Origin of the sequence: Amycolatopsis sp. M39 (assembly GCF_001651785.1) — a bacterium.
Taxonomy (GTDB): Bacteria; Actinomycetota; Actinomycetes; order Mycobacteriales; family Pseudonocardiaceae; genus Amycolatopsis; species Amycolatopsis rubida.
Map to the genome: position 1 here is coordinate 74,189 of NZ_LWSF01000014.1, position 55,921 is coordinate 130,109.

Annotated in this window: 54 protein-coding genes and 5 pseudogenes (1 of these 59 only partly in view); 42 read left to right on the forward strand and 17 right to left on the reverse strand. The window is 70.2% G+C overall.

The features are described from left to right. Nucleotides 1-350 (forward strand): zinc-binding dehydrogenase (locus tag A4R44_RS50770; RefSeq protein WP_232791783.1); only part of this gene is annotated, 350 nt, incomplete at its 5' end. On the opposite strand, the gene A4R44_RS26550 is transcribed toward A4R44_RS50770, so the two are convergent. Beyond that, on the reverse strand, nt 340-1,047 hold the full coding sequence (locus A4R44_RS26550; RefSeq protein WP_093573471.1) for a TetR/AcrR family transcriptional regulator: 708 nt from the start codon (nt 1,045-1,047) through the stop codon (nt 340-342). The genes A4R44_RS50770 and A4R44_RS26550 overlap by 11 nt on opposite strands. Before the next feature lie 96 nt (nt 1,048-1,143). On the opposite strand from A4R44_RS26550, the gene A4R44_RS26555 reads away from it, so the two are divergent. Genes A4R44_RS26555 through A4R44_RS26570 form a run of 4 tightly spaced genes read left to right on the forward strand, consistent with a single transcriptional unit; the run spans nt 1,144 to nt 4,017 of the window. Then, entirely contained in the window at nt 1,144-1,551 is a 408-nt protein-coding gene (locus tag A4R44_RS26555; protein WP_067586303.1) for an SgcJ/EcaC family oxidoreductase, read from the forward strand. Next, entirely contained in the window at nt 1,548-1,898 is a 351-nt protein-coding gene (locus A4R44_RS26560) for a hypothetical protein (protein ID WP_067586306.1), read from the forward strand. Before A4R44_RS26555 ends, A4R44_RS26560 begins: the two co-directional genes overlap by 4 nt. 57 nt (nt 1,899-1,955) lie before the next feature. Further along, nucleotides 1,956-2,774, forward strand: coding sequence for a siderophore-interacting protein (locus A4R44_RS26565; protein ID WP_067586309.1), 819 nt, complete (start codon nt 1,956-1,958; stop codon nt 2,772-2,774). A 10-nt stretch (nt 2,775-2,784) separates the two neighbouring features. Next, on the forward strand, nt 2,785-4,017 hold the full coding sequence (locus tag A4R44_RS26570) for a serine hydrolase (RefSeq protein ID WP_067586312.1): 1,233 nt from the start codon (nt 2,785-2,787) through the stop codon (nt 4,015-4,017). Nucleotides 4,018-4,089: 72 nt separating this feature from the next. Here the strand turns inward: A4R44_RS26570 and A4R44_RS26575 are convergent, their stop codons facing one another. The 5 genes from A4R44_RS26575 to A4R44_RS26595 form a co-directional block, all read right to left on the reverse strand. Further along, nucleotides 4,090-4,791, reverse strand: coding sequence for a hypothetical protein (locus tag A4R44_RS26575; RefSeq protein ID WP_232791784.1), 702 nt, complete (start codon nt 4,789-4,791; stop codon nt 4,090-4,092). A gap of 179 nt (nt 4,792-4,970) precedes the next feature. Continuing rightward, the gene (locus tag A4R44_RS26580) at nt 4,971-5,969 is read right to left on the reverse strand and encodes a TIGR03842 family LLM class F420-dependent oxidoreductase (protein ID WP_067586318.1); all 999 of its coding nucleotides are present in this window, start codon (nt 5,967-5,969) and stop codon (nt 4,971-4,973) included. A gap of 63 nt (nt 5,970-6,032) precedes the next feature. Further along, nucleotides 6,033-7,415, reverse strand: a complete 1,383-nt coding sequence (gene hydA, locus A4R44_RS26585) for a dihydropyrimidinase (protein ID WP_067586321.1) — start codon at nt 7,413-7,415, stop codon at nt 6,033-6,035. Then, entirely contained in the window at nt 7,415-8,257 is an 843-nt protein-coding gene (locus tag A4R44_RS26590; RefSeq protein ID WP_095213610.1) for a nitrilase-related carbon-nitrogen hydrolase, read from the reverse strand. The genes hydA and A4R44_RS26590 overlap by 1 nt, the downstream gene beginning before the upstream one ends. Then, a complete protein-coding gene (locus tag A4R44_RS26595) occupies nt 8,250-9,755 on the reverse strand; it encodes an NCS1 family nucleobase:cation symporter-1 (protein ID WP_067586324.1) in 1,506 nt (501 codons plus the stop codon). Before A4R44_RS26595 ends, A4R44_RS26590 begins: the two co-directional genes overlap by 8 nt. A 241-nt stretch (nt 9,756-9,996) precedes the next feature. Between A4R44_RS26595 and A4R44_RS26600 the strand changes: the two genes are divergently transcribed. The 3 genes from A4R44_RS26600 to A4R44_RS26610 all read left to right on the forward strand — a co-directional run bounded on the left by A4R44_RS26600 (nt 9,997) and on the right by A4R44_RS26610 (nt 13,435). After that, nucleotides 9,997-10,668: a response regulator transcription factor gene (locus tag A4R44_RS26600; RefSeq protein WP_037813644.1), complete on the forward strand. Its 672-nt coding sequence runs from the start codon at nt 9,997-9,999 to the stop codon at nt 10,666-10,668. After that, a complete protein-coding gene (locus A4R44_RS26605) occupies nt 10,665-11,735 on the forward strand; it encodes a HAMP domain-containing sensor histidine kinase (protein WP_067586327.1) in 1,071 nt (356 codons plus the stop codon). The genes A4R44_RS26600 and A4R44_RS26605 overlap by 4 nt, the downstream gene beginning before the upstream one ends. 212 nt (nt 11,736-11,947) lie before the next feature. Beyond that, nucleotides 11,948-13,435 (forward strand): DUF4153 domain-containing protein, encoded by a 1,488-nt coding sequence (locus A4R44_RS26610; protein ID WP_067586330.1) that lies wholly within the window; start codon nt 11,948-11,950, stop codon nt 13,433-13,435. Nucleotides 13,436-13,441: 6 nt separating this feature from the next. On the opposite strand, the gene A4R44_RS26615 is transcribed toward A4R44_RS26610, so the two are convergent. From A4R44_RS26615 to A4R44_RS26625, 3 genes are all read right to left on the reverse strand, one after another. Further along, entirely contained in the window at nt 13,442-14,251 is an 810-nt protein-coding gene (locus A4R44_RS26615) for a hypothetical protein (protein ID WP_067586333.1), read from the reverse strand. Nucleotides 14,252-14,353: 102 nt separating this feature from the next. Then, entirely contained in the window at nt 14,354-14,725 is a 372-nt protein-coding gene (locus A4R44_RS26620) for an SSI family serine proteinase inhibitor (protein ID WP_067586336.1), read from the reverse strand. Between the two features lie 28 nt (nt 14,726-14,753). After that, nucleotides 14,754-16,400 (reverse strand): PucR family transcriptional regulator, encoded by a 1,647-nt coding sequence (locus tag A4R44_RS26625; RefSeq protein WP_067586339.1) that lies wholly within the window; start codon nt 16,398-16,400, stop codon nt 14,754-14,756. Between the two features lie 130 nt (nt 16,401-16,530). On the opposite strand from A4R44_RS26625, the pseudogene A4R44_RS26630 reads away from it, so the two are divergent. Next, a pseudogene (locus A4R44_RS26630) lies at nt 16,531-18,034 on the forward strand (CoA-acylating methylmalonate-semialdehyde dehydrogenase). Nucleotides 18,035-18,041: 7 nt separating this feature from the next. Here the strand turns inward: A4R44_RS26630 and A4R44_RS26635 are convergent. From A4R44_RS26635 to A4R44_RS26655, 5 genes are read right to left on the reverse strand one after another with little or no spacing between them, the layout of a single operon-like run. Further along, complete coding sequence (locus A4R44_RS26635; RefSeq protein ID WP_067586342.1) at nt 18,042-18,551, reverse strand: hypothetical protein; 510 nt, start codon at nt 18,549-18,551, stop codon at nt 18,042-18,044. After that, nucleotides 18,548-19,126 (reverse strand): hypothetical protein, encoded by a 579-nt coding sequence (locus A4R44_RS26640; RefSeq protein WP_067586345.1) that lies wholly within the window; start codon nt 19,124-19,126, stop codon nt 18,548-18,550. Before A4R44_RS26640 ends, A4R44_RS26635 begins: the two co-directional genes overlap by 4 nt. Beyond that, nucleotides 19,123-20,364, reverse strand: coding sequence for a hypothetical protein (locus A4R44_RS26645; RefSeq protein WP_067586348.1), 1,242 nt, complete (start codon nt 20,362-20,364; stop codon nt 19,123-19,125). Before A4R44_RS26645 ends, A4R44_RS26640 begins: the two co-directional genes overlap by 4 nt. Beyond that, a complete protein-coding gene (locus A4R44_RS26650) occupies nt 20,361-20,681 on the reverse strand; it encodes a type VII secretion target (protein WP_067586351.1) in 321 nt (106 codons plus the stop codon). Before A4R44_RS26650 ends, A4R44_RS26645 begins: the two co-directional genes overlap by 4 nt. Continuing rightward, on the reverse strand, nt 20,681-21,193 hold the full coding sequence (locus A4R44_RS26655) for a YbaB/EbfC family nucleoid-associated protein (protein ID WP_067586586.1): 513 nt from the start codon (nt 21,191-21,193) through the stop codon (nt 20,681-20,683). The genes A4R44_RS26650 and A4R44_RS26655 overlap by 1 nt, the downstream gene beginning before the upstream one ends. A 221-nt stretch (nt 21,194-21,414) precedes the next feature. On the opposite strand from A4R44_RS26655, the gene hrcA reads away from it, so the two are divergent. The 18 genes and pseudogenes from hrcA to A4R44_RS26745 all read left to right on the forward strand — a co-directional run bounded on the left by hrcA (nt 21,415) and on the right by A4R44_RS26745 (nt 36,648). Then, nucleotides 21,415-22,440, forward strand: a complete 1,026-nt coding sequence (hrcA, locus tag A4R44_RS26660) for a heat-inducible transcriptional repressor HrcA (protein ID WP_067586354.1) — start codon at nt 21,415-21,417, stop codon at nt 22,438-22,440. A 41-nt stretch (nt 22,441-22,481) separates the two neighbouring features. After that, nucleotides 22,482-23,645: a molecular chaperone DnaJ gene (gene dnaJ, locus A4R44_RS26665; RefSeq protein ID WP_067586356.1), complete on the forward strand. Its 1,164-nt coding sequence runs from the start codon at nt 22,482-22,484 to the stop codon at nt 23,643-23,645. Nucleotides 23,646-23,647: 2 nt separating this feature from the next. Beyond that, on the forward strand, nt 23,648-24,400 hold the full coding sequence (locus A4R44_RS26670; protein ID WP_067586359.1) for a 16S rRNA (uracil(1498)-N(3))-methyltransferase: 753 nt from the start codon (nt 23,648-23,650) through the stop codon (nt 24,398-24,400). A 396-nt stretch (nt 24,401-24,796) separates the two neighbouring features. After that, nucleotides 24,797-25,174 (forward strand): histidine triad nucleotide-binding protein, encoded by a 378-nt coding sequence (locus A4R44_RS26675; protein ID WP_067586362.1) that lies wholly within the window; start codon nt 24,797-24,799, stop codon nt 25,172-25,174. 94 nt (nt 25,175-25,268) lie between these two features. Further along, the gene (locus A4R44_RS26680) at nt 25,269-26,315 is read left to right on the forward strand and encodes a PhoH family protein (RefSeq protein ID WP_067586365.1); all 1,047 of its coding nucleotides are present in this window, start codon (nt 25,269-25,271) and stop codon (nt 26,313-26,315) included. After that, nucleotides 26,312-26,863 carry an rRNA maturation RNase YbeY gene (ybeY, locus tag A4R44_RS26685; RefSeq protein WP_067586368.1) on the forward strand — a complete coding sequence of 184 codons (552 nt, stop codon included), beginning with the start codon at nt 26,312-26,314 and terminating at the stop codon, nt 26,861-26,863. Before A4R44_RS26680 ends, ybeY begins: the two co-directional genes overlap by 4 nt. A 9-nt stretch (nt 26,864-26,872) precedes the next feature. Further along, entirely contained in the window at nt 26,873-28,198 is a 1,326-nt protein-coding gene (locus A4R44_RS26690; RefSeq protein ID WP_067586371.1) for a hemolysin family protein, read from the forward strand. Further along, entirely contained in the window at nt 28,191-28,529 is a 339-nt protein-coding gene (locus A4R44_RS26695; protein WP_067586374.1) for a cytidine deaminase, read from the forward strand. Before A4R44_RS26690 ends, A4R44_RS26695 begins: the two co-directional genes overlap by 8 nt. After that, nucleotides 28,526-29,435, forward strand: a pseudogene (era, locus tag A4R44_RS26700) (GTPase Era). Before A4R44_RS26695 ends, era begins: the two are co-directional and overlap by 4 nt. A gap of 76 nt (nt 29,436-29,511) precedes the next feature. Continuing rightward, on the forward strand, nt 29,512-29,841 hold the full coding sequence (locus A4R44_RS26705) for a CD225/dispanin family protein (protein WP_067586377.1): 330 nt from the start codon (nt 29,512-29,514) through the stop codon (nt 29,839-29,841). Beyond that, nucleotides 29,832-30,287: a DUF2752 domain-containing protein gene (locus A4R44_RS26710; RefSeq protein WP_161269528.1), complete on the forward strand. Its 456-nt coding sequence runs from the start codon at nt 29,832-29,834 to the stop codon at nt 30,285-30,287. The genes A4R44_RS26705 and A4R44_RS26710 overlap by 10 nt, the downstream gene beginning before the upstream one ends. 175 nt (nt 30,288-30,462) lie before the next feature. Further along, complete coding sequence (locus tag A4R44_RS26715; protein WP_067586379.1) at nt 30,463-31,422, forward strand: RDD family protein; 960 nt, start codon at nt 30,463-30,465, stop codon at nt 31,420-31,422. Between the two features lie 45 nt (nt 31,423-31,467). Continuing rightward, nucleotides 31,468-31,929 carry a CD225/dispanin family protein gene (locus A4R44_RS26720; RefSeq protein WP_067586390.1) on the forward strand — a complete coding sequence of 154 codons (462 nt, stop codon included), beginning with the start codon at nt 31,468-31,470 and terminating at the stop codon, nt 31,927-31,929. A 49-nt stretch (nt 31,930-31,978) separates the two neighbouring features. Further along, nucleotides 31,979-32,755: a DNA repair protein RecO gene (recO, locus tag A4R44_RS26725; protein WP_067586393.1), complete on the forward strand. Its 777-nt coding sequence runs from the start codon at nt 31,979-31,981 to the stop codon at nt 32,753-32,755. Nucleotides 32,756-32,781: 26 nt separating this feature from the next. Next, a pseudogene (locus tag A4R44_RS26730) lies at nt 32,782-33,610 on the forward strand (isoprenyl transferase). Then, nucleotides 33,607-34,026: a YbjN domain-containing protein gene (locus A4R44_RS26735; protein WP_067586396.1), complete on the forward strand. Its 420-nt coding sequence runs from the start codon at nt 33,607-33,609 to the stop codon at nt 34,024-34,026. The pseudogene A4R44_RS26730 and the gene A4R44_RS26735 overlap by 4 nt, the downstream one beginning before the upstream one ends. A gap of 850 nt (nt 34,027-34,876) precedes the next feature. Continuing rightward, complete coding sequence (locus A4R44_RS26740) at nt 34,877-35,896, forward strand: permease (protein ID WP_067586400.1); 1,020 nt, start codon at nt 34,877-34,879, stop codon at nt 35,894-35,896. After that, nucleotides 35,893-36,648 (forward strand): TIGR03943 family protein, encoded by a 756-nt coding sequence (locus A4R44_RS26745; protein ID WP_067586403.1) that lies wholly within the window; start codon nt 35,893-35,895, stop codon nt 36,646-36,648. Before A4R44_RS26740 ends, A4R44_RS26745 begins: the two co-directional genes overlap by 4 nt. Before the next feature lie 822 nt (nt 36,649-37,470). On the opposite strand, the gene A4R44_RS26750 is transcribed toward A4R44_RS26745, so the two are convergent. Next, nucleotides 37,471-37,884, reverse strand: a complete 414-nt coding sequence (locus A4R44_RS26750; protein WP_086024912.1) for a Fur family transcriptional regulator — start codon at nt 37,882-37,884, stop codon at nt 37,471-37,473. Between the two features lie 2 nt (nt 37,885-37,886). Beyond that, entirely contained in the window at nt 37,887-38,249 is a 363-nt protein-coding gene (locus A4R44_RS26755; protein WP_067586591.1) for a helix-turn-helix transcriptional regulator, read from the reverse strand. Between the two features lie 872 nt (nt 38,250-39,121). Between A4R44_RS26755 and A4R44_RS49275 the strand changes: the two genes are divergently transcribed. From A4R44_RS49275 to A4R44_RS26820, 13 genes and pseudogenes are all read left to right on the forward strand, one after another. Further along, nucleotides 39,122-40,231, forward strand: a complete 1,110-nt coding sequence (locus tag A4R44_RS49275) for a hypothetical protein (RefSeq protein WP_067586406.1) — start codon at nt 39,122-39,124, stop codon at nt 40,229-40,231. Between the two features lie 3 nt (nt 40,232-40,234). Then, nucleotides 40,235-40,873, forward strand: coding sequence for a class F sortase (locus A4R44_RS26765; protein WP_067586409.1), 639 nt, complete (start codon nt 40,235-40,237; stop codon nt 40,871-40,873). A gap of 186 nt (nt 40,874-41,059) precedes the next feature. Then, entirely contained in the window at nt 41,060-41,719 is a 660-nt protein-coding gene (locus tag A4R44_RS26770; protein WP_067586412.1) for a class F sortase, read from the forward strand. An 85-nt stretch (nt 41,720-41,804) separates the two neighbouring features. Then, nucleotides 41,805-43,190 (forward strand): annotated as a pseudogene (locus tag A4R44_RS26775) (glycine--tRNA ligase); the annotation flags it as partial. A 109-nt stretch (nt 43,191-43,299) separates the two neighbouring features. Next, nucleotides 43,300-44,239, forward strand: a pseudogene (locus A4R44_RS26780) (ABC transporter ATP-binding protein). Continuing rightward, on the forward strand, nt 44,236-44,976 hold the full coding sequence (locus A4R44_RS26785; protein WP_067586415.1) for an ABC transporter permease: 741 nt from the start codon (nt 44,236-44,238) through the stop codon (nt 44,974-44,976). The pseudogene A4R44_RS26780 and the gene A4R44_RS26785 overlap by 4 nt, the downstream one beginning before the upstream one ends. Before the next feature lie 23 nt (nt 44,977-44,999). Then, nucleotides 45,000-46,229: a sensor histidine kinase gene (locus A4R44_RS26790; RefSeq protein ID WP_067586417.1), complete on the forward strand. Its 1,230-nt coding sequence runs from the start codon at nt 45,000-45,002 to the stop codon at nt 46,227-46,229. Then, nucleotides 46,226-46,831 (forward strand): response regulator transcription factor, encoded by a 606-nt coding sequence (locus A4R44_RS26795; RefSeq protein WP_067586420.1) that lies wholly within the window; start codon nt 46,226-46,228, stop codon nt 46,829-46,831. The genes A4R44_RS26790 and A4R44_RS26795 overlap by 4 nt, the downstream gene beginning before the upstream one ends. 212 nt (nt 46,832-47,043) lie before the next feature. Then, nucleotides 47,044-47,691 (forward strand): YdcF family protein, encoded by a 648-nt coding sequence (locus A4R44_RS26800; RefSeq protein WP_369805941.1) that lies wholly within the window; start codon nt 47,044-47,046, stop codon nt 47,689-47,691. A 30-nt stretch (nt 47,692-47,721) separates the two neighbouring features. Further along, complete coding sequence (locus A4R44_RS26805) at nt 47,722-49,020, forward strand: deoxyguanosinetriphosphate triphosphohydrolase (protein ID WP_067586426.1); 1,299 nt, start codon at nt 47,722-47,724, stop codon at nt 49,018-49,020. A 34-nt stretch (nt 49,021-49,054) separates the two neighbouring features. Beyond that, on the forward strand, nt 49,055-50,128 hold the full coding sequence (locus tag A4R44_RS26810; protein WP_067586429.1) for a serpin family protein: 1,074 nt from the start codon (nt 49,055-49,057) through the stop codon (nt 50,126-50,128). Nucleotides 50,129-50,220: 92 nt separating this feature from the next. Beyond that, nucleotides 50,221-51,954 carry a glycosyl transferase gene (locus A4R44_RS26815; protein WP_237439840.1) on the forward strand — a complete coding sequence of 578 codons (1,734 nt, stop codon included), beginning with the start codon at nt 50,221-50,223 and terminating at the stop codon, nt 51,952-51,954. A 63-nt stretch (nt 51,955-52,017) separates the two neighbouring features. Beyond that, nucleotides 52,018-52,584: a carboxymuconolactone decarboxylase family protein gene (locus A4R44_RS26820; protein ID WP_067586432.1), complete on the forward strand. Its 567-nt coding sequence runs from the start codon at nt 52,018-52,020 to the stop codon at nt 52,582-52,584. Between the two features lie 42 nt (nt 52,585-52,626). On the opposite strand, the gene A4R44_RS26825 is transcribed toward A4R44_RS26820, so the two are convergent. Further along, a complete protein-coding gene (locus A4R44_RS26825) occupies nt 52,627-53,568 on the reverse strand; it encodes a sigma-70 family RNA polymerase sigma factor (protein ID WP_067586435.1) in 942 nt (313 codons plus the stop codon). A gap of 51 nt (nt 53,569-53,619) precedes the next feature. Here A4R44_RS26825 and dnaG point away from each other — a divergent pair, with 51 nt between their 5' ends. Both dnaG and A4R44_RS26835 read left to right on the forward strand, forming a co-directional pair. Then, nucleotides 53,620-55,533 carry a DNA primase gene (dnaG, locus tag A4R44_RS26830; protein ID WP_067586597.1) on the forward strand — a complete coding sequence of 638 codons (1,914 nt, stop codon included), beginning with the start codon at nt 53,620-53,622 and terminating at the stop codon, nt 55,531-55,533. A 1-nt stretch (nt 55,534) separates the two neighbouring features. After that, nucleotides 55,535-55,921, forward strand: partial view of a hypothetical protein gene (locus A4R44_RS26835; RefSeq protein WP_067586438.1) — the 5' portion only. 138 nt of this gene lie beyond the right edge of the window; 387 of the gene's 525 nt are visible here — the first part of the coding sequence; its start codon is at nt 55,535-55,537; its stop codon lies beyond the right edge, outside the window.

Below are 55,921 nucleotides of genomic sequence, written 5' to 3' on the forward strand. Positions count from 1 at the left end.
CATACGGAGAAGGGCTCGAAGAGCGGCTCCGGGAACTGGCCGGTGGCGAGGTGCACGCGTTCATCGACACTTATGGCGACGGGTATGTCGAACTCGGGCTGCGGCTCGGCGTCTATCCCGGCCGCATCGACACGGTGGTCGACTTCGACGCCGCCGAGAAGTACCGGGTGAAGACCGAGGGCAACATGGCCGGGGCGAGCGCCGAGGTCATGCGCGACCTCGTTGCCTTGGCGGACAAGGGATTGCTCGACGTCGAGGTCGCCGCGACGTACCCGCTTGCCGAGGTCCAGGCCGCCTACCGCGAGCTGGAACAGGGACACACGCGCGGCAAGATCGTGCTCACTTTCTGACCATCGCCGCCAGCCCGGCCACGAACGCCTCCAGTGCGAATTCGAGCCGGGCCTGGCTGGTGTCCGCGGTGAAGAATTCCCCGGCCTGCAACAGGTTCGGGAACGCGCTCGCGGGCAGCGACCGCATGTAGCCCGCCATCTGCCGCTCGCGTTCGCTCATTTTCTCCGGGTCGTAATCGCCGAACGTCCAGCCGCTGGCTTCGTAGGCGAAAGCCTTGGTGTACGTGCTCAGCGCGTCGCTGGCGAACATCGCCTGCCGCAGATCCAGTCCGCCCGCGCGCAGCAGCTGAAGCATGACCTCGCCCTGCCGCAACGAATTCGGCGTCACCGGAATCGGCGTCTGCCACGCGACTTTCGCGATGCCCGGATACGCCACCATTGCCTGGATCTGGTGCCGTACTTGCTCTTTGACCTGTTCGGTCCACCGCCGCGGGTCCGGCTCGGGGCACGGCACCTCGCTCAGTGCCGCGTCGAGCAGGAGTTCGTCGAGTTCCTCTTTGCTGGCCACGTACGCGTACAGCGACGCGGGCCCGGTCTCCAGCTGCTGCGCGACCCGGCGCATCGAGACGGCGTCGATGCCCTCGGCGGCGAGGATTTCGAGCGCGGTTTTCACGATCAGTTCCTGCGACAGCATCTGCTTCGCGGCGCGCCGGCGCGGGCTCGGCGTCCGGCGCCAGGGCGGGGGCGGTGCGGTCATCCCCGAAGCCTAGACGACCCCCGCGCTTGACGCGAACGCCGTTCGTGAGTACAACTGGACCTCGTACGCGAACGACGTTCGTTAAGGAGAGAAACCATGTCGCAGCGCGAAGAAGTCCTGTCCGTCCTTGACCGGCTCGCCGACGCTTGGAACAGCGGAGACGGCGACGCATACGGCGCCTGCTTCACCGAAGACGCCGATTACGTCACCTTCTTCGGGCTCCGCTCCGAGGGCCGTCAGGCGATCGCGGACTCGCACCGGGAGCTGTTCCAGGGGCCGCTGAAAGGCTCGAAACTCACCGGCTTCGGCGAACCGCGCGTGCGGTTCCTGCGGGACGACGTCGCGGTCATCGTGACCGGCGGCGGCTCGTCGCTGACCGGAGGCGAAGACCCGGCGGCGGAGGGCCGGGAAAGCACGCTGACCTATGTCCTGGTGCGGGGCGACGCGGGCTGGCGGATCACCGCGTTCCAGAACACGCGGGTGTCGAAGCCGTGGGAAGCATGAGAACGATCGTCGAGGTCTCCGGAGTCGTCTCCGCCGCGCCCGCGGAGGTGTTCGCGCGGCTGGAAAAGCGGTTGACCGCGGCGGCCTGTTCGATGAAGCTGGAAGTGGACCGCGATCGCCGGTTCCTCGCCGCGCAAGGCGGCTGGTGGTACCGCGGGGAGTACGAGGTCGCCGCCGGCCCGGCCGGTTCCCTCGTCACCCACCGGATCCGCAATGCGGCGACCGGGCAGTGGTGGGCGGTGCTGGCGGCGAACCGGCTCTTCCTCGGGTTCCGGGAGCGGGTCAGGGCCGGTTTCCTGACGGCGCTCCCCGGACTCGCGGACGACGGCACTGGGCGGAACGGGTGAAGGCGCGTACCGTGGAAGCCGCTACTTAGGTAAACCTTACTGAAACAGGGGTGTTCGATGGCCGAAGGTCCGGCGCGCAAGGGGAGGACCGCGGTGCGGCTGGAGGTGCTGCGCAAGGAGCACCTCACTCCGCACATGATCCGGATCGTGGCCGGCGGCGAGGGACTTCGCGATTTCCGCCCGAACGAGTTCACCGACGCGTACGTGAAGGTGATCTTCAAGGTGGACGGAGTGGAGTATCCGGAGCCGTTCGACCTGAACCGGATCCGCGAGGAACTGCCGCGCGAGCACGCGCCGCGGATGCGCACGTACACGGTCCGCTCGTACGACGAGGCCGCGGGCGAACTGGTGCTCGACTTCGTGGTGCACGGCGACGAGGGGCTCGCCGGGCCGTGGGCGCAGCGCGCACAGCCTGGTGACGAGCTGCTGCTGGCCGGTCCGGGCGGGGCGTACGCGCCGCGCCCCGACGCCGGCTGGCACCTGCTGGTGGGCGACGAATCGGCGGTGCCCGCCATCGCCGCCGCGCTGGAGGCGCTGCCGCCCGGAGCGCTGGCGCACGTGTTCTTGCTCGTGGCGGACAAGGCGGAGCACCAGCCGCTCGCGACCAAGGCCGACGCGCAGGTCACGTGGCTGCACCGTTCGGCGTCCGACGATCTGGTGGCGGCGGTGAAGGCGCTGCCGTGGCCGGACGAGAACGTGCACGCGTTCGTCCATGGCGAGGCCGGTTTCGTGCGGGAGCTGCGGCGGTACCTCTTCGACGAGCGCGGTGTCGCGCGGGACGCGGTGTCGCTGTCCGGATACTGGCGCGAAGGCAAGAACGACGAGGCCTGGCGCGAGGAAAAGGCAGCGGAGCGGAACACGGCGAGCCCGGCGTAAGGTCGCCGCCATGGCGACCGAGGTGAAGGTGGAGGCCGATCCGGCCGACGCGGGTTTCGACGGGGCACGGCTGCGGCGGATCGACCGGCATTTCGCCCGGTACGTCGACGACGGTTTGCTGCCGGGCTACCTCGCGGTGGTGAGCAGGCACGGCCGGATCGTGCACGTCGCGTCGCACGGCGCGCGGGACGTCGAGGCAGGCGCCCCGGTCGAGACCGGCACGATCTGGCGGATCTTCTCGATGACGAAGCCGGTCACCTCGGTGGCGGCGATGACGTTCGTCGAGGAGGGCCTGATCGACCTCACCGACCCGATTTCCCGGTGGCTGCCGGAATTCGCCGAGCCGAGGGTGTACGCGAAAGGTTCGGCGCTGGCTCCGGTCACCGAGCCGGCGACCGAACCGATCCGGCTGTGGCACCTGCTTTCGCACACCGCGGGTCTCACCTACGGCTTCCACCACACGCACCCGGTCGACGCGCTCTACCGCGCGGGCGGGTACGAATGGGGCACGCCGCCGGGGCTGGACCTGGCGGAATGCGCCAAAGCGTGGGCCCGGTTCCCGCTCGTGTTCCAGCCGGGCGCCGAGTGGAACTACTCGGTGGCCAGCGACGTCCTCGGCCGGTTGGTCGAGGTGCTCGCGGGGAAGCCGCTCGACGAGGTGTTCGCCGAGCGGATCTTCGGCCCGCTGGGCATGACCGACACCGGTTTCTGGACCTCGGACACCGACCGGCTGGCGGCGTTGTACCTGCCCGCGCCGGGGACGAAGAAACTGGTCCGCAACGACGCCTTCGGCGCAGTGGGCACGTCGCGCCCGGCGTGCCTTTCGGGCGGCGGCGGCCTGGTCTCGACGGCGGCGGACTACCACCGGTTCACGCAGATGCTGTTGCGCCGCGGCGAACTCGACGGCGTGCGGGTGCTGAGCCCGCGCACGGTGGACCTGATGACGGCCAATCACCTGCCGGGGCATGTGGACCTGGAGTCCTACGGCCGCCCGCTGTTCGCGGAAATGCCTTTCGACGGGTACGGCTTCGGGCTGGGCTTCTCGGTCCTGATCGACTCGGTGAAGGCGAAAACGCTGGCCACGCCTGGCGAGTACGCGTGGGGCGGGGCCGCGTCGACGGCTTTCTGGGTGGATCCGGACGAGGACCTGACGGTGGCGTTCTACACGCAGCTGCTGCCGTCGTCGACTCATCCGATCCGGCAGCAGCTGCGGCAGCTGGTGTACCAGGCGATGCTGGACTGATCCTTAAAGCACGGTCACGATGCCGTTCCCGGCTGGCGATTGTCCGTTGCCAGCCGGGTTTCCGTCTTTGCTTCATCGAAAATCCCCAGGTACTTCCTTGTCCGGTTGAACCACAGCCGCGCGATCGGCTTCCGGTTGTTGTCGTCCAGCAGGATGCTGAAGCAGCTCTTGTTGTCCCTGGCCACGACTCGCGCCGGAGCGACCTCTCCGCACACGATCGCCCGGACGCCCTCTTCTTCGACGGCGGCCGAAGCCCCGGCAGCAGGGGCTGGCTCCGCTTCCGAGGCGGCGCCGCTCGTGATGCTGATGGAGGCGTCCGGCCCGCCCCAAGCGTTCTTGAGCCGGTCGTTCAGGAACTGGCGGGCCGCCTTCTCGGCCAAACTGGTCGCGGACTCGCCGGGTGAAAGAGCCCTCGTATAGCCGCGTGGTGAGAAAACGGACCCATTCGTCTTCGGGCTGCTTGAATTGAGCCGCCAGGATGCGCTTGAGCTGGCCGGCGGTGCTGGTCACCGATTCGAGGTTGAAGGACTCTTTGGTCAGCTTCGCCAGTTCGGGCAGCAGCGTCTCGCCGATGCCGGCGAAGTCGAGCACCAGGAACGGCTTCGCGTCCATCCGGTTGGGTGCGTCCAGATCGGTGTAGAACTCGCCGTTCATCAGGATCGCGTAGTCGGTCTTCTCGCCTTTTTTGATCCCGACGTCCGCGGTGAACTCCGGGATCACCTCGGCCGGGTTGAACACGTCGTAGCCAAGGACCGCGCTGATGAACGGCATCACGAAGGCGTTCTTGGTCGCCTCCTCCGTTTCGACGCTGTCCTTGTCCCCAGCCGTCTCGGCAGCGCTGTTGCCGAAGTAGTGAAACTGATTCTTGTTTTAAGGTAACAGGTCAGGTTGGTTCCGAGGCAGTTAATTCCCATCCTTCTGCTGTATCTCGTCGATGGCGGGAACTGGCGAAGTCAGGCGGTCAGCTTAGGAATCACCTGCGCCCCGTACGCGGCCATCGTGTCCTCCCGCTCGTCGTGCATCAGATACAGCGCGAACTGGTCCACCCCCAGTTCCGCCAGTTCCTCCAGCCGCGCGACGTGCGCCGAGGCCGGGCCGAGCAGGCAGAACCGGTCGACGATCTCGTCCGGCACGAACGCGGTCGACGGGTTCCCGGCGCGGCCGTGGTGGGAGTAGTCGTAGCCTTCGCGCTCGCGGATGTAGTCGGTCAGTTCGTGCGGCACCGGGCCGGACGAGCCGTACCGGGCCACCAGGTCGGCGACGTGATTGCCGACCATTCCGCCGAACCAGCGGAGCTGTTCCCGTTGGTGCGCCAGGTCTTCGCCGACGTACGCCGGGGCCGCGACGCAGATCGTGATCCCGCCTGGATCGCGGCCCGCGGCGCGGGCGGCGTCCCGGACCGCGCCGATCGTCCAGCGGGCGATGGCCGGGTCGGCGCACTGCAGGATGAAGCCGTCCGCGTGTTCGCCGACGGTCTGCAACGCCTTCGGGCCGTACCCGGCCATCCACATCTCCAGCCGGCCGCCGCGGATCCACGGGATGCGGACCGGGGTGTCGTTCATCGTGACCTCGCGGCCTTCGGCGAGATCCTTCACCACGCGCATGCATTCGCGCACCGTGGCCAAAGTGGACGGCGGACGGCCCACCACCCGGTGCGCGGAGTCGCCGCGGCCGATTCCGCACACCGTGCGGTTGCCGAACATGTCGTTGAGCGTCGCGAAGGTCGACGCCATCACCGACCAGTCCCGCGTGCCCGGGCTGGTCACCATCGGGCCCACGACCAGCGCGGACGTCGCTTCGAGGATCCGCGAGTAGATCACGAACGGTTCCTGCCACAGCACGCACGAGTCGAACGTCCAGCCGTACCGGAACCCGGCGTCCTCGGCGGCCTTCATCATCCGCACGACCTCCGCCGCGGGCGGGTCGGTCTGCAGCACGATCCCGAAATCCATCCGGCCTTCTTCCCCTCCGCCGCCCTCAACCGAGCGGCTTCGCCGCGCTGTGTTCTTTCCGGCTCAATTCAGATACTGATTGAGTTCGCGAGACAGGAACTTTCCGTGCCCGGGACTGCCGTGGAATCCGTCCGGCGACACCACGACGCGACCCCGCGACAGAACGGTGTGGACCTTCCCGGTGAGCGAAAACCCTTCGTACGCCGAGTAGTCCACGTTCATGTGGTGTGTTTCCGCGGAAAGCGTCTGCCGCGCCGAAGGGTCGTACACCACGATGTCCGCGTCCGAGCCCGCCGCGATCACGCCCTTGCGCGGGTACAGCCCGAACATCCGCGCGGGCGTCGCCGAGCACGTCTCGACCCAGCGGCCCAGCGAGATCTCGCCCGCGACCACACCCTGGTGCAGCAGGTCCATCCGGTGTTCGACGCCCGGTATCCCGTTCGGGATCGCCCGGAAGTCGCCGCGCCCGAGTTCTTTCTGGTCCTTGAAACAGAACGGGCAATGGTCGGTGGACACCACGGACAGGTCGTTCGTGCGCAGCCCGCGCCACAGGTCCGCCTGGTGCGATTTCTCCCGCAGCGGCGGCGAAGCCACGAACTTGGCGCCCTCGAAATCAGGTTTCGCCAGGTCCTCAATGGACAAATACAGATACTGCGGGCAGGTCTCGGCGAAGACGTTCTGCCCGTTGTCCCGCGCCTCGGCGACCGCGGCGAGCGCCGGTGCGGCCGACAAATGCACGATGTACAACGGGGATCCGGTCACCTGGGCGAGCCGGATCGCCCGCGAGGTCGCCTCGCCTTCCAGTTCGGGCGGCCGGGTCAGGCCGTGCTGCACCGGGTCGGTGCGCCCGGCGGCGACCGCCTGCGCGGCCAGTTCGTCGATCGCGATGCCGTTTTCCGCGTGCATCATGATCGTCGCGCCGATCTCGCGCGCCTGCTGCATGGCGCGCAGGATTTCCCCGTCGGTGGAATAGAAAACGCCGGGGTAGGCCATGAACATCTTGAAACTGCCGACCCCGCCGTCGACGCACGCCCGCATTTCCTTGAGCGAGGAATCGTTGACGTCCGACACGATCATGTGGAAGCCGTAGTCGATCGCGCAGCTGCCGTCCGCTTTGGCCTGCCACTTGTCCAGTGTGGACAGCAGAGAGGTTCCCTTGGCCTGCACGGCGAAGTCGATGATCGTCGTCGTGCCGCCCCACGCGGCGGCGATGGTGCCGGTCTCGAAGGAATCGACCGAATGCGTGCCGCCGAAGGGCATTTCCATGTGCGTGTGCGCGTCGATTCCGCCGGGCAGCACGTACCTGCCGGTCGCGTCGATCGTTTCGTCGCCGGTCAGCGTGCCGGGCGCGCCTACCGCCGCGATGGTTTCGCCGTCCACCAGCACGTCGGCGGTGATCGCGCCGGACGGCGAAACGACTTGCCCGCCTTGAATGAGGGTGGTCATCAGGCCTCCGCGAGCGGGCCGTAGCTGTCCGGGCGGCGGTCGCGATAGAACTGCCACAGGTCGCGGACCTCGGCGAGCCTGCCCATGTCGAGGTCGCGGACCACGATCTCCTCCTCGGTGTCCGACGCCGCCTCGCCGACGAGCTGGCCGCGTGGGTCCACAAAGTACGATTGACCGTAGAAGTCGTTGTCGCCCAGTGGCTCCACGCCGACCCGGTTGATCGTGCCCACGTAGTACTCGTTCGCCACCGCGGCCGCGGGCTGCTCCAGCCGCCACAGGTATTCCGACAGCCCGCGGCTCGTCGCCGACGGGTTGAACACGATCTGCGCCCCGGCCAGCCCGAGCGCGCGCCAGCCTTCGGGGAAGTGCCGTTCGTAGCAGATGTACACGCCGATCCGGCCGACCGCGGTGTCGAAGACCGGATAACCGAGGTTGCCCGGCTTGAAGTAGAACTTCTCCCAGAAGCCCTTCACCTGCGGAATGTGGTTCTTGCGGTGCATTCCGAGGTATGTCCCGTCGGCGTCGATCACCGCCGCGGTGTTGTAGTAGACGCCCGGCTGTTCCTGTTCGTACATCGGCACCACGAGCACCACGCCGTGCCGTTCGGCGACCTCCTGCATGAGCTTCGTGGTGGGGCCGTCCGGGATCGCCTCGGTGTAGGAATAGAAATCCGCGTCCTGCACCTGGCAGAAATACGGGCCGTAGAACAGTTCCTGAAGGCACACCACCTGCGCGCCCTGCGAAGCCGCCTTGCCGATGGCCTCGACCGCGTTCGCGATCATCGACTCCTTGTCACCCGTCCACCGCTGCTGGATCAAGCCGGCTCGGACCGTGTCAGACACTGGTTTCCTCCTCGTTCCGGTGCGCGTTCAAGGGAAGGCTGAACAGGATGTAGGCGACGAACGCGCCGACAAAACCCATTGCCCAGTTGTAGTCGTACAAAGGTTTCAGGAACGGAATGAGCCCGTCCGCCGGGAACGGCCCGCCGTAGGCCCCGCCGACCGCGAGCACCGCGCCGATCAGGGTCGCGGCGAGCGCGCGCCAGTGCCAGCCGGCGGTGAACCAGTACTGCCCGCTCGGCAGGTACAGATCGGCCAGCTTGAGCCGGGTGCGCTTGACCACCCAGTACCCGGCGACGAGCACCCCGGCGACCGCGCCGAGCAGGCCGCCGTAGAAGCCGAGCCAGGCGAAAATGTAGATGTCCGGGTCGGAGTAGAGCCGCCACGGCTGGATCAGGACGCCGATCACGCCGGTGATCAGGCCGCCGAGCGCGAAGGTGATCCGCTTCGGGAAGGCGTTCGAGAAATCGTAGGACGGGCTGACGACGTTCGCGGCCAGGTTGGCCGAGATCGTCGCCAGCACCAGCGCGATCAGCGCGACGACGACCACGACCGGGCTGGCGAACTTGTCCGCCAGCTGCGCCGGGTCCCAGATGTCCTGCCCGTAGAGCACGTGCCCGCCGGACGTGGTGAGGATGGCGACGACGGCGATGAACGTCATCGTGGTCGGCAGTCCGAGGATCTGCCCGCGCATCTGCTTGCGCTGGCTGCCGCCGAAGCGGGTGAAGTCCGGCATGTTCAGCGACAGCGTCGACCAGAACGCGATCATCGCCATCAGCGACGGCGCGAACACCTTCCAGAACCCCGGCCCCCAGCCGAGCTTCCCGCTGTCGTGCAGGATCGGGCCGAGTCCGCCCGCCTTCACCAGCACGTAGCCGAGCAGGATCAGGAAGCCGACCGACACCAGCGGCGCGGTCCAGTTCTCGAACTTGCGGACCGCCTCCATGCCGCGCCAGATGATCAGCATCTGCAGCAGCCAGAACACCGCGAACGACAGCCACATCGTCCAGTGCTGCCCGGCGATCACCGCCGAATCGCGCCAGCCGGACCCGGCGAGCCGCCCGACGATCACGTAGATCGCCTCGCCGCCCACCCAGGTCTGGATGCCGAACCAGCCGCAGGCGATGAACGCGCGCAGCAGCGCGGCGAGGTTCGCCCCGCGCAGGCCGTAGAACGCGCGGGCGAACACGGGGAACGGAATGCCGTATTTGGTGCCCGCGTGGCTGTTGAGCAGCATCGGCGCGAGCACGACCAGGTTGCCGACGGTGATCGTGATCAGCGCCTGCAGCCAGTTCATGCCGAGCGCGATGAGCGACGCGGCCAGTGCGTACGAAGGGATGTTGTGCGCCATCCCCATCCAGAGCGCGAAATAGTTGTAGGTCGTCCAGGTCCGCTTCTCGACCGGGACCGGGGCCAGTTCGTCGTTGAAGAACCGGCTGCCTCGCAGCGCCCGCACGTCGCCGAGGTCCACCCGGCTGTGCTCACGTGTCGTCGGCTCCATTGCGGAATCCTGCGCGCCGGGCGGGGGCCGGGGGCAGAGACAGACTGTTCACTGTTCGGCCGCCCTCGGCGCAGTCTGTCGATTGCGCCGAACCGCGCCGGGGTGCATGACCTACGTCACAACCTGCTCGTCATCCCGGGGCAAAACGGCGGAAACATCTCCACCGGATCTCCACATCTCACCCGGATGGCCTCCACGGCGATTGCTTAAAGTCGGCGGCATGGACAACGGGGGAAGACGGGTGCTGGTCGTCGAGGACGACCTCACCATCGCCGCGTCGATCGATGCCCGGCTGAGCGCGGAAGGGTTTTCCGTGACGGTCGCGCACGACGGCCCCGCGGCAGTCGACGCGGAGGCGGCGACCAGTCCCGACCTGGTGGTTCTCGACGTGATGCTGCCCGGTTTCGACGGACTCGAGGTGTGCCGCCGGATCCAGGCGCGAAGGCCGGTGCCGGTGCTCATGCTCACCGCCCGCGCCGACGAGACCGACCTGCTGGTGGGGCTCGGCGTCGGCGCGGACGACTACCTCACGAAGCCGTTCTCGATGCGCGTGCTGTCCGCGCGGATCCAGGCGTTGCTGCGGCGGGTGGAGCGCTCGTCGGCCGCGGCGGAGGAGCGGATCGTGCTGGGAGATCTGGAGATCGACATCGCGGAACGCCGGGTTCGCCGAGGGGGCGAACCCGCCCAGCTGACGCCGATCGAATTCGATCTCCTGGTGCATTTCGCGCGCCGTCCGCGCGCGGTGCAGCCGCGGGAACGGCTGCTGAGCGAGGTGTGGGACTGGGACGTGCAGGCGACCGGAGCCGGTACCCGGGCGGTGGACAGCCACATCAAGGCGTTGCGGCGGAAGCTCGGGGCCGATTTGATCCGGACGGTGCACGGGGTCGGGTACGCGCTGGAGGTTCCCGCGTGAAGCCGTTCGTCGCGAAGGCCGTGGATTTCCTGCCGAGACCGCTGGACGGGATCCGGTCGATCAAGCTGAAACTGGCGATCCTGATGGTCGCCTCCGGCGGGATCGCGTTCGCGTTCTTCCGCTACCAGATCGGCTGGCTGCCGCCGCGGACGACGGTGACCGCGGTGGCGATCGCGCTGCTGACGTCGCAGATCCTGGCGCACGGCATGACCAGGCCGCTGCGCGAGATGACGGCGGCCGCGCGGGCGATGGCGAAAGGCGACTACACACGCCGGATCCGCGCCACCGCCCGCGACGAGGTCGGCTCGCTGGCCGCGGCGTTCAACCAGATGGCCGCCGACCTGTCCACCGCGGACCGGCAGCGCCGGGAGCTGATCGCGAACGTCTCGCACGAGCTCCGGACGCCGATCACCGCGCTGAACGCCGTGCTGGAGAACCTGGTGGACGGCGTCGCTTCGCCGGATCCCGCGACGCTGCGCACGGCATTGCACCAGACCGAACGCCTGGGGAGGCTGGTCACCGAACTGCTGGATCTGTCGCAGATCGACGCCGGAACGCTGCCGCTGGACCGATCGCCGGTCGACCTCGAAGACCTGCTCGCCGAGGTCGCCGCGGAGGCGGAAGCCATGGCCGCCGCGGCGGGCCGGGGAGTCCGGTTCGCGGTCTCGGTGACCCCGTCCGGCGCGACGGTGTCCGCTGACCGGGAACGGATCTACCAGGTGGTGCTGAACCTGCTGGAGAACGCCGCCCGGCACGGCCCCGCCGGGGGAGAGGTGGCGGTGCTGGCGCGGGTCGAGGCCGGGGAGGCGCGGATCGAGGTGCACGACCAGGGACCGGGGATTCCGGAACCCGACCGGGACCGGGTGTTCGAGCGCTTCACCCGGGGAGAACGCGCCGGCGGCGGCGGGACCGGACTGGGGCTGGCGATCGTGCGGTGGGTGGTGGAACTGCACGGCGGGACCGTCGCGGTGGTCGACCCCGAGCCGGTCGAGGCGGTGCCTGGCGGAGGTCCCGCCGCTGGCGGCGGCGGGCCGGGGTGCCGGATCCGGGTGACGCTGCCTGCCTGAGGCCGGGCCGCACTCCCGCAGAAGTCCGTGAAGGGCTCCTTGCGGGACTCAGGTTCCCGCAAGGAGCCCTTCACGGACCTCCGAGGCGCGTCGCCGGACCTGTCGGCAGCGGCGAGAATCCCCGCGCCCGGCCCACGGCGGAGAAATCCTTGGCGAGTTTCCTCACCTGGCCGCCACGCACCTTGCTATTTGCTATCGCGAAGAGAGGTTTCATGTCCGAGCAGGTCCAGAATCATCCCGCGCATGCCGTTCCGCCTTGGGTGGTGCGAGTCGTCCGGCACCCGGGGCCCCGGCCGTTGTTCGAGCGGGCCGAAGCCGCGGTGCCCGTCGGGGCGAAGCTGGCCGCGCTGGCGGTGGCGGTCGCGGGGGCGGTCGTCGTGCCGGTGGACCGGCCCGGGATCGGCTGGATGCTGGCGCTGCTGATCGCGGCCGCGGCGCTCTTGGCGTGCGCGAGGCTGTCCGAGGCGCGAGAAGGAAAAGCGAGGCGTTGGCGACAAGCCGGTTGGGCGCTGCTGGCGATCGCGCTGCTCGCGGTAGGAGCCCTGCGGGCGGCCGAGTGGCTGTTCGTCTTGTGCGGGCTCGCGGCGGCGGCCGCGGCGTCGCTCGCCGTCGTCGGGAAGCGGACTGTGCACGGCGTGACCTACGACGTTCTCGCCGTCCCGCTCGAAGCGTTCCGCGCGGTGCCGTGGCTGCTCCGCCGGAGTCCTCGCCCTGGTCGGCACCAAGGGCGGGTCCTCGGGGCGGCGCTGCTGTCCGGCCTGGTCCTGGTGGTGTTCTTGCCGTTGCTGATCAGCGCGGATCCCCGCTTCGCGCAGTTCGTCGGCGACCTCGTCCCGGACGTGCGGCCCAGTTCGGCTGTCCAAGCCGTGCTGGTGTTCGCCGTGGGCTTCGCGGCGATGGCGGCCGTCTTCCTGATCTCGGCAGATCCCTTGCCAGAACGGGAAAACCGGAAGACCACGGTCGGCGATCGGCTGTCGTGGACCTCCTTGCTGGGCACCTTGTCGGTGCTGTTCACCGCGTACGTCGGCGTGCAAGCGACCGCTCTGTTCGGCGGCACGGACTACGTCCTCCGCACCGACGGCCTCACCTCGGCGGACTACGCACGCGGCGGTTTCTGGCAACTCTGCGCCTGCACAGTGCTGACCCTCGGCATCGTCGCCGCGGCCCTGCGCTGGGCCCCGAAAACCACCCGCGCCGACCGGACGGTGTTGCGGGCGCTGCTCGGCGCGCTGACCGTGCTGAGCCTGGTCGTGGTGCTGTCCGCCTTGAGCCGCATGTGGACCTACCAGCAGGCTTACGGATTCACGGTGCCGCGCTTGCTGGTGGAGGTGTGCGAGATCTGGCTCGGCGTGGTGTTCGTCCTGATCGGAGCGACACTGGGCACGCTCCGCGCGAACTGGCTGCCCCGCGCGGCGATCGCGACCGCCGCGCTGGCGCTGCTGGGACTGGCCGCGGCGAACCCGGAGGCGGCGATCGCGACCGCCAATCTGGATCGGGCGGCGCAGGGCAAGCCGCTCGACGTCCGTTACCTGAGCCGGTTCTCCGCCGACGTGGCCCCGGTGGTCGCGCAGCGCCGTCCCGACGCGGCTTGCCTGCTGCGCCCGATCGCCGGGTCGCTGGCCGGCGACGCCTGGCCCGCCTGGAACTTGAGCCGTTCCCGGGCCCGGGAGATCGTCCGGTCGCAGGCCCCGTGCGTATGACGGGGGTCAGCTCCGGGGCACGGTCAGCCGCCAGCCGATCAGGGGGTTTTCGTCCTCCGGGAGGTGCTCGGAGCGGCCCGCCACGCAGCGATGCCGGACCAGGTCGCGGCGCGCCGCCGGGGTCAGTTCCGCGTCTCCGGACGGGCTTTCCCCGTCGATGTCCACGTTCGCGTCGACGTTGAACCGGTAGACGTCCGCGGTCAGGTAGCCGGGGCGGACATCGGTCTTCCCTTGCGAATTGTGTCCCCGGCCGAGCGATCCGTCGCTGGTCGGCCGATGGCGGCGGAGGTACGAATCCGGCGGCGCCGACCGGTCCGCGATCCCGGCCGCCGCGCGGTGTTCCCTCCGCCCGCCCGGCGACACCGGCCCGGCCGAACAGCATCTCGCCGAGCATGAGGCACGGCCACCGCTCGGCGCGTCCGGATCACCGCTCTGTTCGACGGCCGCGATCTCGTGGAAGACCGGGTCGAACCGCGCGACTTCCACCTGCCGCATGCCCAGCGCGGGGAAGAAGCCGATGTACTCCACCACGCTGACGCGCACTTCGTGCTCGGGCAGGTGCAATCGGTGCGCCCACGGCGTTTTGGCTCGGTCCGGGAGACCGGACTGGAAGCCCAGCACCAGGAGATCGCTGATCCGGCCGAGCGCATACGCTTGTTTGGGCAGCTCGCCCCAGACGTACTCCGTCCGCTGCCGTTCTCCGCGGACCGCGAGCGGCGACGGCACGCTGGTCGAGCCACGGCGAAAGCAGAACAACGCCGATCCGGTGTGCTGGTGCACCGCGAAGTACCGTTCGCGCAGCGTTGTCGGGGTCATCACGGCGACGTGGCCTACGGAGAACAGCGTCGGCGTCCCACCGGGTTGTCCGCCGCGGCAACCGATTCCGGGACCGCCGGAGCCGAGTGCCGCCGCCGGGCCCTAAAGCGCGAACACCCCGTTCGACTGGCTGTCCGCCGCGCACTTGTTCGGGTACGTCGTCCGGTACGTCACCTGGGTGCCGCGCCAGCTGCCCAGCGCCGTGACGTCCACCGGGGAGTAGATCATCGTGCACTTCTGCCGGTGCGGCGTGATGCGGGCGAAGTCGCCGTCGACCGCCGTGAGCGTCGCGCAGGCGGTGTCGCGGTGGCGGTGCGTGCCGCCGGCGGGGTCGCAGGTCAGGGACACGCTCGTGACGCGCCCGGAAGTCTCGTGCATGGTCAGCTGCATCACGGACTCCGGGACGTGCGGTGCGGCCAGGCCGCCGAAACCGATCAAGGCAGCTGCGACCGGAGCGAAGGAAGAGAACACCATACGAGAGTTATCGGCACCGCGAACCCGATCACTGTGCTCCTCGTCCGGGTAGGGTTTCCTCGCTCGGACGGGTGGCGGCACCGAGGTCGTGCGCGAGTAATGCCACGTACAGCGACAACATCGACTCCGGATCTTCCAGTCGCACTCCCAGCACCTGTTCGATACGGGCGAGTTGCTGGTAGTACGCCGTCCGTGAGGTGTGGGCGGCGACGGCCGCGGCGGACTTGTTGCCGCCGTGTGCGCAATAGTGCCGCAGCGCCGGGACGAGGCGACTGCCGGAAGCAGCGTCGCGTTCGAGGAGCGGGCCCAGCTCTCGCGCGGCGAAGGCGTGTACGCGCTCGTCGTCAGCGAGAAGGTGCAGCAGGCCGCGTAACCGAACATCCTTGAGACGGTGCAATGGTTGCCCGTCGTCCTCGTCGAGTGCGGCAGCAGCGACGTGCGCGGCTTCGACCAAAGTGCGTTGTGCTTCAGCGGGTCCGGTGACCGTCGTGCCTACGCCGAGCGCGGCTGGCGCGGAAGCGCGCGCGTCGTGGATGTCGGTGGCTAGGCGCTGGAGTACGGCGTCGGCGTTGGCTTCCGGCGAGAGAGCGAGAAGGGCGCGTACGGCAGTCTCGTCCGTCGACACCAGCGCGGACACCTTCGCCCGGCGCGTCGCGAGCGCAGTCGCTTCGGCCAGTTCGCGCAACAGTGGCGGCGTGGACAGCGTCGGACGCGTAGTCGCGGTGACACGTGGCCGTACCGCTAGGCCGACCAGCTGTCGTCCAGTCAGTGGCACGGCGAGCGCAGAAGAACGCGCGAGGATCTCAGCGGTTGGCGCGGGAGAATTCAGCAGCTCGGTCAACACCGCGCGGTGCGCTTGCCGTTCGAGAGTGTCGGAGTCGCGCGCGACGAGACGGTGCACCGCGAGCGCGGACGCCGCCCGTTCGGCGACCACCTGGTACCGATGCGGTGGCGGCTCGGCGCAGACCAGCACCAGCCGACCCCAGTCGTGGCCGCGCGCGCCGACGACGGTGACCAGCCAGCCCGCCGCCGAGTGGTAGCCGGTGCGCTCGCCGACCTGCACCACTCGCGACCGGGCCGGCCAGCCGATCAGCAATTCGCCCGGGTCCGTGCCCGCCGTGTCGTAGGCGAGGACTTCGTGTTCCAGCGTTTCCAGCACGACCGGCTGTTCGGTCAATCGCGCCACCTCGGCCAGCACCGCGGCAGGCTCGGCGCCAGCGACGGTCAGCGACGTGAACGTTTCGTGCACCCGCTCCGCCGCCCGAAGCTCGGCGAGCTGCGCGTCCACGATCATTCCGTTCACTGCCTCGGTCACCGCGACATAGCGGGTCTCGCGGGACAGCGTCACCAGCGGCAATCCGCGCTGCTCGGCCGCCGCGACGAGGGCCTGCGGCAGCCGGTCGTTCCAGTGCCGCACCAGCTCGACCACCAGGCCCGCGACGCCCACCTCGGCGAGGTCGGCGACGTACCGGGTCAGCGTCGCGTCGTCGTCCGGAAGCGCGACCCCCGTGGTGAGCACGAGTTCTCCGCCGCGCAGCAGATGCGCGATGTCGGCGACCTCGGCCGCGTGCGCCCAGCGCACCCGCCGTTCGAGCCCGGTGCTGCCCGCGACCACGCGCGGGCACCCCTGGCGCAGCACCGGCAACGCGAGCGCCTCGGCGACGGTCGGGTACATCGATCCCCCTTGCTGGCCGGCAGGGCACAGACTGTACGGCGGAAAGGGGTAGTCCGTACACGTTGTCGATAGCGGACCCGGGCGGCTCGCCCGGAGACTCGTGGACACCCGACCGGAAGGAGCGGACGTCGTGACCGACCGCATCAGCCATTGGATCGACGGCAAGCCGGTCGCCGGCACCGGACGCACCGGCGACGTGTACGACCCGGCTACCGGCCAGGTCAGCGCGCAGGTGGACTTCGCCGGACCGGCCGAGGTGGACCAGGCCGTGGCCGCCGCGGCCGCCGCGCTGCCGGGCTGGCGGGGCACGTCACTCGCCGGGCGCACGCGGGTGCTGTTCGCATTCCGTGAGCTGCTTCAGGCGCGTAAACACGAGCTGGCGAAGATCGTGACAAGCGAGCACGGCAAGGTCGAATCGGACGCTGCGGGCGAGGTCGCGCGCGCGATCGAGAACGTCGAATACGCGTGCGGCGCGGCGCAAATGCTCAAGGGCGGGTTCAGCGAGAACGCCTCCACCNGCCTCCACCGGCGTCGATGTCTACTCGATGGCGCAGCCGCTCGGCGTGGTCGGCGTGATCTCGCCGTTCAACTTCCCCGCGATGGTGCCGCTCTGGTTCGTCCCGAACGCGCTGGCGTGCGGCAACACCGTCGTGCTCAAGCCGAGCGAGAAGGACCCGTCCGCGGCGCTGTTCATCGCGGAGCTTCTTGCCGAAGCGGGCCTGCCCTCCGGCGCGTTCAACGTGCTGCAGGGCGACAAAGTCGCGGTCGACGGACTTCTCGCGCACCCGGACGTCAAGGCGATCTCGTTCGTCGGTTCGACCCCGATCGCCCGCTATGTGTACGAAACCGGCACCAGCCACGGAAAGCGCGTCCAGGCGCTCGGCGGGGCGAAGAACCACATGGTGGTGCTGCCCGACGCCGACCTCGACCTGGCCGCGGACGCCGCCGTGTCCGCCGGTTTCGGGTCGGCGGGAGAGCGGTGCATGGCGGTTTCGGTGGTGGTCGCCGTCGAGCCGATCGCGGACGACCTGGTGGCCAAAATCGCGGATCGGATGCGGAAACTGCGCGTCGGGGACGGCCGCAAGCCGTCGTCGGAGATGGGCCCGCTGGTCACCAGGGCACACCACGAACGAGTTTCGTCCTATGTGGACACCGGAGTGGCCGAAGGCGCGGAACTCGTGATGGACGGCCGGGGTGTGGAAGCGGACGGCGCGAACGACGGATTCTGGCTCGGCCCCACGCTTTTCGACCGCGTCACGCCCAGTATGGCGGTGTACACCGACGAAATCTTCGGCCCGGTGCTGTCCGTCGCGCGAACGCCGAGCTTCGACGACGCGCTCGCCCTCGTCAACGCCAACCCGTACGGCAACGGAACCGCCGTCTTCACCGGCGACGGACGGGCGGCGCGCCGCTTCCAGAACGAGGTCGAGGTGGGCATGGTGGGCGTCAACGTGCCCATCCCGGTGCCTGTCGGGTACTACTCCTTCGGCGGCTGGAAGGACTCCCTGTTCGGCGACACGCACGCCTACGGACCGGAGGGATTCCACTTCTTCACGCGGACGAAGGTGGTCACGTCCCGGTGGCCGGACACCTCGCACGCGGGGGTGAACCTGGGGTTCCCGAAGAACTCGTGACCCGGGTTCACCACACGCCGTTCTCGCCGACGATGCTCGCCACGGTGCCGCTGCTCAGCAGGCACACCGCGAGGACCCGTTCGATCGCCAGCCGTTCGCCCCGGACCGGATTGACCTGATGGGTGCGGCCGCCCACGCGGAGCTGCCATTTCTCGACTGTTCCCGGGCCGCGCGGGGTGTGTTTGAACCCGACCGGGTAGTCGTCGGTGATCGGGCCGGTGCCGAAATCGTGCACCGGCCCGGGCACGACCGTCAGCGGCGCGCGGCAGTCGGCGAACTGCCGCCGCCCGAACCGGATCGCCAGCACGAGGACGACCGCGGTGACTGCCACCGCCCCCAGCGCGGACCCGCTGAAGCCGGACTTGGCGATCGCCACTACCGCGATCGCCACCTCGATCGCGACGAACGCCCAGACCGCCCAGAAGAACCAGCCCAGGACCGCTCCGCGCTGGCTCCGGTGCAGTCTTCCGGCGAGGTTGGCGGCGGCGACTTCGCCGGGATCGGCCTTCGCGGTCACGCCGCGACCACGTTGACCAGCAGCTTGCTGCGCGGGGCGAAGACCGCGCCGTGGGTGCGGCCGCCGAGCACCCGGCTCCGCAGATCAGGATCGAGCCGATAGCTCTTGCCGTTCACGACGAGGTAGGTGAAGGGGATCCGTTCCGTGATCTCGTACAGGTACATCGGGGGCAGGACGCCGGACGGCCGGTGCTGCACGTGCCCGAAGTCGTGCGTCAAGCCCGTCACCACGTCGGCCTTGCCGCCGCGCCAGTCCGCCAGCCGCCGCCGGATCGCGCGTCCGGGATACACCGCGACGACCAGGAAGACCAGCGACATCACGAACACCGGCGCGTTCTTCGACCAGTAGGACACCAGCGGCTTGCCGAAGTAGGCGTTGAGATTGTTGGTGGCCTGGATCATGGCGGGGCTGATGCCGAACCAGATCGGGGTCAGGACCGCCAGCGCGACGAGGACGAGCAGCACCAGGACGAGCGTCCAGAAGTTGCTGTCCAGCACCATCCGCCGCTGGGACGGATGGAGTCTGCCTTCGCGGTTGGCCTGGTCCGCGGCTGCTCGCACAGCTTCCTGGGTCACTCGCCGGAGCCGCCCTTCGCCTCCTCGGCCTCCTTGGCCTCGCGTTCCTTCTCGGCGGCTTCGGAAGTCTCGGAGTACCGGTCGTACTGTTCGTTCTCCTGCCGCCGGGCCTCGGCGCCGACGCCGACAGTGTCGGCGGGGCTCCACTTCGGCACGCCGCCCTCGGCCTCTTTCCAGCCCTTCGGACTGAGCGCGGTGCGGCCGTCCTCCGAGTAGGTCTCGCCCCACTCGTTGACCCGCTCCTTCCACTTGTCGTTCAGCGGAGCCTGCACCTTGTCCTTGACCGCTTCCTTCCAGCCGTCGGCCTTGGCCGCGGCGGATTCCGCCTTGCCCGCGTCCTTCAGCTCCCCGGCCTTCTTCTCCAGGTTCACGCCGAGGTCCACGCTCTTGCCGGTGATCTTGCCCGCCGCCTTGCCGACCTTGCGCAGCGCGTTCGCTGCCTGCTCGATCGCCGCCTTCGACTTGCCCGCGCTCTCCGCGAGCTTGTCCAGCTTCTCCACGACCTTCGCGATCCGGGTGCCGATCTTCTCCGCCAGGATCCCGCCCTCGACGACGGTGTCCGCGATGAATGCGGCGACCGTCCCGCCGAAGGTGCACCACGACGACGCGAGGGCGGCGATGCCCTTGACGATCAACTCGCCGACGAACGACGAGATCATGTCGCGGATCAGCCCGCGCTCGGTGCCGACGAGAGCGCCTGCGACATTCATCGCGGTGGACGCGCCGTTGGCCTGCCCGGCCGCATTGCGGAGTTTGTCCGCGTAGTCCTTCGCCCGGCCCTGGTACGCCTGGCCGCCTTGGCCCTGGAAGTTCGGAGCCACCTTGCCCGCGGCCTGCTCGTACTTGTCCGCGCTCTCGGCGAGCTGCTTCGCGATGTTAGACCAGGTCACGGCCTTGGCGGTGACCGCTTCCGGGCTGCCGGCCAGCTGGTCGAGGCCCTCCTTGAGGAAGCTGATGTGCTCGATCAGCCAGCCCACGCCCGCGCTGGCCAGGCTGCCGAGCGGGTCCATCGCCACGCCGAGCAGGTCGAGTCCGTCGGTGACCCCGTCGACGGCGAGGTTGCCCCAGTCGCCGTGCCGGAGGTCGGTCTGCGTCGCGGAGAGATCGTTGACGATGCCCGCGCCGGAGGTCTGGGCGTTGAGGTTGTCCAGCTCGTTCGAGGACGACCCCATGTTCGTGGTCAGGCCGCTCGGCGACTCCGGCTGGGCGACCAGCGGGTTTTCCTGCGTCTCGGTCATTCCGGCAGCTCCTTGCCGAGTCCGTTGATGTGGCCGACCGTCTGTTGCTCGTGCGTGTCGTAGTGGTCGTGCGCCTGTTGCAGCAGGTTCGCGATCTGGTCGCCTTCGCTCCCCAGGTCCTTCACGAACGAGGTCGCCACCGACATCCAGATCTGCAGCGGCATCGCGAAGACCTGGCCGACGATGCCGAACGCGTCGTCTCCGAATGTCTGCCCGGAGTCAGTGGCCTGCGCCGCGGTGTGCACGCCCGCCGCGATGTTCTCGACCTCGCTCTTGTGCTCGCGCAGCGACGGGAGGTCGACGTGCGGTCCGGTCATCAGTTCCTCCCCAAGAACGAGCCGCCGCTGTAGTAGTCGTCGTCATCGGCCGGGTCGGCCGCTGGGCGAGCGGGCCGGGACGGCGGCGCGGGCGGGGCCGCCGGCCGGGCGGGCGGTGCGGCGGAATCGTCCTGCGCGTCGAAGAATTGCGGCTGCGGCGCAGCAGGCGGGGGCGTTTCCTCCGGAACTTCCGGTTCCGGGATCTGTTCTTCGAGGAATTTCATCGCGTCGCTGTTCTCGCCGATCACCGGTGCCATGATCGCGGTCAGCTGCTGCGCCGCCTGGGCCTGGGCGCGCCGGGCGGTGGCCAGTACGGCGGCCGCGAGGGCGGCGCGCGGCATCTCGTCCGCGCGGGAGCCGAACTGGAGTTCCTGCAGCGCACCGGCGGTGTTGACGGTCGCGGTGACCGCGCCGTCCTGGCTCGTCGCGGTCGCCGACACGTGCTTCAGCTGTTCCTGTGCCGCCGCGGCCCGCTGCCGGATTTCGGCGATTTCGGGAGAAAGTGCGTTCATGTCGGCCGCTGCTTTCGGATCGAGTGGTTCATAGTCTTTCCGAGGCAGAAAACCGGGTTCCGGTTCCCCGCGCAAGCGAAGTTCCGAGTTGCCCGGTTCGTCGCTATTAAAAATTGTTTGCCCGCCGTTTACTCCGGGCTGCCCGGACCGGAGGGCGCGCCGGGCACCGCCGGGTCCGTAAACTCGTTGTGAGTAGCAGGAGGACCGCGAAGGAGGTGCCGGTGGCGAACACGGACGAGCGTCGCTTCGAGGTGCTGCGCGCGATCGTCGCCGACTATGTCTCGAACCAGGAGCCGGTCGGGTCGAAGACCATCGTCGAGCGGCACAACCTCGGCGTTTCCAGTGCCACCGTGCGCAACGACATGGCCGCCCTGGAAGAAGAGGGGTACATCGCCCAGCCGCACACCAGCGCGGGCCGGATCCCGACCGACAAGGGGTACCGGCTGTTCGTCGACCGGCTTTCGGAGATCAAGCCGCTGTCGGCCGCCGAGCGGCGCGCGATCATCAGCTTCCTCGACTCCGGCACCGACCTCGACGACGTGCTGCGCCGGTCGGTCCGGCTGCTCGCGCAGCTCACCCGCCAGGTCGCGGTGGTGCAGTACCCGATGCTCACCAACACCGTGGCGCGGCACCTCGAAGTGGTCCCGCTCACTCCCGCACGGCTCATGCTCGTGCTGATCACCGACTCCGGCCGGGTCGACCAGCGCACCGTCGACCTCGGCGACGTGGTCACCGAGGAGACCGTGCTGCGGCTGCGCACGGTGCTCAACGGCGCGCTCGCCGGCCGGCGGCTGGCCGACGCGGCGGCGAACGTGGCGGAGCTGCCCGAGGGCGCCCCGGCGGACCTGCGCGACCACCTCACCCGGATCTGCACCGCACTGGTCGAATCGCTGGTCGAGCACCCGGAAGAGCGGATCGTGCTCGGCGGCACCGGCAACCTCACCCGCAACGTCGCGGACTTCCCCGGATCGCTGCGCCAGGTGCTCGAAGCGCTCGAGGAACAGGTGGTGGTGCTGAAGCTGCTCGCCGCCGCCCGCAACCCCGGTGCGGTCACCGTGCTCATCGGTGAGGAAAATGAGGACGAGCAGATGCGCAGCACCTCGGTCGTGTCCATCGGCTACGGCCGGGACGACATGCTGCTCGGGGGAATGGGCGTCGTCGGGCCGACCAGGATGGACTACCCCGGCACGATCGCGGCGGTCCGTGCGGTCGCCAACTACGTGGGGCAGATCCTGTCCGGCCGCTGACCGGCGGCGAGGGCGGAACACGAAGGAGAAGGCAGAGCAACGTGGCGAGGGACTACTACGGGATCCTCGGGGTGGCCAAGAACGCGAGCGATCAGGAGATCAAGCGCGCGTACCGCAAGCTGGCCCGTGAGCTGCACCCCGACGTGAACCCGTCGGAGGACGCCCAGCACCGCTTCGGCGAGGTGACCACCGCGTACGAGGTGCTCTCCGACCCGCAGAAGCGCAAGATCGTCGACCTCGGCGGCGACCCGATGGACGGGGGCGGCCGCGGCGGCGGGGGCGGCGACCCGTTCGCGGGCTTCGGCGGGCTCGGCGACATCATGGACGCGTTCTTCGGCGCAGCAGGCGGAGGCGGCGGACGGGGCCGCGGGCCGCGCAGCCGCGTGCAGCCCGGCTCCGACGCGCTGATCCGGCTCGGCCTCACCCTTGAGGAGTGCGCGACCGGCGTCGACCGCGAGATCACCGTCGACACCGCGATCGTCTGCGACCTGTGCCGCGGCGCGGGCACCGCCGAGGGCACGAGCACCAAGACCTGCGACACCTGCGGCGGGGCCGGCGAGGTCCAGTCCGTGCAGCGGTCGTTCCTCGGCCAGGTCGTCACGGCCCGTCCGTGCCCGGTGTGCCGCGGCTTCGGCGAGGTCATCCCCGACCCGTGCCGCCAGTGCGGCGGCGACGGCCGGATCCGGTCGCGGCGCGGCGTCACCGCGAAGATCCCGCCCGGCGTCGGCGACGGCATGCGGATCCGGCTGTCCGGCCAGGGCGAGGTCGGCCCCGGCGGCGGCCCGGCGGGCGACCTCTACGTCGAGATCGACGAGGCCCCGCACGAGGTGTTCGTCCGCGAGGGCAACGACCTGCACTGCAACTTCCGCATCCCGATGACCACCGCGGCGCTCGGCGCGACGGTCCCGATCGCCACGCTGGTCGACGGCGACTACGAACTCGACATCGAGCCGGGCACCCAGCCCAGCACCGAACTGGTGCTCACCGGCAAGGGCATGCCGCGGCTGCGCTCGTCCGGCCGCGTCGACGGCCGCGGCGACCTGCACGTGCACATCGACGTCGTGGTGCCCACCAAGCTCGACGAGGCCCAGCGCGACCTGCTCGTCGACCTGGCCCAGCAGCGCGGCGAAGAAGTCCCGACGCTCGCCGCCAACGGCAGCAAGCACGGCGGCCTGTTCTCCAAGCTCCGCGCGAAGAACCGCTGACTGTGCCGGAAACCACACTGCCGGTCTTCCTCGCCCCGGCGGTGCCCGCCGAAGGACGGGCGCTGCTCGACGGCGAGGAAGCCCGGCACGCGGCCACCGTGCGCCGGCTGCGCGTGGGGGAGCAGCTCGTGCTCTCCGACGGCGCCGGCGCGATGGCCCGCTGCGCCGTGGACGCCGTCGAAGCGGGCCGGGCGGCCTCGGTCACGCTCACCGTTCTCGAACGCTGGCAAGAAGAACCGCCCGCGCTGCGCGTCCACGTCGCCCAGGCGCTCGCCAAGGGCGACCGCGGGGAGCTGGCGGTCGAACTGGCCACCGAAGCCGGCGCGGACGCGATCGTGCCCTGGCGCGCCGCCCGCAGCGTCGCCCGCTGGGACGACGGACCCCGCGGCGAGAAAGCCCTCGCCCGCTGGCGCGCCACCGCCCGCTCGGCCGCGAAACAAGCCCGCCGCGCCCACGTGCCCGCCGTCGCCGAACCAGCCGGCACCCGCGAACTCGCGCAGCTGGCCGCCACGATGTCCGCGACCCTCGTCCTCGAATCCGGCGTCACCAGCACACTCACCGACCTCGACCTCCCCGGCGGCGGCGACCTCCTCCTCGTCGTCGGCCCCGAAGGCGGCATCACCGACGACGAACTCGCGATCCTCGAAGAAGCCGGAGCCACCACCGTCCGCCTCGGCCCGACCGTCCTGCGCACCTCCACGGCAGCCGCCGTCGCGCTGGGCGCGCTAGGCGTCCTCACCGGCCGCTGGCACTGACCGGCACCCGCAGAACCCGGCAGAACCCCCTAAACATCCGCACCAGGTGATGGCGCGCCGCACCCCCGCCAGCTACTCTGCTCCGCAGGCGTGCGAACACGAGGGTTTCGGCCCGCCCGCAGGCGGGCATTACCCTTGAGTACGCGAACCCATACCCCGCCGGGCACCTCCCCCCTCGGTCCGGCGGAGCCGCGGCGGCGGTGGAGCGACCCCCAGGCTCCACCGCGCCGCGGCGTCTTCGCATCGCTGGCGCGATTCTCGCCGCCGCTGGTTTCGCTATTACTCCCGGGGGCCGAGCCCCCGGACCCCCGCGGTGCGGTGGTTGCGTGTCGTGCGGTGGTTGCGTGTCGTGCGTGGTGCGTTTCGTGGGGGTGCTTCGCTTTGTAGGGTGTTGGGATGAGCGATGCGGGTGCGGCGGAGACGTTGTTCGAGCGGATTATCGCTGGGGAGATTCCGGCGGAGGTGGTGTATCAGGACGACGCCACATTCGCGTTCCGGGACATCAATCCGCAGGCGCGGGTGCATGTGCTCGTGGTGCCTCGGAAGAGGTACCGGAACGTGGGGGAGTTGGCGGAGGCGGACCCGGAGTTGCTCTCCCGGGTGTTGGTGACGGCGCGGAAGGTGGCGGAGATCGAGGAGATCTCCGAGAGCGGGTATCGGGTGGTTTTCAACACTGATGCCGACGCTGGGCAGACGGTGTTTCATGTGCACGCCCATGTGCTCGGCGGCGAGCAGCTGGGGTTGTTCGGGAAGCCGCAGGCCGGGGCGCGCTGAAACCGGGCTGCGAGTGAGTGTCGGGGACAAGTAGCATCTATGGGGTCCCTGTACGTTGACTTGCGAAGTGCGCAGAAAGCAGGACCGAGGCCACGTGGCCGGAACTGAGACGGGTGGAGCCGCCCGACCTGACACTGGGGAATCGGCCGAGGCGCAGGTTCGGTTTCCCATCCCTGAGGCGGCTCAGCTGAGCCTGCTGGGGTCCCGGGACGAGAATTTGCGGGTGGCCGAAGAGCTGCTGGCCGCGGACGTGCACGTGCGCGGCACCGAGGTCACGTTGACCGGTGCCGCGGCTGATGTGGCGTTCGCGGAGCGGGTCTTCACCGAGCTGGTGCAGCTCGCCGGCGGCGGGCAGCAGGTCGGGCCCGACACGGTGCGGCGGACGGTGGGGATGCTGTCCAGCGGGGACGCGTCGCCCGCGGAGGTGCTGAGTCTCAACATCGTGTCGCGGCGCGGGAAGACCATCCGGCCCAAGACGCTGAACCAGAAGCGGTACGTGGACGCGATCGACAAGCACACGATCGTTTTCGGCATCGGGCCCGCCGGCACGGGCAAGACGTACCTCGCGATGGCGAAGGCCGTGCAGGCGTTGCAGGCCAAGCAGGTTACCCGGATCGTGCTGACCCGCCCGGCGGTCGAGGCGGGCGAGCGGCTCGGGTACCTGCCGGGGACCCTGAACGAGAAGATCGACCCGTATCTGCGTCCGCTCTACGACGCACTCCACGACATGGTCGAACCGGAGTCGATTCCGCGGCTCATGCAGGCGGGCACGATCGAAATCGCACCGCTGGCCTATATGCGGGGCAGAACCCTGAACGACGCCTTCATCATCCTCGACGAGGCGCAGAACACCACGCCCGAGCAGATGAAGATGTTCCTCACCCGCCTCGGGTTCGGGGCCAAGATCGTCGTCACCGGCGACATCACCCAGATCGACCTCCCCGGCGGGCAGCGCAGCGGGCTCCGCGTCGTGCGCGACATCCTCGGCGGCGTCGAGGACCTGCACTTCGCCGAGCTGACCAGCCAGGACGTCGTCCGGCACAAACTGGTCGGCGACATCGTCGACGCGTACGAGAAGTGGCAGGCCGTGCAGGACGCGCAAGAGCGGCAGACCGGCGGCTGGAAGGGCGCCCGCCGATGAGCATCGAGATCGCCAACGAATCCGGCGTCGACGTCGACGAGGCGTCCATCGTCTCCGCGGCGCGCTACACCCTCGAGAAAATGGAGGTCAGCCCGCTCGCCGAGCTGTCCATCCTGTGCGTCACTCTTGAGGTGATGGAAGACCTCCACGAACGCTGGATGGACCTGCCCGGGCCCACCGACGTCATGGCCTTCCCGATGGACGAACTCGACTCCTCGCGCCGCCCCGACGCGCCCGACTCGTCCCCGGCGCTGCTCGGCGACATCGTGCTCTGCCCGGCTTTCGCGAAAGACCAGGCGAAAACCGCGGGCCACCGGCTGATCGACGAACTGCACCTGCTCACCGTCCACGGCTGCCTCCACCTGCTCGGCTACGACCACGCCGAACCCGCCGAGGAACGCGAGATGTTCGGGCTGCAGAAGCGGATCCTCGGCGAGTTCCAGGCCGCGGTCGCCGCGCACCAGGCCCGCGACGCGCAACGCGACGTCGACGACCGCGTGCTCGGCATCGCCGGCCTCGACACGCCGCAGTCCGGGGAAACGCCCTAGGCTCCGATCATGGGAAACCCCCCGGCACAGGTCGTCATCGCGGTGACACTGGTGCTGCTCGCGGGCGTGTTCGCCGCCGCGGACGCCGCGGTCGGCACAGTGTCGCAAGCCAGAGTCGACGGCCTCGTCCGCACCGGCCGCGTCGGAGCCCGCCAGCTCGCCGCGGTCGTCGCCGAACGCCGCAGGCACATCAACCTGCTGCTCCTGCTGCGGCTGGCCTGCGAACTCACCGCCACGGTGCTGGTCACCGTGGCCTTCGTCGCCTGGTTCGACCGGCTGTGGCTGGCGATCCTGGTGTCCGCGGTCGTCATGGTCGTGGTCAGCTACGTCCTCATCGGCGTCGGCCCGCGCACCATCGGCCGCCAGCACCCGTACCGCGTCGGCACGATCGTCGCCGGACCGGTCCGCGCCCTCGGCACGGTCCTCGGCCCGCTGTCGCGGCTGCTGATCGTGCTCGGCAACGCGATCACCCCCGGCCGCGGCTTCCGCGAAGGCCCGTTCACCTCCGAAGTCGAACTGCGCGAGCTGGTCGACCTCGCCCAGGAACGCGGCGTCGTCGAGGACTCCGAACGCGAGATGATCCACTCGGTGTTCGAACTCGGCGACACCGTCGCCCGCGAGGTCATGGTGCCGCGCACCGAAATCGTGTGGATCGAACGCACCAAAACCGTGCGCCAGGCCCTCGCGCTCGCGCTGCGCACCGGCTTCACCCGCGTCCCGGTGATCGACGATTCGGTCGACGACATCGTCGGCGTGGTCAACATCAAAGACCTCATGCCCGAGTACATGGGCCCGGACGGGCCGAGCACGGTCGTCGACGCGGTGATGAACCCGGCGAGCTTCGTGCCCGACTCCAAACGGCTCGACGAGCTGCTCAAGGAAATGCAGCGCACGCACAACCACATGGCGATCGCGGTGGACGAGTACGGCGGCACCGCCGGCCTGCTCACCATCGAGGACATCCTCGAGGAGATCGTCGGCGAGATCACCGACGAATCCGACGCCGACGAACGCCCCGAGGTCGAGGAACTCGAGGACGGTTCGGTCCGCGTGTCGTCCCGGCTGGGCGTCGACGACCTCGGCGAACTGTTCGGCATCGACCTCGAAGACCACGACGTGGAGACCGTGGGCGGGCTGCTCGCCGAGCGACTGGGTAGGGTCCCGCTGCCGGGGGCCGAAGCCGAGGTCGCCGGACTTCGGCTGTTCGCCGAAGGGGGCAAGGACCGCCGCGGCCGGATGCGCATCACCTCAGTGGTCGTCCGGCCGTCGTCGGCGCGCCCGCGCACCCGCCCGCCCCAGCCCGAAGAGCACGACAGGAGAGTCGAACATGCCTGACCTCGACGCCGAGGACCAGAAGCTGGTCACGCTGGCCCGTTCGGCCCGCGCCCGCACCGGCGCGGACGAAGGCGCCGCGGTCCGCGACACCGACGGCCGCACCTACGCCGCGACCACCGTCGACCAGCCGTCGTTCCAGCTCACCGCACTGCAAGCGGCCGTCGCCGCCGCCCTGTCCAGCGGTGCCGAAGGGCTCGAAGCCGCCGCCGTGGTCACCGCCGACGCGCTGGTCGCCGAGGCGTCCGTGCACGCGGTCCGCGACGTCGCGAAGCTGGCGCCGATCGTCCGGGCCGACCCGTCCGGCACCGTGGTCGAGGTGCAACGCCCGTGACCGAACCGCACCGTTCCGGTTTCGCCTGCTTCGTCGGCCGCCCCAACGCCGGAAAATCGACGCTCACGAACGCGCTCGTCGGCACGAAGGTCGCGATCACCTCCAGCAAACCGCAGACCACCCGGCACGCGATCCGCGGCATCGTGCACCGCGACGACGCGCAGCTGGTGATCATCGACACCCCGGGCCTGCATCGCCCGCGCACGCTGCTCGGCCAGCGGCTCAACGACATCGTGCACGAGACCTGGTCCGAAGTGGACGTCGTCGGGTTCTGCGTGCCCGCCAACGAGAAAGTCGGCCCCGGCGACCGGTTCATCGCCGCCGAGCTGGCGAAGATCGCCCGGCGCACCCCGGTGCTCGGCANTGCTCGGCATCGTCACCAAGACCGACCTCGTGAAGCCGGAGCAGGTCGCCGAGCAGCTGCTCGCGCTGCAAGAGGTGATGGAGTTCGCCGACCTCGTGCCGGTGTCGGCCGTCGACGGTTTCCAGGTGCAGACCGTCGCCGACCTGCTGGTGCGGCGGTTGCCCGAGGGACCGCAGCTGTACCCGGGCGGCGAGCTCACCGACGAGCCCGAGCAGACCCTCGTCGCCGAGCTGATCCGCGAAGCCGCGCTCGAAGGCGTCCGCGACGAACTGCCGCACTCCATCGCGGTGACCGTCGAGGAAATGCTCCCGCGCGAGGACCGCGACGACCTCATCGACATCCACGCGCTGCTGTACGTGGAACGCCCCAGCCAGAAGGGGATCATCCTCGGGCACAAGGGCGAACGGCTGCGCGAGGTCGGCGCGACCGCGCGCAAGCACATCGAACGGCTGCTGGGCACGAAGGTGTATCTCGACCTGCACATCAAGGTGGCCAAGGATTGGCAGCGGGACCCGAAGCAGCTGCGCAGGCTGGGTTTCTGACCGGTTGTGATCCCGCCCGGCGGCGCGGGCAGGTAGCGTCGACCCGAACCGCATCCGATTTGCCCAGGGGGACCGCATGACCGGCCCGTATCCGCCGCAGGGCCCGTACCCTCCGTCGTACGGCTACCCGCCGCAGTATCCGCCGCCGCCCGACAGCAACCTGGTGTGGGCGATCCTGGCGACGGTGTTCTGCTGCCTGCCGCTGGGGATCGTCGCGATCGTCAAGGCCAGCCAGGTGAACACCTTGTGGTACCAGGGATACGCGGCCGAAGCGCACCGCGCGGCGGACGAGGCGCGCAAGTGGGCGATGTGGTCGGCGCTCAGCGTCGCCATCCTGATCGGGCTGTACGTGATCGTCGCGATCGTCGTGCTGCTGGTCGCCGGAAACGTGCTCTGGTGGCATTGAGCACCGTCTACACCGGACAGCCGGCGCGCGGAACCCGCGCGGTGGCAAAGGCTCTCGCCGGTCCGGCGGCCGCGGCGGGCGGAATCGGCCTCGCCTGCGTCGCCGTGTGGTTCGGCGATCCGACCACTCCCGGCGGCCCGCTCCCGGTGTGCCCGACGAAGCTGCTTTTCGGGATCGACTGCCCCGGCTGCGGCGGGCTCCGCATGGCCTACAGCGTGCTGCACGGCGATTTTTCCGCGGCACTGCACTACAACGCGGTGGCCTTGGTGTTCGCCGCGTTCTTCGCGTGGAGCGGTCTCGCCTGGACGATGGGTCGGCTGCGCGGCCGGACGATGCGGTCCTGGCTGCACTGGCGCTGGACGCCGCACGTCGTCGCGGTCGTGTTCGTCCTGTGGTTCGTGGCGCGCAACATTCCGTTCGCGCCGTTCACCGGCCTGTCCGTTTGAGTTAGCCCGGTTTTCGCCGTCCCCGGAACCGGTTCGGCGGCGGGGCCGTCCAACGCCGCACCTGACGCGGACACCTGCTCGGCCTCGCCCTTCCGGACGAGGTACGCTCCCGCGCACTGACGTGTCCACAGCGGACGCGGCCAGGTCAGCTTTGCAGCAACGAGGGGGACACTCGATGACCTATCCCTACGGCCAGCCCGGCGGCCCGCCTCAAGGCGGACCGCCGTTCGGCGCGCCGCCGGGACAGCAGGCACCGGGCTACCCCCACCCCGCGGGCTTCGGCCAGCCGTACAGCGCGGGCCCGGTCCACGCGGACTGGGGCCAGCGCGCCGGCGCCTACCTCGTCGACTTCGCCCCGCTTCTCGCCGGGGTCCTGATCGCCGTGCTCGTGTCGCTGGTCTCCGGTGCCGCGGGCACGATCGTCTACCTCCTCGCGATTCTCGGCACTCTCGCCTGGACCGTCTTCAACCGCTGGATCAACGGCGGTGCCACCGGCCAGTCGCTGGGCAAGCGGATCGCCGGCATCAAACTCGTCAGCGAGGCCACCGGCGAACCGATCGGGGCCGGAATGGCGTTCGTCCGCGACGTCGCGCACGCGCTGGACAGCATGGCGCTCGGACTCGGCTACCTGTGGCCGCTGTGGGACGACAAGGCGCAGACGTTCTCGGACAAGATCCTCAGCACCGTCGTGGTGCCCGCCGGTCCCGAGCCTGCGGGCGCACCGGGTTTCGGACAGGGCGGATTCGCGCGGCCGGGCGGGTTTCCCGGCCAGCCCGGCGGGTTCGGCCAGCCGGGCGGGTTCGGCCAGCCGGGCGGGTTTCCCGGCCAGAACGGTGGTTTCCCGGGTCAGCCCGGCCCCGCGCCGCAACCGGGATTCGGGCAGCCGTCGCCGAACGCCGCTTTTCCCGCCGCATCGCCCGGATCCGGGGCTCCGCGGCCGGGATTCGGCTGGCCGCCGGTCCCGGGAACGCCGCCGCAGCAAGGATTCGCCCAGCCCGGCGTCCCGCCGCGGCCCGCGTTCGGCCAGCCGGGTCCCACGCCGTTCGACCGGCCCGAGCCGACCCAGGTCGTGCGCCCGCCCGCGACGCAGATGATCAAGCCGGAATCGCCGAAGCCCGGTCCGGCCCAGTCCTGATCCGCACCGGATCACGGTAAGTACGAGGAACTCGGGGGAACCCAGATGACCAATCCCTACGGCCAGCCCCAGCAGCCCTACGGCGGCCAGCCGCAGCAGCCCTACGGCCAGCAGCAGCCGTACCCGCAGTCCGGTGCGACGCCCGCGCAGCCGTACCCGCAGCAGCCCTACGGCCAGCCCGCGCCGTACGGCCAGCCCGGCTTCGGCGGCGCGCCCGGCGGCGACCTGAGCGCCATCAAGGACTACAAGGGCTGGGCGATCGGCTGCATCTTCCTGATGTGGATCCTCGCGATCTTCGCGATCATGAAGTCGAACGAAGTCCAGACGTACAAGATGCAGGGCAACTACGCGATGGCCCAGCAGGCGTCGCAGACGACGAAGACGCTGTGCCTCATCGCCACCATCCTCGGGGCGCTCGGCTGGGTCGTCGCGATCATCCTGATCATCGTCGGCCTCACGGCCGCGTCCGAGGTGCACAGCTACTACTGCACCGGCCGCTATTGCTGAACCAGGGTGTCCCGCCCCGGCATCGACGGCGAAGTGCGACGATGTCGGGGTGGTGAACCTCTACCGCGACACCGGGGTGGTGCTGCGCACGCACAAGCTGGGCGAGGCCGACCGGATCGTCACCCTGCTCACGAGGCGGCACGGCAAGGTCCGGGCCGTCGCGAAGGGCGTGCGGCGCACGTCGTCGCGGTTCGGGGCGCGGCTGGAGCCGTTCGGGCACGTGGACGCGCAGTTCTATCCCGGCCGGTCGCTCGACGTCATCACCCAGGTCGAGACCGTCGACGCGTTCGCCCTGCCGCTGGTGGCCGACTACCAGCGCTACACCGCGGCGTCGGCGATCGCGGAAACCGCGGACCGGCTCTCGGCTGAAGAGGGCGAACCGGTCCTGAAGCTGTACCTGCTGGTCGTGGGCGCGTTGCGGGCGCTGGCCGGCGGGCAGCGGGACGCGTCGCTGGTGCTCGACGCGTTCTTCCTCCGGGCCATGGCCTACGCGGGCTGGGCCCCGGCGATCACCGAATGCGCCCGCTGCGGCCTGCCCGGCCCGCACGCCGCGTTCAACGTCGCCGCGGGCGGCTCGATGTGCCCGGACTGCCGCATCGCCGGTTCGGTGCATCCCGCGCCCGAGGTGCTGACCCTGCTGGACGCGCTGCTGCAGGGGGAGTGGGCGGTCGCGGAATCGTCGCCGGGGATCACCCGCCGGGACGCGTCCGGCCTGGTCGCGGCGCATCTGCAGTGGCACCTGGAACGGCAGCTGCGGTCGCTCCCGCTCGTGGAGCGGCGTGCCCGGGAGGCCGCCGGGCCCGGCCCAGTAGGGTCGGCCGGGTAGGAAGTCCATTCTTCAGGAGGCCGCGAGTGCTGCGCAGGGGACGGGAGACCCGCTCGGCGGGGTACGAGCTGCGGGCTCCGGAGCCGCACCCCTCGGGCGCGAAACCGCCGGAAATCCCGGCCGACCTGGTGCCGAAGCACGTCGCGCTGGTCATGGACGGCAACGGCCGCTGGGCCAACCAGCGCGGCCTGCCGCGGATCGAGGGCCACAAACGCGGCGAGGCCGTGATGATCGACGTCGCGAGCGGCGCGGTCGAACTCGGCGTGAAATGGCTTTCGGTGTACGCCTTCTCGACGGAGAACTGGAAGCGCANGGAAGCGCAGCCCCGAGGAAGTGCGGTTCCTCATGGGCTTCAACCGCGACACCATCCGCCGCCAGGTCGACTACCTCGGCTCGATCGGCGTGCGCATCCGCTGGGCGGGGCGGCGGCCGAAGCTGTGGGCCAGCGTGATCAAGGAACTGCAGATCGCCGAAGAGAAAACCAAGAACAACACCAAGCTCAACATGACCATGTGCGTCAACTACGGCGGCCGTGCGGAACTGGGCGACGCGATGCGCCGGATCGGCCAGGACGTCGCGGCGGGCAAGATCAACCCGGGCAAGATCGACGAGCGCACTGTCGCGAAGTACCTGTACCAGCCGGACATGCCGGACGTGGACCTGTTCCTCCGGCCGTCGGGCGAACAGCGGACGTCGAACTTCCTGCTGTGGCAGTCGGCGTACGCGGAGATGGTCTACCAGGACACGCTGTTCCCGGACTTCGACCGGACCCACCTGTGGCAGGCGTGCCTCGACTTCGCGAAACGCGACCGCCGGTTCGGCGGCGCGGTGGACCAGGCAGGGAGCACGAAATGAGCACCGCGGAAGCCGCCGAGACCGGCGCACTGCTCACCCGGGCGCGCGAAGCACTGGAACGCTACCTGGAAGTCCACGTCGACGACGACGGCGCGATCACGTTCTCCCACGCGGACGTCCCCTGCGTCATCCAGGCGACCCGCCTCGCCGACGGCCTGACGGTGCTCAGCCTGACCTGCGTGGTGGCCTGGGACCTGCCCGACGACCCGGCCATCGCGGTAGCGGTCGCCGAGCGGGCCGGGCAGGGCTTGTTCGGGACGCTGGGCGTCGGCCACACGGAGCGCGGGGTGGACGTGACCCTGCGATACGCCTTCCCTGCGGAGGGGATGGACCCTTCGCCGCTGGGGACGTTGCTGATGCTGGTGGTTTCCACTGCTTCGCAGTTGCGTACCGAGTTGCCCGGGGTGGAGGCCTGAGCCGGGTTTCGGCCGGGATTGCCTGTTCTGGCCGGCGTTTTCGGCCCGGCTGTTCCGCTTCGCTGCTGCTTTGGCCTCGGTCCGCGCAGCCTGGCGGCGGGTTCGCTGCCTGATCGGCTTAACGCTCCCGTGAGTGTCGCTGACGCCTCGATCCTTGGCGGGCTGTCCTTGGCCAGACCACGTTTCCTGCCCACCTCATCCGGACTGAACTCGCGGGCTCCTCGCTCGCAGGTGTTTCTCCCGTCTCGCGGATCTCCCTAGCCGGGCCGAACTTCGCGCCTGACCAGCGTCGCTGGCAGCCGCCTGCTTGGCTTCGCGCTGGCTTCCCCGTGTTCGCGGTTGCTCTACCGTTTGGCTTGGGTTGGGTTGCGCGTGCTGTGTGTGGTCCTGTCTGTTCGGTGTGCNGTTCGGGCTGCTCCGCTGTTCGTCTGGGTTGGGTTGCGCGTGCTGTGTGTGGTCCTGTCTGTTCGGTGTGCTGCTTTGCTGCCAAGTCTTTCGGTTCGGGCTGCTCCGCTGTTCGTCTGGGTTGGGTTGCGCGTGCTGTGTGGGTCCTGTCTGTTCGGTGTGCCGCTTCGCTGCCAAGTCCTTCGGTTCGGGCCGTCCCGCCGCTCGTCTTGGCTTGGGTTGCGTGCTGCGTGTGGAGTCCTGTCAGCTCGGTCTGCCGCTTCGCCGCCAAGCCCTTCCGTCCAAGCCGCTCCACCACCCACCCGCTCCCTCCCCGCGCCGCCCGCCCGTTTCCGCCCCTTCCTCCCTCCCGATCGGGTGACATTCACGCAAAACCGGCGCGACGGGTCCCCTCGCACCACCGGCGGCTGGGGTTCTGTCGGACCCGGCTGGCATCATCGCCTTCGTGGAAACCCTTTCCAACAACACCGCCGAGGAACGCCCCCGCACGCGCCGGTTCCGGATCAGCTCCATCGAGATCCTGTGTGCCGTCCTGCTGGTCGCGGTCCTCGCGCAAAGCAAGCTCCAAGACCTCTTCGACGTGCCCGCGCTGCGTACCGGATCCACCGTGTTCGTCGCGGTGTGCGTGCAGGCGCTGCCGTTCCTCGTGCTCGGCGTGCTGATCAGCGGTGCGATCGCCGCTTTCGTGCCCGCTCGCGCGCTGGAACGGGTGCTGCCGAAGAAAGCGTCGGCCGCGGTCGGCGTGGCCGGGCTGGCCGGAGTCGCCTTGCCTGGCTGCGAATGCGCGTCGGTTCCCGTCGCGCGCAGGTTGATCGGCCAAGGCGTCGCACCCGCCGCCGCGCTCACCTTCCTGCTCGCCGCGCCCGCGGTGAACCCGGTCGTGCTGGTGGCCACCGCGGTCGCCTTCCCCGGCCGTCCGGAAATGGTGTTCGGGCGGTTCGCCGGCTCGCTCGCCACCGCGATGGTGATGGGCTGGATCTGGGCCCGCTGGGGCAAGCTTTCCTGGATCACCGAACGGGCGCTGCGCCGCTTGCCCGATGTCCAGCCGGGACAGCGATGGCGCGTGTTCGCCGAAACCGCTCGCACCGATCTCGTGGAAGCTGGCGGATTCCTCGTCCTCGGCGCGCTGATTTCCGCCTCGCTCAACGTTCTCGTGCCCGCGAAGTGGTTCGAAGTGCTGTCCGGGCAGATCATCGTCGGCGTCGTGGTGATGGCGGTCCTCGCCGTGGTCCTCGCGTTGTGCAGCGAGGCCGACGCGTTCGTCGCGGCTTCCCTCACCGCCGTTCCCTTGCTGCCGAAGCTGGTGTTCCTGGTGGTCGGCCCGGCCGTCGACGTCAAGCTTTTCGCTTTGCAGACCGGCACTTTCGGCCGTTCCTTCGCCGCGCGGTTCGCCCCGGTCACCTTCGTGGTGGCGATCGCCTGCGGAACTGTCGCGGGCGTGATCTTCCTCGGAGGCGTCCGATGAGGCGCGAAACCCAGAACGTACTGCTGATCCTCCTGGGCGGCGCCCTGGTGAAGATCGCGCTCAACGGCGACTACCTGCGCTACGTAAAACCCGCCCAGCAACCATGGATCATCGCCGGCGGCGCGGTGATGCTGCTGCTGGGCGCGACAGCCATCATCCGGGACATCGCAGCCGCGCGCGCCGCGGCGAAAGCAGCGCACGAACCCGAAGCAGGCGCCGAACATCCAGACGCGCACGGCCATCACCATCACCCCGCGCGCTCGGCCTGGCTGCTCGTCGTCCCGGTGCTGGCGGTGTTCCTCGTCGCCCCGCCCGCACTCGGCGCGGATTCGGTCACCCGCACCGAAGCACGCCTTCCCGCCAGCGCCGCGACCACCTCGGCGGCCGCGTTCCCGCCGCTCCCCGCCGGAGCCGTGGTGCCGATGGCGATGAACGAGGTCGTCACGCGCGCAGGCTGGGATGCCAACGGAACCATGAACGGACGCACCGTCGAGATCTCCGGCTTCGTGGTGCATACCGGAGGCCAAACCCTGTTGGCCCGCTTGGTAATCAGCTGCTGCGCAGCGGACGCGGCCCCCGTCACGGTGTACCTCAAAGGCGGCGGTGCCGACCGCTTCCCGAGCGACACGTGGCTGCGCGTCGCGGGCCAGATCGTCCCGGGCACCGCGACCGAGGCCAACAGCTACACGCCGGATCTGGTCCCGGTGACAGTCGAACGGATCACCGCGCCAAAGGATCCGTATGAATACTGAAAGGAGCGACACCGCCGACATGTCCGCCGCGCCCGCCACGGAACGAGGACCGCCGCCTCGGCCCGCCCGGTGCACCTGAGTTTCTCCGACCGATCCCGGAGCGTCCTGCTTCGCGTGCTCGCTCAAGCCCGCCGCTTGAGACGGCCCCGAACGGACCCACATCGCGATCGGCCCGAATCGCTCAGAGTTGCGAAACCCAGCGGCCCGACGGTCTCGCAGCGGCTCCGCTTGCCGAAAGCCTGCTCCGAACCCTCGCCGAACCCGCGTCTCCGCCCAGCCCGGACCGGTTCCGCCGCCTGGAGACCGAGCCGGCTCCCGTGCCCGACGAGCCTGAACTCTCCAGCCGCCCCTGGAGCAGGTCCTCGCTGACGCGGGCCCGGCTTAGGACTGCAGCCCGGCTGAGCCGAAGCCAGTTCGCTCAAGTGCCCGGAGCATTCCGGCCCCTTGCGCTACAGCCCGCCGCGAGGCTCGGCATCCGGTCAGCGCCCCGGCGCGTCTCCAGCCCGCCGCCGCAGGGCCCGGCAGCCGGCTTGCTCGGCGAGCCGGAGTACGCAGGCCAACCGCAGCCCGGCGACGACGTGAGCGTGGGCCATGCCGCGGACGAAGGTCAGTTGGCTTCGTCGGTGAGCCGGAGCACGCAGCTCAACCGCAGCGCAGGCCCCGACGCGAGCGCGTGCCCCGACCCCGACACGGACGGAGGTCAGCCAGCTTGCTCGGCGAGCCGGAGCCCCCAGGCCAACCGCGGCGCGGCGACGACGCGAGCGCGGGCCGTGACGCGAGCGCGGGCCGTGACGCCAGCGCGAGCCATGACGCGGCCGAGGATCAGCTCGCGTGCTCGGCGCAGGTGCCGGTGATCTCCACGGTGTGGCTGATGTCGGTGAACCCGTGGTCCGCGGCGATTTTTTCCGCCCAGCGTTCCACCGCGGGACCCTCGACCTCCACCGTGCGCCCGCACACGCGGCACACGAGGTGATGGTGGTGGTGCGACGAGCACCGGCGGTAGATCGCCTCGCCGGAGTCGGTGCGCAAGACGTCGATCTCGCCCGCCTCGGAGAGCGACTGCAGCGTCCGGTAGACGGTGGTCAGGCCGATGCCGTCGCCGCGTTTGCGGAGTTCGTCGTGGAGTTCCTGGGCCGAGCGGAAGTCGTCGACAGTGCTGAGCAGGTCGACCACCGCCGCGCGCTGCTTCGTCGAGCGCCGGCCGGGCACCGGGGCCGGTTTGGGGACCGAGGACATCGTCACTTCCCTTCCTGCACGTGGGCGACCGCGTCGACGACGATGTGCGCCAAGTGGTCGTCCACCAGCCGGTAGACGACCTCGCGGCCGCGCCGCTCGCCCTGGACCACGCCCGCGGTCTTGAGAACGCGGAGGTGCTGGCTGATCAACGGCTGGGCGACGTCGAGTTCGTCCACCAGCTCGTGGACGCACCGGTCCGCCTCCCGCAACTGCAGCACGATAGCGATCCGCACCGGCGCGGCGAGCGCCCGGAGCAGTTCGCCGGCGTCGGCCAGCACTCCGGGAGGCATGACCGCAGGTCCGGAACCGGCGGACCGCCCGCCCGTGCCGCCCGCGTCGACGGGATGCGGCGGGTCCGCGGGCAGTTCTGCCTGCCCGTCGGCGGCTGCCTCGTCCGAGACAGCGGAAGCGCGCTCCGCGGAAGTCTCGGCTTTCTCGGTTGCGGCCGGACCCGGAGCGGCCGGACTGGCTGCCCCGGTCCGGTCCGCGGCAGCGTTGTTCACTGAGGCCTCGGCGTTCCTGGTCGTTGCCGGTCCCGGGGCGCCCGAGCTGGCCGCAGCCGGGCCGGTGTGTTCTGCGAATGCGTCGGTCGTTGCGGAGTGCTGAGCTGCCGGACCCGCGGCGGTCGTCTCGTCCGTGGCCGCGTGGTACGCGGGCGCCTCGCCGCCGGTTGCCGCCGAGACTGGGGCGGCTGAGCACGCGACAGTCGCTTCTGCCGGGCCGGAGGGGTTCACGGCCGCCGCCGAGGTCGCCGCGGCCGGGCCTGCTGAACTCGGGCCTGTCGAATCCGGGCCTGCTGAATCCGGGCCCGCCGAACCCGGACCCGCCGAACCCGGACCCGCCGCGACCGTGCCCGCCGAACCCGGAGACCCGGCCCCCCACCCCTCGGACAGGGCGCTCGAAGGTGCCGACCTCATCGCTGCCTCCACTCGCGTCCCGCCGTCCGCTCCGTCTCGCCGCGTCCCAGGCCAGCACCGACCAGGGGACGGCGTTTCCGAAGCCGGATGTCATTGCCGATAACCTTCGCCGCCATCGTAGTGTTCCCTTCCCCGGGCGCGGTGATCGCCGGGGCCCGGGGGACCGGCGATCCGGATTGACCCGATCGGGTGAGTTCGTGAAGATGTGGCTTGTCGGCCTCGCAAGTCGTCGCGGACGGTGCAAGGTTGTCCTGGGGGCGATTCGTCGCGTCTCGTACAGTGGCGGATCGCTCGGGGTTGCCGAAGGGCAGTGGGGAGACATGACTCGTTTCGTGACGAAGGCCGCGGTGGCGGCCCTGGTGGCACTGCCGGCGCTGGCCCCGGCCGCCGCGGCGCAGACCCAGGCCGGGCAGGCGGTCGACGAGAAGACCGGTCCGGTGTCGTTCGCCAACGTGGCGTCCGTGCGGCTCGGCGGCGACCCGCAGCACGGCGGCGCGCTGATCACCGAAACGCAGCGGTCCCCGCTCACCCCCGGCCAGTCGCAGCTCGGCACGGACCGCGTGGCGGTGCCGAAGAACGACGGCGAGCGCAACACCTTCGGCCCGAACTACGAGATCGACCTCGGCAAGTACGACAAGCCGTCGGCCAGCCCGTACCCGCAGGGCATCGCGAGCCGCGACCACAAGGTCGTCGCCGCGCTGCAGACCACGCACGTGCCCACCGCGGTGGCGGAGACGAACTACGCGCTGCGCGACAACGGCCGCGGCAAGCCCGCGCCGGTCGACAACACGGTGCTGGTTCTTGAGGGCGCGCACAGCGCGGTCGACTGCTCCGGCCCAGGCAAGGTCTCCAGCACCACCACGGCCGCCCGCGTCTGGGTGCGCGGCGAGGACGACGCGCTGAAGCAGGTCGAGATGCCCGCCAGCGGGACGCTCAGCGTGACCGGCCTCAAGATGAGCTCGCCCACCCCGGTGCCGCAGAGCGATCCCGGCAAGACCACCTCCGACCTCGTCGTGTCCCGGGTTTCCGCCTTCGACCAGCTGATCAAGCAGGACGGCTGGCGCTCCGGCGACGTCACCGCGCAGGCGGGCTGGCGCGTCGAGATCACCACGCACGCGCGCGACGCCGAGGACACCAAGCTGGGCGACGTGCAGACCACCATGGTGCTCGGCGGCGTCAGCTGCTCGATCCCGAAGAACTTCGTCGCCGCGGCCGGCAACGGTTCGGGCAGCGGGGGCACGGTGCAGCAGCCGTCGGTGCCCACCGAGGTCCCGGCAGGCTACCTCGGCGCTCAGGCCGCCGCGCCGTCCGACGACCTGCGCCTGCCGCTCGGCTTCGGCCTGCTCGGCGGCGGGCTGCTCTTCGGCGCCGTCGCGATCGTGCTCGGCCGTCGCCGCGCGGCGCGGGTCGTCCGCTCCCGCGGCGAATAGGCCGTGCCGCGCACCGTGCTGACGGTCGCGTCGGCGGTGGTCGCCGTGCTGGCGATCGCGGCCGGCGTGATCGTCCTGACCTGGGTGCCCGCCCCGGTCCCGGTCGCCGTCGCCGATCCGCCGCCCGGCTCGCTGCCGGGCGAGGACGGCGCGCCCGCCGAACTGCCCTCGGACGGCCAGGCGATCGGACTGCAACGCCCCGGCAGCATCCGCCTGCCCGACGGCTCCGAGGCCCGGCTGAAGCGCACCGAGATCACCCAGAAAGGCATCCTGCCGATCCCGCGCGGACTCAGCGACGCCGCGTGGTGGGGTGCCCGCCTCGGCGCGAAGCAGGGCGCGGCGGTGCTGTCCGGGCACGTCAACTGGGCCGGCACGAAGGGTCCCTTCGACGACCTGTGGCGCGTCCGCACCGGTGACAACGTCAGCATCGTCGACGCGTCCGGCGGCCGCTGGCTCTACCGCGTCACCGGCGCGGCCACGATCCCGAAGGAACAGCTGCCCGCACAGGCCCCCGGCTGGTTCGCCCAGACCGGCCCGCACCGCCTGGTCCTGGTCACCTGCGGCGGCGACTACGTCGGCGGCACCGAGGGCTACGACGAGAACCGGATCGTCACGGCGGACCTGGTCTCCCGGCCGGACTGAACCAACCAGACCGGGAGAGCGGGACCGGCCGGCCGCGACCGCGCCGCGTGACGGGTCCCCTCCTCCGAAACCGCCCGCGGCCACCGAGGTCGCGAAGGCTCCCGCCGCTCCGGCGAAAATCCGTGCAACCCCTTCGACGCCCCACCGCATGTCTCCCCAGAGAAACCTCCAGACCAGGGGAGCACGATGCGGGGGACACAGGCACAACCGGCACGCAAACGCGGCGCAGTGATCGTCGTAGCCGCCGTCGTCGCAGTGGCAGCGGTCATCGCCGCCGTGCTGATCTTCTTCACCGGCAACGACAATTCGGCGCAGCCGCAGCAGCAGACCGGCACCGCGCAGGCCGGCGCCGGCCAGGCCGGAAGCAGCCGAGCCGGGAACACCCAGCCGGACCCCGGACAGACCCCCGGCACCGTCAAGCTGCCCAGCGGCGGGCAGGCGAAGCTGATCGCCGAGGAGGTCGGCGAGGACGGCGCGCTGCCGATCCCGAAGAGCCTCGCCGAAGCGGCCTGGTGGGGATCCGGCCTCGGGGCCGCGCAAGGCGTCACGCTGCTGTCCGGGCACGTCAACTGGGCGGGCGAGTCCGGGCCGTTCCAGGAGCTCTGGAAGATGAAGGCGGGCCAGGTCGTCACCGTCACCGACACCGCGGGCAAGCAGTGGGAGTACAAGATCGACGAGGTGCGCACGATCCACAAGTCGGATCTGGCGGCCGAATCCGCGAAGCTCTTCGACCCCGACGGGCCGCACCGGCTCGTGCTCGTCACGTGCGGCGGCGACTACGTGGGCGGCCAGGAGGGCTACGACGACAACCGGGTCGTGACGGCCTCTCCGGTCACCCGTTCGTGACCTCCGACCTGCGCGGAGGCCCCGGGGACCGGCCGGATACGCTGGACCTTCCGATAACTGTCCCCGCATGCGTCCGGAGCGTGGAGTGCCCGCCAACAAAATCGAAACCGTCGTCAGTCTGTGCAAGCACCGTGGCTTCGTCTTCCCGTCGGGAGACATCTACGGCGGCACCAGGTCGGCGTGGGACTACGGGCCGCTCGGCGTTGAGCTGAAGGACAACATCAAGCGCCAGTGGTGGAAGACCGTCGTGCAGAGCCGCGAGGACGTGGTCGGCATCGACTCCTCGGTGATCCTGCCGCGCCAGGTCTGGGTCGCCTCGGGCCACGTGAACGTGTTCACCGACCCGCTGATCGAGTGCCTTTCGTGCCACAAGCGGTTCCGGGCCGACCAGCTCGCCGAGGACTTCGAGGCGCGCACCGGCAAGACGACCACCGAGGACGACCTGTCCGAGGTGCCGTGCCCGAACTGCGGCACCCGCGGCAAGTACACCGAGCCGCGCGACTTCAACATGATGCTGAAGACGCACCTCGGCCCGGTCGAGTCCGAGGAAGGCCTGGCCTATCTCCGCCCGGAGACCGCGCAGGGCATCTTCGTCAACTTCCTCAACGTGCAGAAGGCCTCGCGCAAGAAGCCGCCGTTCGGCATCGGCCAGATCGGCAAGTCCTTCCGCAACGAGATCACGCCGGGCAACTTCATCTTCCGCACGCGCGAGTTCGAGCAGATGGAGATGGAGTTCTTCGTCGAGCCGGGCGACGACGAGCAGTGGCACCAGTACTGGATCGACGCGCGCACCGACTGGTACACCGACCTCGGCATCAAGCCCGAGAACCTGCGCCACTTCGAGCACCCGAAGGAAAAGCTCTCGCACTACGCGAAGCGCACCGTCGACATCGAGTACCGGTTCGCGTTCAACGCCGGGCAGGAGTGGGGCGAGCTGGAGGGCATCGCCAACCGCACCGACTTCGACCTGACCACGCACTCGAACCACTCGGGCGTGGACCTGTCGTTCTTCGACCAGGCCTCGGGCCAGCGCTACCGGCCGTTCGTGATCGAGCCTGCCGCGGGCGTGGGCCGTTCGATGATGGCGTTCCTGGTCGACGCGTACGACGAGGAAGAGGTGCCGAACGCCAAGGGCGGCACCGACAAGCGCACCGTGCTGCACCTCGACCCGCGGCTCGCGCCGTTCAAGGCCGCGGTGCTGCCGCTGTCGCGCAACGCCGACCTGTCGCCGAAGGCGCGCGACCTGGCCGCGCGGCTGCGCAAGCACTGGAACGTCGACTTCGACGACGCCCAGGCGATCGGCCGCCGCTACCGTCGCCAGGACGAGATCGGCACGCCGTTCTGCGTCACGGTCGACTTCGACACGCTTGAGGACAACGCGGTGACCATCCGCGAGCGCGACAGCATGAAGCAGGAGCGCATCTCGATCGATCAGGTCGAGTCGTATCCGGCTGGTCGTCTGCTCGGCTGCGGGGCAGGGCCGTCCGGCGTTTCGTCCCCGGCACCCCTGACACCTGTCACGGTCGGGTCGTGACGCTCGGCCTGCGCACCGGCCGCCGGCGCGCGGCAGGCTTCAAGCCATGGACAACACACAGGAAATCGCGGCGGGGGCGGCGATCCGGCTGGGCGGGATCGCCAAGCGCTACGGGGATGTGCGTGCGGTCAGCCACGTCGACCTGACCATCGCGCCGGGGGAAGTGGTGGCGCTGCTCGGACCCAACGGGGCGGGCAAATCGACCACCGTCGACATGATTCTGGGGCTCACCACACCCGACGAGGGCACCGTTTCGGTGTTCGGCCAGACACCCGCCGACGCGGTGCGCGCGGGGATGATCGGCGCGATGCTGCAGGGCGGCACGCTGCTGGACGACCTGACCGTGCGCGAAACCGTCGGTCTCGTCGCGAAACTCCACCGCCGTCCGATGCCGGTGCGGGACGCGTTGCGTGCCGCCGGGGTCGAGGACATCGCCGACCGGCGGGCCAACAAGCTTTCCGGCGGCCAGAAACAACGTGTGCGGTTCGCGGTCGCGCTGGTGTCGGATCCCGATCTGCTCGTGCTCGACGAGCCGACCGCGGCGATGGACGTCGGCAGCAGGCGCGAGTTCTGGAAGTCGATGTACTCGTTCACCGACACCGGCCGCACCGTGCTGTTCGCGACGCATTACCTGGAAGAGGCCGAGGAATTCGCCGACCGGGTCGTGCTGATGCGGGCGGGGGAGATCGTCGCCGACGGGTCCGTCGCGGAGGTCCGCGCCCTCGCCGGCGGGCGCACGATCCGCGCGGTGCTGCCGGCCGGGGTCAGCGACCAGCTGGTCTCGGCACTGCCCGCGGTCACCTCCTTCGCACTGCGCGGCGAACGCGTCGCATTGTCCAGTTCCGACTCCGACACCACCTTGCGCGCGCTGCTCGCCGCCGTCCCGGCCGTGCGCGACATCGAGATCGGCGCGGTCGGCCTCGAAGGCGCGTTNAGGCGCGTTCCTTTCCCTGACCTCCGACGAAACGGAAGAAGCAGTCCGATGAACCCCGCCTACCTCCTCGTCGAAACCCGCAGGCTGTTCCGTTCGCCGCGGTTCCTGATCTTCGTCGTGGCCTTCCCCGTGCTCATGTTCCTGTTGCAGGCCACGGTGTTCACCGACCAGTCCGCGGCGGACCACGTCGCGGTCGCGGGCGTGGTCATGGTCAACATGATGACGTTCGGCACCTTCGCCGCGGCCACCACGAACGGCGCCCGGCTGGCGATCGAACGGGCGGGCGGCTGGCAGCGGCAGCTGCGGCTGACCCCGCTGTCCGGCGCGGGCTACCTCGGCGGCAAAGCGCTGTCCGGGATGCTCGCCGGGCTGCCCGCGCTGATCCTGGTGCCGGCCATCGCCGCCTTCTCCCAGGGCGTGCACCTCGACCCGGCGGGCTGGCTGCGGGTCTTCCTCGGCATTTTCCTCGGCACCATTCCGCTGGTGCTGCTCGGACTGCTGCTGGGCCAGTTCGGCACGCCGGAGTCGATGCAGCCGATCAGCATGATCGTCACCCTCGGCATCGGTTTCCTCGGCGGGCTCTGGATCCCGCTGGAGGGCATGCCGTCCTGGATGCACGACGTCGCGCAGATCATGCCGACCTACTGGGTTCTCGGGCTGGTCCGGCCGGTCGTGACGAATCAGCTGCTGGTAAGCCTGCCGACCGCGATCGGCGTGCTGGGCGCGTGGACGCTCGTGCTCGGGATTGTCGTGGTCAGGCGATACCGTAAGGACAGCGCCCGGGTTTGACCGGGCGGGGAAGGAAGAGCGACGTGTGGCCACTCGGCCGTGAGGCGACGACCGGCGAGTTCCCGGAGCACCGGTTCGGGCTCAAAGACCGGACGTCCTGGTGGGACGATCCGCCGGCGCGCCCGGGACGCGGTCCGCACAAGATCGGCTGGCCGCTCTTCTCCGCGGCGTTCCTGCTGCCGTTCCTGATCCCGGCGACCCGCGGCCTCGTCGTGGACCCCGGTCCGCTGTGGCTCCGGATCTTCCTCGGCGTGCTGATCTACGCCTACAGCGCCTGTTACGCGGTGTTCCCCGCGGTCTTCGGCAAGTCCCGGCGCGTGAAGCTCTGGTTCGGCGGCGGCATGTTGGTGCTGGGCTTGCTGTGCGCGCTGATCACCGACGCCAACCCGTACGTTCTGCTCTACGCCACCGCCACGCTGGCCTTCCTGTTCCCGGCCGCCTGGTCGTTGATCTTCAACGGGACGGCGCTGGGCCTGCTGGTGCTGGCCCTGCACCTGCGGGGGGATCTGCCGGAGCACCTCGCGGACGTGATCACGGTCGCCTCGGTCACGTCGGCGATGTTCTTCATGTCCAATCTGATCCGGGTGATCCGCAGGCTGGAGCTGGCGAACCAGGAGATCGGGACGCTCGCGGTCGCCAGCGAACGCGAGCGGGTCGCCCGCGATCTGCACGATCTGCTCGGGCACAGCCTCACCACGATCACCGTCAAAGCCGGGTTGGCGCGGCGGGTGCTGGAAAGCTCCGGCGACATCGACCGGGCGGTGCGGGAGATCCGCGAGGTCGAGGGGCTCACGCGTTCGGCGCTGTCGGACGTGCGGGCGACGGTGTCGGAGTATCGCGAGGTGTCGCTGCCCGCGGAGATCGCCGGGGCGAGGGCCGCGTTGCGCGCGGCGGAGGTCGACGCCGACCTGCCGCACGCCGTGGACAACGTCCGGGCTGAGTTGCAGAGCACGTTCGGCTACGTGCTGCGCGAGGCGATCACCAACGTGTTGCGGCATTCCGGCGCGAAACAGGTGAAAGTGCGGCTGGGGCGCGACTGGCTGGAGGTCGAGGACAACGGCCGTGCCACAGGCGACGCCGTCCCGGGCAACGGGTTGCGCGGACTGTCCGAACGCTTGGCGGCGATCGGGGGCACGGTGACGGCGCGGGCGCGGCCCGGGGGAGGATGGGTCGTCCGGGCCGAGGTCCCGGAGCCGAGCCCGGACGGATCCGCCGTCGCGGTGCGGGCCGAACCCGCTGGAGGACTGGCGTGATCCGGGTGCTGCTGGCCGACGACCAGGCGATGGTGCGCGGAGCGCTGGCCACCGTGCTCGGCCTGGAAGCCGACATCGAAGTGGTGGCCCAGGTCGGCACCGGCGACGAGGTGGTGGCCGCGGCGAAGGAAGCGGCGCCGGACGTCGCGCTGCTCGACGTGCAGATGCCCGGCATGGACGGGCTCACCGCGGCGGCCGAGCTGAAAACCGCGCTTCCGGCGTGCCGGGTGATCATCTGCACGACCTTCGGCCGCCCTGGTTACCTGGCCAGGGCCATGGCCGCGGGCGCGGCCGGGTTCGTGGTGAAGGACGCGCCGCCGGAACAACTCGTGGAGGCGGTGCGCCGAGTCCACAGTGGACTTCGGGTGGTGGATCCGGCGCTGGCCGCGGAGTCGCTCGCGACGGGCACCAGTCCGCTGACCGCCCGGGAACGCGACGTGCTCAGCGCGGCCAAGGACGGCAGTACGGTCGCGGATATCGCGAAGTCTCTTTTCCTGTCCGACGGAACTGTGCGGAACCACCTGTCGTCGGCGATCGGGAAGACGGGTGCGCGCACGCGCGCGGAGGCGGTGCGGTTGTCGGAGGAGCGGGGCTGGCTTTAGCGCTGGACTTCGCGCCGAAGGTTCTCGGTAGCTGTTGTGTGCGGCCTCACTACAGTGATGCGCAGCACCGGCCTGCCTGCGTGGCTTTGTCCGCCCACGTACCCCTGCACCGGTCGCGCCCATCGACACCGGGGTGAGTGCCGGCGGCCTGCCCTGGGTGGCATCGGGGTGTCTTTCCGGCACCGGACAGCGGCTCTGCGAGGATGGCCGCCATGGAGGCGCGGACAGGTCCTACGGCGGGAAACTGGGTGCGCCGCATCGTTTTCGGTGTGGTGCTGGCCCTCGTCGCGGTCGTCGGGGGCACCGCGTTCCGCGTGTGGCAGGTCGCGCGCGAGAACGACCGGACGCCTGCCGACGCGATCGTCGTGCTGGGTGCCGCTCAGTACAACGGCAAGCCCTCGGAGATCTTCACCGCCCGGCTGGAGAAGGCGCGGCAGCTCTACGCCGACGGCGTGTCGAAGACCGTCATCACGGCCGGCGGCAAGAAAACCCGCGACAACTACACCGAGGCGACCGCGGGGGCGCGCTGGCTGACCAGGCACGGGGTGCCCGAAGCCGCGACGCTGCCGGTCGGCGAGGGCAACGACACCCTGCGCAGCCTCCGCGCGGTCGCCGATCAGGTGAAGGCGCGCGGGTGGCGGTCGGTGGTGCTGGTCAGCGATCCGTGGCATTCCTACCGGTCGCGGACGATGTCCGAGGACCTCGGGCTGGAGGCGTGGACCGCGCCGACGCACAGCGGGCCGATCGTGCAGGAGCGCTCGACGCAGGTCCGCTACATCTTCCGCGAAACCGGCGCGCTGTTGTTCTACGAGCTGACCAAGTCGCCCGCGGACGACCTGTTCGGCACGACGATGGGCTGAATTGCCGGTCCCCGCGCCTAAGCTGACGGGGTGAGTGACGGCTACCGCGAGCACGACCGCGCCCGCGTGCTGGCCGAGGAACCCAAGGGCGCGGCGCTGGCCGGTGCGCGGCCGGACGGGCGCAGCGCGTTCGCCCGCGACCGCGCGCGGGTGCTGCATTCCGCCGCGCTGCGCAGGCTGGCGGGCAAAACGCAGGTGGTCGGGCCGGGCGAGGGCGCGGAGGTCAGCGGCGCGCCGCGGACCCGGCTCACGCATTCGCTGGAGGTCGCGCAGATCGGTCGCGGCATCGCCGAGGAGCTGGGCGCGGATCCGGACCTGGTCGACACCGCGGGGCTGGCGCACGACATCGGGCATCCGCCGTTCGGCCACAACGGCGAACGCGCGCTCGACCAGGCGGCCCAGGCATGCGGCGGCTTCGAGGGCAACGCGCAGACGCTGCGCATCCTCACGCGGCTGGAGCCCAAGGCGGTCGGCCCGGACGGCGCGACGGCGGGGCTCAACCTCACCCGGGCGTGTCTCGACGCCACCACGAAATATCCGTGGCCGCGCCGGTCGGGAGAGCCGAAATACGGCGTGTACCCGGACGACGCCCCCGTGTTCGGCTGGGTCCGCGAGGGCGCGCCGGGCCTGCGCCGGTGCCTGGAAGCGCAGATCATGGACTGGTCGGATGACGTGGCGTACTCGGTGCACGACGTCGAGGACGGGGTGCTGGCCGGGCGGATCCGGTTGCGGCTGCTGGCCGACCCGGAGGAACGCGCGGCGGTCGCCGAGGCCGCGGCCCGGCATTTCTCCACGCTGTCGGTGTCCACTTTGGAGGGTGCGGCGAAAGAGCTGCTCGACCTGCCGGTGGTCGCCGAGCTGGTGCGCGCGGAGCCGGACGGTTCGCTGCGCGCCCAGGTCGCGCTGAAGCGGCTCACCAGCGAACTCGTCGGCCGGTTCGCGTCGGCCGCGGTGACCGGCACTCGCGCGGGCTACGGCGAGGGCCCGCTCACCCGGTACGCGGCGCGGCTGGCAGTGCCGGAGCAGGTCGGAGCGGAGGTGGCGCTGCTCAAGGCGCTGGCGCTGCGGTACGTGATGAGCGATCGCCGTCGGCTGGCGATGCAGGACGGGCAGCGGGAGGCGATCACCGAGCTGGTGGCGGCACTGTGCCGGCGAGCGCCCGAGGCACTGGATCCGCTGCTGGTGCCCGCGTGGAACGTGGCAGCGGATGATGCGGCGCGGTTGCGGGTCGTAGTGGACCAGGTGGCATCGCTCACTGACGCGCAGGCGTACGAATGGCATCGATGGCACACCGGACGGCACGGAACGGCGCCGCCTGCCGAACTGTGAGCCGCGGAACCACCCGTTCCGGTACGGTCGCCGCATGGCCCTGGACAGCCACCTCACTTTTACCCTGGCGTTGCACGGTGCGACCGCGCCTCCCGGAAGCGACGCGTGTCTCTCGCCGTACTCGGCGGCGAGCGCGCTCGGCCTCGCCCGTCTGGCCGCTCGCGGCCGCACCGCGGACGAACTCGGCGCGGTACTGGGCGACGACCAGGGCGGGCTGCTGCGCGCCGCGGCTGAGCTGGGCGACGACGTCCAGCTGGCCGTCGCGAACACGCTCTGGGCCGCGGACCGGATCACCGTCGAGGACAGCTTCCAAGCCGAACTCGTGCGCTGGCCCGGCGGCAAAGCCGAGACCGCGCCGTTCGAGACCGACCCCGAGGGCGCTCGCCTGCGGATCAATGCGGATGTGGACCAGACCACTCACGGGCTGATTCCGGAGCTGCTGCCCGAGGGCGCGATCCATTCATACACGCGCGCCAGCCTGGTCAACGCGCTCTACCTGAAGACCGCCTGGCGGCACCCGTTCCCCGAGGGGGCCACCGCGGACGCGGACTTCCACACGCCCGACGGCGTGCGCCCGGTGCCGACGATGCACCTGGACGAATCCGTCGGCTACGCGCACGAAAACGGCTGGCAGGTCGTCCGGCTGGCGGCCGAGGGCGGCGTCGAGACGGTGATCCTGCTCCCGGACGGCGACCTTGAGAGCGCCGAATCCGCGCTCGACGGACAGTCGCTGCGCGCGCTCGTGGAAAGCCCGAAGCAGCGCAAGATCCAGCTGTCACTGCCCAAGATCTCTCTCGACGTGCGTGCTGACCTCGAACGGGCGTTGCAGGGTCTCGGCGTGCGCGAGCTGTTCACCGACACCGCGGATCTGACCGGTCTCACGCCGGACCGTCCGCTGTGGGTGGACAGCATCCTGCACCAGGCTGTGCTCCGGCTGGACGAACAGGGCCTCGAAGGCGCGGCCGCCACCGCGGTCCAGATGCGCACGATGTCGCTCATCTCCGGCGAGCCGCTCAAGGTCCGGGTCGACCGGCCGTTCCTGCTGCTGGTGCGCCACGCCGAAACCGGCGCGGTGTACTTCTTCGCCCGGGTGGTGCGCCCCGCGTGAGCGTGTTCCGGCCCGAAGCAAACCCCGAAGCGAAACCCGAAGCACCGCCTCGCGAACCCGGCGCGATCGCGGTCGCCGCCGCCGAACCGCGGATGCGCCGGTCTTGGGCGGACGCCGGGATCATCGGCGCGTACCTGGCGTTCTCCGTGCTCCTGTTCGGCGGCTTGTGGGCCGACCTCGGCCAGGGCTACCTGTGGAACAGCGCGTCGGACCAGAACCTGTGGGAATGGTTCTTCGCGGTCACCGCGAAATCGGTGCAGCACCTGGAAAACCCGCTCACCAGCGGCCTGCAGAACTACCCGCTCGGCGTGAACATGATGGCCAACACGGCCATGCTGGGCGTCGGCGTCCCGCTCACCCCGATCACGCTCGCCTTCGGCCCGACCCTCACCTGGGCGATCGTGCTCACCGGCAGCCTCGCCGGCAGTGCCGCGGCCTGGTACTGGGTGCTGTCGCGGCACCTCGTGCGGCACCGGGTGGCCGCGGCGATCGGCGGCGCGTTCGCCGGTTTCGCGCCGCCGATGATCTCGCACGCCAACGCCCATCCGAACTTCGTCGCGTGGTTCCTGCTGCCGTTCATCGCGCTCAAGGTGATCCAGCTGGCGCAGGGCAAGCGCCCGGTGCGCAACGGGATCTGGCTCGGCGTGCTCACCGCGTACCAGATCTTCCTCGGCGAAGAGCCGTTGCTGATCTTCGCGCTCGGTTTCCTGATCTTCGCGGTCTCCTACTGCGTTTCGCGGCGTCGCGAGGTCAAGGCGATGGTGCGGCCGGTGCTGCTCGGCGGCGGCATCGCGGTGGTGCTGACGCTGGTGGTCGTCGCGTTCCCGTTGTGGTGGCAGTTCTTCGGCCCGGACAGCTACACCGGGCTGGAGCACGGCCAGGTCGGCAATGACACCGCCGCGATGACCCGGTTCGCGACCCAGTCGGTGTCCGGGCAGCCGGAGGCGGCGGCCGCGGTGTCGCTGAACCGCACCGAGGAGAACGCGTTCTTCGGCTGGCCGCTGATCGTGCTGATGGTCGTGGTCACGGCGTGGCTGTGGCGCGAGGTCGTGGCCCGTTCGCTGGCGATCTCGATGTTCCTGATGGCGTGGCTTTCGCTCGGTTCCGAGATCACCGTGCTGCACGAGAACACCGGCGTGCCCGGTCCGTGGAAACTGCTCGCGGACCTGCCGTTGTTCGAATCGCTGCTGGAATCGCGGCTGGCGATGGCGTGCGTGCCCGCGATCGGCGCGCTGCTGGCGATCGCGACCGATCGGGTGTTCCGCGCCGCGAGGAAGGGCGAACTGCAGCTGCCGGTGCGGCTGATCTGGCTCGGCGCGGTCGCGGCCGTCCTGCTGCCGATCGCGCCGACCCAGCTGCTCGTGCAGAAACGCCCGCCGACGCCCGCTTTCTTCGCCGACGGCACCTGGCAGACCTACGTCGCGCCCGGCGGCACCGTCGTGCCCGTGCCGCTGCCGAGTTCGGGGGAGTCGGAGCCGCTGCACTGGCAGATGGACGCCGGCCTGCGGTACGCGATGCCCGAGGGCTACTTCGTCGGACCGCAGGGCCCGGACGACAAACGCGGTCGCTACGGCTCCTACCAGCGGCCGACCTCGACGCTGTTCGACCGGGTCCGCGACTCCAAGCAAGCGCAGGAGATCACCGACGCCGACCGGGACCAGGCGATCGAGGACCTGCGCTACTGGAACGCCAGCGTGCTCGTGCTGATCCCGCGCGAGCACAGCGACGCCTACCGCGCCACCGTCGACCTCCTGCTGCGCAAACCCGCGCAGTTCGTGGACGGGGTGTGGATCTGGGATGTGCGCCCGATCACGGGACGCCGCTGACGCTGTCACATCTCGCGCGGCTGTCCCGTTCCTCCTCCGAACCACTCAGAAGGAGGACCCGACATGCCTCGTATCCCGGTCAAACGAGCCGCGGACGGCGGCCCGGTGCTCAAGCTGTTCTACCGGATCGCCGGCAAGCGGTACGGCGCGGTGCCGGAGCCGATGGCCGTCGCGGCGCACCACCGCGGGCTGCTGCGGACCAGCATGGTGCACGAGCTGATGGCGGAGAAGGCGTCCAAACACCTGCCCGCCAACGTGCGGGAACTCGCGGTCTACCGCGTCGCCACGCAGATCGGCTGCTCGTGGTGCGTCGACTTCGGCACCATGCTGCAGCGGCACGACGGCCTCGACATCGACCGGCTCAAGCACATCGACGAGTACGCGACGTCGCCGCTGTTCACCCGGCAGGAGCGGCTGGCGCTCGCGCTCGCGGACGCGATGTCCGGGCCGGCCGTCACGGTCACCGACGAGCAGATCGCCGAGCTGGCGGCCGAATTCGGCGAGAAGGGCGTCGTCGAGCTGACCTACCAGATCGGCCTGGAGAACTCGCGGGCGCGGATGAACAGCGCGCTCGGCATCCTCGACCAGGGCTTCACCTCGGGAGACGCCTGCCGGGTGCCGATCCCGTAACCCCTCGTGAGTGGTGATCACGGTTCTCACGGTGATCGCCACTCACGACTCCGGCCGGGTGATGCGGGTGAGCTTCTCCGGGTTGACCTGGTCGTAGACGCCGGCGATGCGCCCGTCGCGCACGCTGAACGTCTGCACACGCTCGTCCAGCGCGAGGTACCCGTCGACCGCCGGCAGCTGCGGCAGCCACAGGCCGAGGTCGCCGTTGACGAGCACCGGCCGCCCGTTCGCCATCGTGCCCGGCGCGTACTTCGCCAGCACCCCGAGCACGAAGCGCGCGACCTTGTCCGGCCCGGCGATCATCCGGCGGCTGGTGCGCGAGCGGCCGTTGGAATCGCCGATCATGACCACGTCCGGGTGCAGCAGTTCGGTGACCGCGCGGATGTCGCCGGCCAGCAGCGCGGTCACGAACTTCTCCAGCACCGGCTGCTGCCGCGCCAGGTCGAGCCGGGCGGGCGGGTCGGAGTCCTCGACCGCGCGGCGGCCGCGGGAGGCGTGCTGGCGGGCCGCCGCCGGGCCGCAGCCCAGGACGCCGGCGATCTCGGCGAACGGCACCGCGAAGGCGTCGTGCAGCACGAACGCCACGCGCTGCTCGGGCGTGAGCCGGTCGAGCACGACCATCGCGGCCATGCGCAGCCCGTCGTCGCGCACCGCGGCCTCAAGCGGATCCTCGCTCGCCGGCGCGCCGAGCGGCGTGACGATCGGCTCGGGCAGCCATTCGCCCACGTACTTCTCGCGCTGCACGGCCGCCGACCGCAGCCGGTCGAGGCAGATCCGGCCGACCACGGCGGTCAGCCAGCCGCGCAGGTCGCGGATCCCGGCGCGGCCCGCGTCGTCGAGCCCGGACAGCCGCAGCCAGGCCTCCTGCGTCGCGTCTTCGGCGTCCGCGCGGGTGCCGGTGAGCCGGTAGGCCGCTCTGATCAGGTGCGGCCGGTGAACGTCGAACTCGGCGGCGAACTCCTCCAGCGCGGTCGTGGTGCCCATGTCCCGAGTGTGCCGCACGGCGCGGCGGGAGGGAGAACTATTGTGGTCACCGTGGCTGGACTGATTCGGGAGAGCGATATCGCGGAGGTGCGTGAGCGCAACCGGATCGACGAGGTTGTGGGGGAGTACGTCGCGCTGCGCCGCGCTGGCGGGGGCAGCCTGAAGGGCCTGTGCCCGTTCCACAACGAGAAGACCCCGTCGTTCAACGTGCGCCCCACTCACGGGACTTTCCACTGCTTCGGCTGTGGCGAGGGCGGCGACGTCATCAAGTTCATTCAGAAGATCGACCTCGTGTCGTTCGTGGAGGCGGTCGAGCGGCTCGCCGACCGGGTCGGGATCCGGCTGACCTACGAGGGCGGCGGCGCGTCGGTGCAGCGCGACCGGGGCACCCGTGCCCGGCTGATCGAGGCGCACCGCGCGGCGGCCGAGTTCTACATCGAGCAGCTGGTCACCGACGAGGCGCGGGCGGCGCGGGACTTCCTGTCCGAGCGCGGTTTCGACGCCGCGGCGGCCAAGCAGTTCGGCTGCGGGTTCGCGCCCGGCGGCTGGGACAAGCTCACCAAGCACCTGCTCAACCGCGGGTTCGAGGTGAAGGAGCTGATCGCGTCCGGCCTGGCGAAGGAGGGCCAGCGCGGCCCGATGGACCGGTTCCACCGGCGGCTGGTGTGGCCGATCCGCGACGTCGGCAACGACGTGGTCGGCTTCGGCGCGCGGCGGCTGTTCGACGACGACCGGATCTCGGCGAAGTACCTCAACACCTCCGAAACGCAGATCTACAAGAAGTCGCAGGTCATGTTCGGCCTCGACCAGGCCAAACGGGAGATCGCGAAACGGCACCAGGTCGTGGTGGTCGAGGGCTACACCGACGTGATGGCGATGCACGCGGCGGGCGTGCCGACGGCGGTCGCGTCCTCGGGCACCGCGTTCGGCGAGGACCATATGAAGGTCCTGCGGCGGCTGATGATGGACGACGACGCCTTCCGCGGCGAAGTGATCTTCACCTTCGACGGCGACGAGGCGGGGCAGAAGGCGGCGCTCAAGGCGTTCGAGGGCGACCAGACGTTCGCCGGGCAGACCTACATCGCGGTCGCGCCGGACGGGATGGACCCGTGCGAGCTGCGGATCGCGAAGGGCGACGCCGCGGTGCGCGACCTGGTGGCCCGGCGCACGCCGCTGTTCGAGTTCGTGATCAAGAGCATGCTGAAGCAGTTCGACCTGGATTCGGTCGACGGGCAGGTCTCCGCGCTGCAGAAGACCGTGCCGATGGTCGCCGCGATCAAGGACCGGGCGAGCCGGGACGGGTACGCGTCGAAGCTCGCGTGGTGGGTCGGCTGGCAGGACGTCGCGCAGGTGGTCAACCGGGTGCGCGGCGCGGCCGGAGCGGCGGCCCGGCGCGGACCGGCCGAACCTCAGCCGCGGCGCGGCGCGGCGCGGCGGGAAACCCCCGCACCCGAACCGGAGAAGCAGGATCTGCCGCGTCCCGCGCCGAACGACCCCAGGTTCGCCGGGCAGCGCGAAGCGCTCAAGGCCGCGCTGCAGCAGCCCGCGATCGCCGGTCCGGAGTACGACTCGCTGCCGGAAGAGGCGTTCACGCATCCGGTGTACGTCGCGGTGCACCTGGCCGTGCTGAAGGCGGGCGGGGCGGCGTCCGGGCTCACCGGGCCCGCGCTGCTGGACGCCGCTTCGGCGCACTGCCCGGCTGGGACGGTCCGCCGCGTGCTCAGCGAACTGGCGGTGGAACCGTTGCGCGCCTTGGGAGAAGTGGACTCGCGCTACATCTCCGGCGTGCTCGCGGGCGTGCAGGAGAACCTGGTCGGCAGGCAGATCGGCGAGATCAAATCGAAGCTGCAGCGGCTGTCGCCGGTCGAGGCCCCGGACGACTACCGGGCCCTGTTCGGCGACCTGGTCGCGCTGGAGCAGTACCGGAAGTCGCTGCGCGAGCAGGCGGCGAGCGGGTGGGAGTGACGTGGGACTGCTGAACCGGTTCTTCGGCGGCGGCCTGCCCCCGGGATTCCCCGGCAAGCTGGCCGAGGGCGAGGATCCGGTGGCCGCGGCCGCCGTCGAGGGCGGCGGGCACCTGGTCGTGACGTCGCTGGGCCTGTGGATCCCGTCCGGCGACGGCACGACGCGGCGGGTCGGCTGGCACTTGGTGGGCAAGGCGACCTGGGGCGAGGGTGTGTTCGCGCTGACCGAATCGGAGGAGACCGGGCGGGCCGGCGCGGTCGCGGTGCTGGCCGACCGCGAGCCGGTGCGGTTCCGGCTGCCGCAGCCGGGGAAAGTGCCGCAGCAGGTGCGCCTGCGGGTCGACGGCTCGGTGCGGGGAAGGCACCGGCACGAGTTCCCCGAGGGCGGC

Excerpts from the sequence above, each read along its gene's own strand:
- A4R44_RS26650 (WP_067586351.1), bottom strand. The coding sequence starts at position 20,681 with ATGACCGGACCGCACGTCGACCTCCCGTCGCTGCGCGAGCACAAGAGC.
- hydA (WP_067586321.1), bottom strand. The coding sequence starts at position 7,415 with ATGACCACCCTCATTCAAGGCGGGCAAGTCGTTTCGCCGTCCGGCGCG.
- A4R44_RS26785 (WP_067586415.1), top strand. The coding sequence starts at position 44,236 with ATGAACCCCGCCTACCTCCTCGTCGAAACCCGCAGGCTGTTCCGTTCG.
- A4R44_RS26625 (WP_067586339.1), bottom strand. The coding sequence starts at position 16,400 with ATGTACCCGACCGTCGCCGAGGCGCTCGCGTTGCCGGTGCTGCGCCAG.
- A4R44_RS26615 (WP_067586333.1), bottom strand. The coding sequence starts at position 14,251 with ATGACCCCGACAACGCTGCGCGAACGGTACTTCGCGGTGCACCAGCAC.
- A4R44_RS26770 (WP_067586412.1), top strand. The coding sequence starts at position 41,060 with ATGCGGGGGACACAGGCACAACCGGCACGCAAACGCGGCGCAGTGATC.
- A4R44_RS26645 (WP_067586348.1), bottom strand. The coding sequence starts at position 20,364 with ATGACCGAGACGCAGGAAAACCCGCTGGTCGCCCAGCCGGAGTCGCCG.
- A4R44_RS26610 (WP_067586330.1), top strand. The coding sequence starts at position 11,948 with ATGTCCGAGCAGGTCCAGAATCATCCCGCGCATGCCGTTCCGCCTTGG.
- A4R44_RS26815 (WP_237439840.1), top strand. The coding sequence starts at position 50,221 with ATGCGCCGGTCTTGGGCGGACGCCGGGATCATCGGCGCGTACCTGGCG.
- A4R44_RS26555 (WP_067586303.1), top strand. The coding sequence starts at position 1,144 with ATGTCGCAGCGCGAAGAAGTCCTGTCCGTCCTTGACCGGCTCGCCGAC.
- A4R44_RS26570 (WP_067586312.1), top strand. The coding sequence starts at position 2,785 with ATGGCGACCGAGGTGAAGGTGGAGGCCGATCCGGCCGACGCGGGTTTC.
- A4R44_RS26655 (WP_067586586.1), bottom strand. The coding sequence starts at position 21,193 with ATGAACGCACTTTCTCCCGAAATCGCCGAAATCCGGCAGCGGGCCGCG.
- A4R44_RS26675 (WP_067586362.1), top strand. The coding sequence starts at position 24,797 with ATGAGCGATGCGGGTGCGGCGGAGACGTTGTTCGAGCGGATTATCGCT.
- A4R44_RS26820 (WP_067586432.1), top strand. The coding sequence starts at position 52,018 with ATGCCTCGTATCCCGGTCAAACGAGCCGCGGACGGCGGCCCGGTGCTC.
- A4R44_RS26715 (WP_067586379.1), top strand. The coding sequence starts at position 30,463 with ATGACCTATCCCTACGGCCAGCCCGGCGGCCCGCCTCAAGGCGGACCG.
- A4R44_RS26550 (WP_093573471.1), bottom strand. The coding sequence starts at position 1,047 with ATGACCGCACCGCCCCCGCCCTGGCGCCGGACGCCGAGCCCGCGCCGG.
- A4R44_RS26560 (WP_067586306.1), top strand. The coding sequence starts at position 1,548 with ATGAGAACGATCGTCGAGGTCTCCGGAGTCGTCTCCGCCGCGCCCGCG.
- A4R44_RS26745 (WP_067586403.1), top strand. The coding sequence starts at position 35,893 with ATGAGGCGCGAAACCCAGAACGTACTGCTGATCCTCCTGGGCGGCGCC.
- A4R44_RS26595 (WP_067586324.1), bottom strand. The coding sequence starts at position 9,755 with ATGGAGCCGACGACACGTGAGCACAGCCGGGTGGACCTCGGCGACGTG.
- A4R44_RS26580 (WP_067586318.1), bottom strand. The coding sequence starts at position 5,969 with ATGGATTTCGGGATCGTGCTGCAGACCGACCCGCCCGCGGCGGAGGTC.
- A4R44_RS26690 (WP_067586371.1), top strand. The coding sequence starts at position 26,873 with ATGGGAAACCCCCCGGCACAGGTCGTCATCGCGGTGACACTGGTGCTG.
- A4R44_RS26720 (WP_067586390.1), top strand. The coding sequence starts at position 31,468 with ATGACCAATCCCTACGGCCAGCCCCAGCAGCCCTACGGCGGCCAGCCG.
- A4R44_RS26705 (WP_067586377.1), top strand. The coding sequence starts at position 29,512 with ATGACCGGCCCGTATCCGCCGCAGGGCCCGTACCCTCCGTCGTACGGC.
- A4R44_RS49275 (WP_067586406.1), top strand. The coding sequence starts at position 39,122 with ATGACTCGTTTCGTGACGAAGGCCGCGGTGGCGGCCCTGGTGGCACTG.
- A4R44_RS26565 (WP_067586309.1), top strand. The coding sequence starts at position 1,956 with ATGGCCGAAGGTCCGGCGCGCAAGGGGAGGACCGCGGTGCGGCTGGAG.
- A4R44_RS26825 (WP_067586435.1), bottom strand. The coding sequence starts at position 53,568 with ATGGGCACCACGACCGCGCTGGAGGAGTTCGCCGCCGAGTTCGACGTT.
- A4R44_RS26695 (WP_067586374.1), top strand. The coding sequence starts at position 28,191 with ATGCCTGACCTCGACGCCGAGGACCAGAAGCTGGTCACGCTGGCCCGT.
- ybeY (WP_067586368.1), top strand. The coding sequence starts at position 26,312 with ATGAGCATCGAGATCGCCAACGAATCCGGCGTCGACGTCGACGAGGCG.
- A4R44_RS26750 (WP_086024912.1), bottom strand. The coding sequence starts at position 37,884 with ATGTCCTCGGTCCCCAAACCGGCCCCGGTGCCCGGCCGGCGCTCGACG.
- A4R44_RS26800 (WP_369805941.1), top strand. The coding sequence starts at position 47,044 with ATGGAGGCGCGGACAGGTCCTACGGCGGGAAACTGGGTGCGCCGCATC.
- A4R44_RS26735 (WP_067586396.1), top strand. The coding sequence starts at position 33,607 with ATGAGCACCGCGGAAGCCGCCGAGACCGGCGCACTGCTCACCCGGGCG.
- A4R44_RS26620 (WP_067586336.1), bottom strand. The coding sequence starts at position 14,725 with ATGGTGTTCTCTTCCTTCGCTCCGGTCGCAGCTGCCTTGATCGGTTTC.
- A4R44_RS26810 (WP_067586429.1), top strand. The coding sequence starts at position 49,055 with ATGGCCCTGGACAGCCACCTCACTTTTACCCTGGCGTTGCACGGTGCG.